This is a genomic window from Jatrophihabitans sp. YIM 134969, from assembly GCF_054456675.1.
This window is the reverse complement of record NZ_JBTJEQ010000038.1, coordinates 1-50,311: the sequence shown is the minus strand read 5'-3', so window position 1 is coordinate 50,311 and position 50,311 is coordinate 1. Positions and strand designations below refer to the sequence as shown.

Here is a 50,311-nt window from a genome sequence, read left to right as displayed (position 1 = left end):
GCGCGCGCAGCGGCTCACGCGGCGGTGCGGGCCACAGCAGCGCCGAGGCGGGGATGGCCACCGCCGCGGCGAGCGCCCACCCGGCCAGCCGGTCCGGGATGGCCGACACCGGCGCCGGCGTCGCCACCGGCAGGACGAACGCGAGCAGCAGGGAGGTCGAGGAACCGGCGAGGACCGAGCTGACCACCCCGGAGAACAGGACCGCGAACCCGACCACGGCCATGGCGAGGGCCGCGACGACCGCCCACCGCGACGCGAGGGTGCCGAGGCAGACCAGGACGGCGCCGGTGAGCGCGAGGGCGCCCATCGCCTCGAGACGTTCGCGGCGGGTACCGGTGAAGTCCGCGAACAGCAGCATCGCGAAGGAACCGAACGCCGCGAAGGTCGCGACGTCGGCGTTGCCGATCACCTCGCTGCCGATCGCGAACAGCGTCGGCATCGCGATCGCGGTCCGCGCCGCACGACGCGTCGCCCCGTACCCGGCGTCGTGACGCCCGATCCACGCCCACACCCTGTGCACGGTCAGAGACGGTATCGGGACGGGTACCCGTCCCGACATGGCCGAAGCGTGGTTCACCGGGTTGAGCGCCGCCGACCGGGAGCGGGTGCGTGCGGAGCCGCTGCCCGAGACGTCCGCCGCGATGCTCGCGACCCTCACCGACGACCGGTTCTCCGACCCGGCGTGGATCTTCGAGCGCAAGCTCGACGGCGTGCGGTGCCTCGCCCGCCGCGACGCCGACGGCGCGGTGCGGTTGACCTCGCGCAACGACAAGGACATGACCGCCACCTACCCCGAGGTCGCGGTCGCGCTGGCCGACGCGTGCGACACCGACGTGGTCGTCGACGGCGAGATCGTCGCGTTCGAGGGACGGCGCACCAGCTTCGAGCGGCTGCAGGGGCGCATCGGCATCAGCGACCCCACCGCCGCGCTGGCGACCGGGATCCCGGTCTTCTACTACGTGTACGACGTCCTGCACCTCGACGGCCGCGACGTGCGCCGGGTGCCGCAACTCGCGCGCAAGAAACTCCTCCGGGCGGCGCTGACGTGGGACGACCCGCTGCGCTTCACCACCCACCGACGGGAAGCCGGGGTCGAGATGTACGAGGCCGCCTGCCGTCGCGGGGACGAAGGCGTCATCGCCAAGCGGATCTCGGCCCCGTACACCGGCGGGCGGTCGCGGGACTGGCTGAAGTTCAAGTGCGTCCGCGACCAGGAGTTCGTGGTGGGCGGCTGGACCGATCCGAAGGGCTCCCGCGCCGACCTCGGCGCGCTGCTCGTCGGCTACCACGACGGCGACCGGTTCGCCTACGCCGGGAAGGTCGGGACGGGGTTCAGCGCGAAGGTCCTCGCCGACCTCGCGGCCGACCTGCGGCCGCTGGCCACGGACACCTCCCCGTTCGACACCGCGTCCGCCGTGCTGCGGCGCGAGCGGGACGTGCACTGGGTGCGGCCCGAACTCGTGGTGCAGATCGGGTTCGCCGAGTGGACCCGCGACGGCCTGCTGCGCCACCCCCGCTACCAGGGGCGGCGCGTCGACAAGGCCGCCGCGGACGTCGTACGCGAGACCCGCTGAGCGGACCTCACGGAACCGCTCGCCGCGGCGTTGACGGGGTGTGAGACACCATGGAGCGCACCCCACGTCCGTCCTCGACCGGGAGGCCGCGATGACGCCCGACGCGTCGACCCGCCACGCCGTCCTCGACACCACCCTCGGACCGCTCACCGCCGTGGTCGACGACGTCGGCCTGCGGGGCTTGTACTTCCCGGGGCACTGGACCCGCCCCGACCCCGCGCTCTGGGGGGAGCCGGTCGACGCCGACGCCTCCGACCTGCTTGTCGCCCTCGCGACGCAACTGGACGAGTACCTGGCGGGCTCCCGCCGGGAGTTCGACGTCCCCCTTCATCTCGTCGGCCCCGACTTCGGCCAGCGGGTGTGGGCGTCGTTGCTGCGCGTCCCGTACGGCGAGACCGTCACCTACGGCGGCCTGGCGGCCGATCTCGGTGGCACGCACGCCCGCGCGGTCGGTCGGTTCGTCGGCGGCAACCCGGTCTCGGTCCTGGTGCCCTGCCACCGGGTCGTCGGCGCCGACGGCTCGCTCACGGGCTACGCGGGTGGTCTGGACCGCAAGCGTCGGCTGCTCGAGCTCGAGGGTGCCCTCGTCACGCCGCCGGGTCTGTTCTAGGCGCGGGGGCACGCTCGGCTCGCGGGTGGGGTTGCCACGGGATGCGCGTCGGGTCTCGCTCGCCGCTGGTTGCGCTGGCGGGGTGGCGGTTCGCGTCTCGCATGGACGGGCTTCTGCGAGAGGCGCGGTGGGTTCTCACCCGCGGTCGGTTGCGCTCGCGGGTCGCAGTTGCGCTCGACAAGAACCGGCTCCTGGGAGAACCGCGGCGGGCTGCGTGCGGGCTCAGTCCCGCTCGCGCCTGGCCGCCCTCGTCTCGCAAGGACCGGCTCCTACGAGATGCGCGGTGGGTTCTCGTCCGGAGTCGGTTGCGCTCGCGGGTCGCAGTTGCGCTCGACAAGAACTGGCTCCTGGGAGAACCGCGGCGGGCTGCGTGCGGGCTCAGTCCCGCTCGTGCCTGGCCGCTCTCGTCTCGCAAGGACCGGCTCCTACGAGATGCGCGGTGGGTTCTCGTCCGGAGTCGGTTGCGCGCGCGGGTGGCGGTCTTGCTTGGCAAGGACGGGCTCCTAGGAGAAGCGCGCGCTGTCGCCGTCCGGACCAGCTTGCGCTCGCGGGTAACAGCTGCGTTTGCTCGAGAAAAGCTCGTGTTCACCGAGTGATTCTCTTGCAAACGGCTGATCGTTCGATATAGAATCGAACCATGGTTGCGGTCGACGAGATGGTTCCCTCGCTCGACCTGCTGCGCGCTCTGCTGGCACAGGATCCCACTGCTCTGGACGACGAGGAACGGGTCGCTTCGGTGGCCGGGTGGGAACGGATGATCGCGTTCTGCACCGCCCACCAGAACGACGTCATGGCCGCCGCCTACCGCGACCACGCCGCCCCCACTCACGGTGGTGAACCCGACGGGGACGCCGGCAAGTGGTGGGCGGAACAACTCGGGCTCGCTCTCGGTGTTGCGGGCACGTCGGCCTACCACCGGATGATGCAGGCGGTCACGCTGGTGGAGGCGGCGCCGGCGATCACGGCGCAGCTTCGCATCGGTGCCATCGGGGTGCACCACGCCCGGGTCGCCGCCAACACCCTGCGGGTCGTCGAACCCAATGTCTCCCGCACCGTCGACGCCGAGGTGATGGACGACCCCGGCTGGCGGACCCCGTCGCAGCTGGAACGGGCGTTGCAGGCCGCGATCATCAAGCACGACCCGGAAGGGGCGAAGGCCCGCAACCGGGCCCGACGTCGCGAACGAGACGTCCGGGTACGAGCGGAAGCCGACGGGATGTGCAGCCTCTGGGCGTTGCTGCCCGCCGAGCAAGGTCAGGCCGTCGCCAAGACCATCGACGCGCACGCTCGTTCGTTGAAAGCCCGCAACACCCCCGGCGACGACCACACCCCGCCAACTGTCGCGCCGACGCCTTGGTGGAGCTCACGCTGCGGCCGGTGCGCCCCGCCACCGTCGAACCCAGCACCGAACCCAGCGTCACGCCCAGCGCGCCCGGCAGCGACCTCGCGACCGCGCCGCGGATGCACGGGCAGCGTCCCGACATCCAGGTGGTCGTCGGCTGGACCACCCTGATGGGCCTCGATGACCTGCCCGGGTTCCTGCACGGTCACGGCGTGATCGACGCCGCCACCGTCCGGCGTATCGCTTACGACTCCTGCGCTACCTGGCGGCGGATCCTCACCGACCCGGCATCAGGTCAACTGCTGGACTACGGCCGTAAGACCTACAGCCCACCGCGGAACCTCGAAGACTTCGTGATCGCCCGCGACCAGTACTGCCGCTTCCCCACCTGCGACCGCCCCGCCGTCACCTGCGACCTGGACCACCGCCACGACTGGAACAACGGCTGCCAGACCCGCGAGCAGTGCCTCGACGCGCTCTGCCGACGTCACCACCGCCTCAAACACGAAGGCCGCTGGACCCACGAACGCGATCCCGACGACAACTCCAGCATCTGGACCGACCCCGCCGGCGGACAGCACGGCAAACCCGCCGCGAAACTCCCGATCCCCGAACCCGCGCTCGGCGACCCACCCTTCTGAGAAGGCAGTTGTCTCAGCCGCGGGCCGCCCAGCCGTCGGCGGCGCGGATGGCGACACGGATGGCGTTGTCGACGGCGGCGTCCTTGCGGGAGAGGTCGGGCTCCTCGGCCTGCCCGCGCTGGGCGACGATGCCGCACACGCAGCCTGCGGCGAAGCCGTAGACGATGCCCATCTTGAACAGGGTGCCGGCCTCCATCTCGAAGCCCAGGACCCCCAGGTGGACGTACTCGTCGATCATGCCCTGCAGCCGGCGCAGCAGGTGCGGGTTGGCTGAGGAGTCCGAGCGTTCCTGACCTTCGAAGAAGGTGTCGGCCGAGGCCATCACGCCGACGTGGTGCGGCACGTCGAGCTCACGGCCGGCGTTGCTCAGTGCAACGGTGAGGAACGGGTCGCCGACGGCGGGGAACTCCACCGGGGCGATGTCGGCCGCGGCGCCCTGGTTGGTCAGGGCCCCGGAGGCGACGATGACGTCGCCGGCGCTGATGCGGTCCTGGATGGTGCCGGCGGTGCCGATGCGGATGATGGTCCGGATCCCCACCTGCACCAGCTCGTTCACGACGATGCTCAGCGACGGCGCGCCCATGCCACTGGTCGCGCAGACCACCGGCGCGCCCCCGGGCAGCGTCGCCGCGTAGGCGTCGAGCCCCCGGTTGCGCGCCAGCACCCGGCCGTTCGAGAGGTGCGACGTGGCGATGAGCTCCGACCGGCCGGGATCGCCGCTCAGCAGGGCGATGCTGGTGCCCTCGTCGAGGTCGGCGGCCGCGAAGCCGAGGTGGTACTTGACGTCTGCGCTGCTCACCCCGCGGACTCTAGTGACCGGGTCAGAACTCCAGCAGGATGCCGAGCAGGACGACGGCCGTCACGATGACGGCGAGCAGCAACGCCACGAGGGCGGGCCACACCCGCCGGCCGAGGCGCTCGCGGCGTTGTCGCCGCCACGTCCGCCGGACCTCCGCCATCTCGCCCAGCACGATCGGGGCGGGCGCACGGGGGTCCACGATGCGGGGCGGACTCCAGTCGTCGGCCGGATCGGAAGCGTGGGTCACGCCACGCTCCGCGCCGCGTAGCCGTCGGCGACGTCGGAGACCGACACGGCGTAGGAGAACGGCGCGTTGTACGTGGCGATCGCGGCCGTCCACCCCGCGGGCGTCGCCATGTCCTGCCCGGCCACGCACAGGTACACCGCGGCCGTGAGGGCGGCGTCGTCGACGTTCGACGGGTCGGGCACACCACCGGACGCCGAGCGGCCCCACGTCACCCAGGTCGTCGGGATGAACTGCATCGGCCCGACGGCCCGGTCCCACCTGGTGTCGCCGTCGAGCACGCCGCCGTCGGTGTCGGCGATGGCGCGGTTGCCGGCGGTGCCGTCGAGCGGCGGGCCGAGGATGGTCGGGCGGGCGACGCCGTCGGCACCCACCGACGCCCCGCCGTGCCGACCGTGGTCGGACTCGATCGCGCCGATTCCCGCGAGCGTCGTCCACCCGAGGTGACAGCCGGGGTCCTCGGCGTGCAGCGTCAGCTGGGCGCTGCCGTAGGCCGTCACGACGCGGGCCGGGATCCCCGTACGCGCCGCCACGCTGTCGACCCAGGCGGCCGCCGGTCGCGGCGCACCCGGCGCACTGCTGGCGGCGACGCCGGCGGCCACACCCGTCGCCGCGACCGGCGGATCCCACACCGGGACGGACTCGACCACCGGCCGCGCGTCCGGCAACGGGGAGGACCGGGCGAGGCCCACCAGCGAGACCACGACGCCGACGACGAGCACCGCGGTGACGACCAGGCCCAGCCGGATCCCTCGGCCGGCCGACATCAGCCGAAGCGACCGTGCACGTAGTCGGCCGTGCGCGGGTCCTGCGGGTGGTCGAACATCGCGGCGGTGTCCCCGTGCTCGACGATCACGCCGGGCTTGCCCTGCTCCGCGAGGAAGAAGGCGCACTGGTCGGAGACCCGCGCGGCCTGCTGCATGTTGTGCGTGACGATGACGATCGTGACCTCGCTGGCCAACTCGACGATGGTCTGCTCGATGCGACGCGTCGAGGTCGGGTCGAGCGCCGAGCACGGCTCGTCCATGAGCAGCACCCGCGGCCGGATGGCCAGGGAGCGCGCGATGCACAGCCGCTGCTGCTGCCCGCCCGACAACGCACCGCCGGGCTCACGCAGGCGCTCACGGACCTCGCGCCAGAGACCCGCCTTCAGCAGGCAGGACTCGACCAGGTCGTCCTTCTCCGAACGGGAGGCCTTGCGTCCGGTGAGCTTGAGGCCCGCGAGCACGTTGTCGTAGATGCTCATGGCCGGGAACGGGTTCGGCTTCTGGAACACCATGCCGATCTGGGCCCGGGCCTCGGTGAGTCGACGCTTCGGGTCGTAGATGTCCTCGCCGTCGAGGCGGACCGCACCGGCGAGCGACGCCGACGGGATCAGTTCGTGCATCCGGTTGAGGATGCGCAGGAACGTCGACTTGCCACAGCCCGAAGGTCCGATGAGAGCGGTGACCTCGCCGGCCGCCATGGTCAGGCTGATGCGGTCGAGGACGAGGTGGCTGCCGAACCACGCCGAGATCGACTCGGCGTCGAGGGTGCCCGCCTGCCCCGGTGTCGGCGGGAGGGACGTCGGCTGGGGACCGAGGTCGTCGAGGAGCGTCATGCGAGAGGAGTCCTTTCCGTCCGCGTGGTCGCGGCATCGTGCGTCGGCAGCGGGGTGGTCACAGCAGGTTCGGCAGGAGCAGGACGATCCGGTTGCCGATGAGGGCGACGGCCAGCGCGACGACCGGGCCGAACGCGATCCAGGTGCGCCACCTCCCCCACCGGGTCCAGCCCCAGACCGCCAGCACGACGACCAGCACGAGTCCCTGCAGGGCGAGGATCGTCACCGGCAGCGAGTCCGGCATGGTGCCGAGCGGTTGCTCCGCGGTCGGCAGGTCGGAGGCGTAGACGACCGACGGGTCCTTCGGCGTCCCCACCAGGACGGCGTCGACCCGGAGGGTGCCGTCGGGGGCGAAGGGGAACCCGGTGGCCGTGACGAGCGTGAGACGGGACTGGCCCGCGACGACGCGGGGGGTCGGATCACCTTCGCGCCGGGTCCCGGTGACGCGGAACGTGTTGACGTCCTGGCCGGTCACGACGGTGATCGTGTCGCCGGTCCGCAACCGGTCGATGTCGCCGAACGGGCCGCCGTACGCCGCCGCGCGGCCCTGCAGGATGGACACGCCGGGCTGGCCGGGGAAGCGGGTGTCGCGTTCGTGACCCGGCCCGCGGCGCAACGCGTCGGCGGAGGTTCCCTCGACCACGACGACGTTCCGCATGCCGATGGCCGGGATGCTGATCAGCGCGACCGGGGTGCCGACCGGTGTCAGCCGACCCTCCGGATCGGTCTGGCTGACGGGGACCGTGGCGTTGGCGAGCGACTCGCGCAGCGTGGCGTAGTCACGCGACTGGCTGGCGGCGTACTGGATCTGCGTGACCACGACGATGTCCAGCACGAACAGCACGGCGACCGCGGCGAGCCAGAACGCGGAGGTCCGGACGATCCACCACGGGGAGCCCGGCAGCGGTCCCGCGAACCGGGGCTCGCGTCGGGGGCGCCGCACGACGGTCCGCCCCTCCCCTCCCGGGGTCGGCGGGCCGTCCGGAGCGGGAGCGCCGGGTCCGGGCTCGAGGGTGACGGTCAACGCAGGTGGTCCTCGCTGTGTGGGTGGGTGCGACTCACGGGTCGATCGGGGCCGGTCCGGGTGCGGCGACCGGGGTCGCCGCGCCCGGACCGGGACATCAGGTGGTGCGGTGGTGCATCAGCCGATCAGGTCGGTCACGGGAAGGCCGGGTAGCCACCGGTGATCGCGACGCCGCAGGTCTGGCCGGTCTTGTCGGTGTTGATCGCGGCGAACCCGTACTTCGCGGAGAGCGACAGCCCGGCCGTCTTGCACAGCGGGGCGGTCTTGGTGCCGGTGATGAACAGCGCCTTCAGGGGCGCCGCCGCGTTGGCGTCGACCACGTTGTAGACCGAGCGGCCGAACGGTGCCGTGTTGAAGTAGCCGGCGCTGGAGGCAGCCTTGCCGGAGGTGGCGTTCACCGTGTACACGGTCTTGCCGTTGGGCTTGCCGAGCTTCGCGCCGTCACGCAGGTTGGTCTGCACGCCGTTGATCTGGGCGACGTACTGGGCACCCGAGAACGGGATGATGTTCGCGGTCGTCGCGGTCCCGGCCGGGATCTGCCGACCGTCGTTCTCGGCGCCGACGGTCTGCACGCCGGTGCCGACCGTCGCCTCGGTCAGGCCCAGGGCGCTGAGCCAGAACGAGCGGGTGCCGGAGCCGGCCTGCGGGAGCAGACCGGTGACGGCGACACCGTTGATCTTGACCGGAGCGCTGGCCGAGTAGATCTGGGTGAGCTGCGCCGTGGTGAGGACACCGACCTTGGCCGCGGTGCCACCCTTGTAGGCGTAGCTGACACCGTCGCGGGCGAACGGCACGTACAGCGCGCCGGTGCCCGAGGTGAACGAGGACGACCGCGCGAAGTCGATCTGGCCGGTGACGTCGACACCCTTGTACTGCAGGCCGTTCACCGAGGCGTAGAGCGCCTTGCGGCCCTCGGTCGAGCCCTGCGGACGGGTGAACTCGGGGCCGGACGCACGGGTCTTGATCGTGGCCGAGCCGAAGGCGTTGTACGACGCGACGGTGGTGAACACACCCGTCTTGCCCGGGACGTCGCCCGCTGCCGCGTTCATGACGTCCTGGATCGTGTCCGACCCGACGCCGACGTAGGTGCGGTAGGTGCCCGCCGCCGGGTCGGCGGAGGCCGGGGTGGCCACGCCGACCAGTGCCGCGCCGACGGCGGCGGTCACCAGAGTCGTGGTGGCGAGTGCACGGATTCGTGCCATGGTGCAGAGCTCCTTCGTGGAGTTCGAGCGCACGCCCCTTGCGTGCGTTTCACTGCGGTGGTGCGCGACGAGAGCCACGTGGCTCTCGTCGCTCGCCGGCACGATCGGGCCTCTGACCTCCCGATCGGTCCGACAAGTCATGGGGTCAGCCGTCGCCTCCCGGCGGGGTCTGACCGGGGCGTCGCCGACGCAGACCGGCGAGCGGTCCGAGCAGCAGCGCGAGCAGCCCGACCAGCAGCGCGGCCGGCACGATCCACGCGATCACCGACGGGTCGGGCTTGGTCGTGCCCTGGGTGCTCGCGAGGCTCACCGGCGGTGCGCCGGAGGTCGACGAGGAGATCGGGGTGACGTCGCCGGCCGGATCCGAGGAGCTCGGGTTGTCGACGTTCCCGCCGTCGTCGGTCGGGGCCTGGTCACCGGTGGCGGCGTCGGGCGCGGAGGACGGCGGCGGGTCCGACGACGGATCGTCCACGGGTGCCTTGGCGCACTGTGCCACGGTCCGGGCGGCATCCAGCGCCTGCTGGCGCAGGGTGTCGGGCAGCGGCACGTATCCCGCCGGGAGGTTGCCGATCTCCGTGCCGGCGGTCTGGCCGTCGCCCGCGGCGTAGTCCACGAGGGCGCTGAGCGCGGCGCACCCGGCCTTGTCGAGGTACTGCGTGGTGACGCCGCCGTACGTGATGACGGTGAGCGGGTACGCCGCCTTGTCCGAGGTGGACGGGTCGGGCTGGTTGAAACCCTTCACCCCCGCCACCGTCGTGAGATTGCTCAACGCCGCGGCCATCCCCGCCGAGTCCGGCGCGACGAAGTCGCCCGACGCGTTGGGCAGTTTCGCGGTCGCCACGCCGTACCGCGCGCTGCTCGCCGAGTCCGACACCCCGAGCAGGCGCCGCACCCCCGAGACCGGGTAGTCGTAGGCGGACTTCCACCCACCGCGCCCGGTGTCGACGTCGGAACTCGGGCACAGGAAGCCCGCGTACTTGTTCAGCGGGTCGACGCGCGAGACGTTGCGGGCCACGGTCGCGCGGTCGAGCGGGTAGGGCCGCAGGTCGGCCGTGGTCACGAGGTTGCGCTGGGCCAACGCGACCTGGTCCGCCTCGGTGGGAACGTCAGGGTCGCCGGGGCACGGCGGGGAGACCGTGCCGGGGAAGCCCTGCCACGGGTCGAGGCTGGGGAAGGTGTCGAGGTTCGCCGGATCGAACGCACCGGCCCCCTCGGGGTTCTTGTCCGTGATGAGGAAGTACGGGTTCACGACCATGCCCGAGTCGTCGGACTTGCCCTCGAGGAACGCCTTGGCGGCGGGGTTCGCGAGGATCCACGCCCAGAGTTTCCGGTAGCCGTCGCTCCCGAAACTCGAGACCTGCAGGGTGCCGAAGTTGCGCACGGACGACGAGTCCAGGTTCTCCAGAGCGGCCCGGTACGACGTCAGGTCCGGGTTGATGGCCCAGAACTCCGGGTCGTTGAGCAGGTTGGTCTTGTTCGACTCCAACCAGGCGTAGTCGGCCGGCGCCGGTTTCGCGTCGTACGCGTTGCCGAGGCGGTAGCTGTTGGCGAAGCGGTACGAGTACGTCAGCATCTTCGCGATCAGCCGCTGGTTCAAGTTGATCGAGTTGACCGGCAGCACCAGTCCGCCTGTGTCGTCGCCGGGGTCGAAGATGAAGCTGACCGTGGTCGCCGAGGCCGTGAGCGGGGCGTAGACGATGGGCTGCAGGACCTGGTTGGCGGGGACCGGATCGGTGAGCAGCCGCATGTCACTCGCACCGTTCGTGAGTGCGGAACGCGCGTCCTGGTCCGGCGTCGAGGTGAAGTTGTAACCCACGCCCGACGTGGAACCGCTGCAGAGCTTGGCCTGCCAGCTCAACATGGCGTTGGAGGCGAGGTCACTGCCGACGGTGTCGTAGGTCGTGGTGGCGGAGCTGCACGGCGACAGGGTGGGCCGGAACTGCAGCGGGATCGCGATGCGCTGCGCCCACAACGAGGACGAGAGCGGAGAGGCCATCAGCGCCTGGTCCCGCACGGTGAAGTCGGGCGTGATCGCCTTGCCGGCCTTGATCTTGTTGCCGGCGACGACCTTCGGGTCGGGCGAGTTGTTCTGCGTCTCGCTGCGGTGGTCGGTGCGCGGCACCAGGACCAGCCAGCACTTGATGCTGCCCGTGCCGCAGCCGAGCGCGCCCGCGTCGAGCGAGTTCTGGGCCTGGAACGTCGCACCACCGGTGCCGTCGTCGTACACCGGTGCCACCGGGATCTCGTTGCTGCTCGCCGCGTTGTAGTAGTTGTTGATCCACGGGCATCCGACCGTGGTGCAGTAGGACGTCTCGTGGACGACCGGGTCGCCCTCGATGGGCCGGAACGGCACCTCGGGGAACTTCCACGGCTTGCCCGCGACGCTCGTGTCCGGCTTGTAGACCGACTCCAACCCGTAGGTGTCGGGTGCAACGGTCTTGAAAGCCGGATCGGACGCGTCGTACACCGGACCGGTCTGCCGGTTGATCTGGTGGAACTCGGCCGCGTTCGCGAGTCCGGTGCCCGCCTGCGACGACGCGCCGAACTGGCACTGCTCACGCGGCGGGCCCGGGTTGTCGGCGACGACGTTCGCCTCGACTGCGGGCTTGTCCGCGGCCGGTGCCGAGGCCACGTCGGCCGCGGTGACGGCGTCACCCCAGCACTGCATGACCTGGAGGTAGTCGCCGCCGTAGGGGCGCTCGTTCGACAAGCTGTCGTAGACCCGCTTGGTGGCGTGGCCGGGCCACGACCACGACAGACTCAGGGCTTGCGACGCGAGGTCGTCGGTCTGGTTGACGTGGACCGCGAGCCCGGAGAACGCACCGCGTCCGCTCACGGTCGTGGCCGAGGACGTGTCCGGCAGCGACCCCGGGAAGATCGGGACGTCGGCGGCGCGGCTCGCCGGCGCGCCGGCGACGGCCACGCCCGCGACGAGGCCCGCGACCGCCGCGAGGCGGACCCAGCGGCTCAGACGGGAGTCGGCCTTCACGACGAGTCACCGTCGCGTCGCGAGAGCCGGCTCATCAGCAGCGGCGGCACCACGAAGACCAGGAGCACGAGCGCCCCCGCGAGCACGGCGAGCAGGGCGCTGCTCGACCAGCCGCTCGAACCGCTGTCGCTGGAGTTGAGGGAGACCGGACCGGCGAGTGGGACCTCGGCGGCACCGCCGCCGCTGCTGCCGTCCCCACCCTGGGGCAGGCCCGTGTCGGGGTCGACCGAGGTCGTGTCACCACCGCCGGCCGCGGTCCCGCCACCTGTCGTGCCGGTGGTGCCGGGACCCGACGTGGTCCCGGTGCCGCCGCCCGAGCTGCCGCCGCCGGTGGTGCCGCCGCCCGTCGTGCCCCCGGACGACCCGGAGTTGCCGCGCGCCGACGACTTCACCTGTGTCGGGTTCGTGTTGCCACCGGTCCCGGTCGTGCACTGGGTCGAGCCCTGCTTGTCACACGCCTGGGGCTGGGGAGCGGTCTCCAGCAACACGTTCCTCCCGCCCTGGAAGGTCGGGTTCTGGCACTTGGTGATGTCGAACGACGCGACGTTCACACCCGGCGCCCTCCGCAACTGGGCGAACGCCGCCTCGACGAGGTTCTTCGGCAGCGGCGAGTAGCCGAGGTCGGGCATCGCGGTCTGCCCGTTGCAGAGCAGGTACTGGCCGAAGGCGCCGAGGGTGTTCGCCTTCAACTGGCTCCACTGATCGGTCTTGTTCAGCCGCAGGATCATGTAGCTGTACGACGACAGCGGGTAGACCCGGCGGTCGGTGAACGTGTAGACGTCGGTGAGGTTCTGCGTGAGGTACGTCGCGAGGTCCTTCGGATCGTTGTTGATCTTCGCCCGGGTGAGTGAGACCGCGACCGCCTGCGGCGTGGGTTCGACGTAGTAGCCCGCCGCGTTCAGCATCTTGACGACCGGGAAGCGCGCGTTCTTCGCGTAGCTGTACTGCACGTACCCGATCGAGCCCTCGCCGTACGGTTGCCGGACGAAGTTCGCGACGCCGTCGTCACCGCCCTTCGCCTGACTCCCCGGGACCTGCGGCCAGTAGGACGTCTCGCCGCCCTTGGGGTAGGCCTGGCGCCAGATCGACGGGTACTGCGCCTGCATCCAGAGGCTGAACTGCGCCGACGAACCCGAGCTGTCCGACCGGATGACCGGCACGACCTTGGTCCCGGGCAGGGTGAGGCCGGGGTTGTCCGCAGCGATCGCCGCGTCGTTCCACGTCTTGACCTGACCGGCGAAGATGCGGGCGATGTTCTGGCCGGACAGCCGCAGGTTCGTGACCTGTCGGCCACCGATCTTCAGGTTGTACATGAACGATGTGCCACCCGCGACGATCGGCATGTAGGCGTAGGTGCCGGCGGCCGGCTGCTCGGGCCTCGACCCGTCGGTGGGGTTGAACTGGAACGGGATGTCCGAGCCCGCGAAGTCGGTCTGGTTGTTGAGGAAGTCGACCCGACCGCGACCGGATCCGGTCGCCGCGTAGTTGACCTGCCACCCGAACTTCTTGCCGTTCGAGGTCCAGTTGCTGATGGCGTTGGCCGACCAACTCGACCCGGAGCCGTTGATGGGGGCGTACGCCACCGCCGCGGCGGGCGGGGCGGACGCGAGGCCGACCAGGCTCGCGGTGGCGGTCAGACCGACGACGGCGGCGAGCATGGCCGCACGGCGGAGGAACGAGATCCGGTGTGTCATCACGAGCTTTCTGCGATCGGGCGTGACATGGAGTCGGTGGGTACGTGGCCGACGGAATCGGGACCGGAGGAGTCGCTGACGGTCGAGAAGCGCTGGGCGTCGTTGAGTGACTGCCGCACGGCGCGCCGGCGCTGACGGGGGCTCTGGACGCCCGCACCGCGACCGCCGATGAGGCGCGCGATGAAGAACAGGACCGCGACCAGGATCATCAGCGCCGCAGCGGTGCCGAACCCCCGCGCGACGAGGTCCGGCTGCGGCGACCTGGTGAACGTGTAGGCGGCCAGGGGCAACGAGACCATCGGTCCGCTCAGCGGATTCCAGTTCAGCGACTGGGTGAAACCCGCGGTGAGCAGCACCGGACTGGTCTCGCCGATGCCGCGGGCGGTGCCGAGGATGACCGCGGTCGCGAGCCCGGACTTCGAGGTCGGCAGGACGACGTGCCAGACGGTGCGCCAGCGCGGTGCACCCAGCGCCTCACTGGCCTCGAGCAGCGTGCCGGGCACCAGACGCAGCACGACGTCGGCGGCACGGATGATGATCGGCAGCATCATGACCGAGAGGGCCAGGGACGCGGCGAGGCCACTGCGCTGGAAACCGAAGGCCAGGATCCAGGTCGCCAGGACGAACAGTCCGGCCACGATGCTCGGCAGCGCGGTCATGGCCTCGACGATCGTGCGCACGAACCGCGAGCCGGGGCCCTTGACCACGGCGAGGAACACGGCGCAGGCGATCCCGACCGGCACCGTGATGACCAGGCAGATCGCCATCATGACCAGCGATCCGACGATGGCGTGCAGGATCCCACCGACCTCGAGGCCGTCCAACGGCCCGGTGGCCGACTGGTCTTCGGTCCAGAAGTTCACGTGGACCATCGCCGTGAGGCCGCGACCGAGGACGAAGAACACCACCGTCAGCAACGCCCCGAACAGCAGTGTCCCGAGACTGCCGAGCACCACGGTCATGACCCGGTCGCGGACCATCGCGCCGGTGTTGTCGACCGCGACCAGGACGGCGTAGGTGACGACGAACCCCACCCAGGCGACGACGGCGAAACCGAGCTTGCCGGACAACGGGCCGATGACCCCGAACAGCAGGATCGCGACGCAGAGGCCGGCCAGGCCGGCGAACGCCATGTTCTGCACGTCGCCGGGGGGCCGACCGCCGGTGCGCCGGCGCGGTCCGACCGCGCCGGCACCGCGAGCCGGGAGCGTCGTGGCGCTGCGGCCGACCGACGGCACCGCCGTGGTCGCGTCGATGTCGACGGCCGGGAGGACCTCGGTGACGTCGCGGTCCTCGACGACGAACTCGTGGCGCGGCGTGGACGACGCCGCGGTGGACCGGTTCTCGGTGGTGGTCACGGCGTCATCCCGTCTCGGCGCCGGAGCGCGATCGCGCCACGATGGTCGACGCGGTGAAGTTGACGACGAGGGTCAGGACGAACAGGGCCAGCCCGGCGGCCATGAGGGCCGAGAGGCCGAACTCCGACGCGTCGCCGAAACGTAGCGCGATGAGCGTCGAGACCGAGTTGCCGCCGGTCTCGGTCCAGTGCGGCTGGATCGTGAAGATCGGGGAGATGATCATGAGGATGGCGATGGTCTCGCCCAAGGCCCGACCGAGGCCCAGCATGGTGCCGCCGATGATGCCGCCGCGACCGAACGGCAGGACCACGGCACGCACGACGCCCCACCGCGTCGCACCCAGGGCGTACGCCCCCTCACGTTCACCCACCGGCGCCTGGCTGAAGACCTCGCGCATGATCGCGGTCTGGATCGGCGTGGTCATGACCCCGACCACGACGCCCGCCACGAAGATCGAGCCGGTGAACGTGCTCGGCGAGAGCAGCGGATCCCGCAGGTCGGTGTCGGGGATCGCGAGCATCGGGATGAACCCGAGCCACGTGCCCACCCACCGCGCGAACCCGATCGCCTGCTCCTGGAAGAGGAACACCCCGAACAACCCGAAGACCACGCTCGGCACCGCCGCCATGAGGTCGACGGCGCTGATCAGCGCCCGCTTCAGGCGGACGGGGGCGATCTCGGAGATGAACAGCGAGGTCCCCAGCGACAGCGGCAACGAGACGCACACCGCGACGATCGCGATGAAGACACCGTCGGTGAGCACGGCGGCGACGCCGAACGTGCCGTTCTCCGGTGACCACGCCGAGGTGGTGAGGAACGAGAAACCCGCCTGCTTCAGGGCTTGCCCGCCGCGGATGGCCAGGAACAGACCGACGCCGCCCATGATGAGCAGCACCACGAGACCCGCACCACGGGCGACCCAGCGGTAGACCGTGTCACCCAGGTCCCCCCGGGTGACGATCCGACGAGGAACCGCCGGCGCGGACGTCGGATCGACGTCCGTGCGTGGGGGCAGCGTCGTGCTCGTCATGCGATTCGGGTGTCCGTTCCAGGATGGTGGAGAGCGCCGTGACAACGGCTCGCTCAGGCGTCAGAACCCCATCACACCGATCGGTGGCGCGAGCGACCTGAGCGTGAACAACAGGTAGCCTGCGGCACACCGGTGTGCGACGCCGTGTCCGAACTGGGACGATGTGGGTCGTCCCGTCCGCCCCTACCTCTGACCGGGGCGGGCGGGCCCGCCCGCACGCGAGGCCGTGGCGCACAGTTCGGTGGCCGCGGCGACGAACCGGGCGAACGCGGCCCGGGCGGTGGCGTGTCGTTCGTATCCCTGTCCCGAGACCGCGATGTGGCCGCTCTCGGCGTCACCGATCCGCCAGGTCCACTCCCTGGCGCGTTGCTCGCGGCCGAAGGTCACCGGCAGGTCCGGCAGCAGCGGGCAGAGGGCGAGGAAGTCGCGGTGGGCGGCGTAGGTGTCGGCCAGTGGTCCGAGCGAGGTACCGAGCACCCGGCCGTTGGCCGCGACCACCGACCACCGCACCCCGCCGCCTCCTGCGCGCAGCAGGAGACGCGCGGACCCGGGAGATGTCACCCGCGTCATCCAGGTGTGAAGTAGCCGCGCGCGCAAGGGGTTGCGTCAGTTGTTCACGCAACGGTCGCCTGCCGGAAGGTGGAGCGGCCCGATCGACGGCCGGCGTTCACCCACCGACCGGACGAACCCCTCGCGAGCCGACGTTGTTGCCACCTGCTGGCAGCAAGACGCCGGACGTTCACCGGTCGCCTGCCGTTCATCCTGACGACGCCCGATCGCGACGCTGTCTTTCCCCGCACCTGGTGTGGTCCTGGGGCCGGGGCACGAGCCCCGCCCGAACCTGAAGGGGACACGTCCGCATGGGACACCACCACCACGACGGATTCAGCCACACCCACGACCACGAGGGCACCCACGAGCACCTCGATCCCGCGAAGGACCTCTCCATCCCGGACGACGCGCTCGACCCGGGCACCCTCGGACGTCGTGGCTTCATGCGCTCCGCCGGTCTGCTCGGCGCGGGTGTCGCGGCGGTCGGCGTCATGGGCGCGAACGGTGTGTTCTCCGCACCCGCCGCCGCACAGACCACGCAGGCCGCCCGCCGAGCCCTCCAGGGCGGTTTCCGCTGGCTCGCGGGCGATCACCACATCCACACGCAGTACTCCTCCGACGCGCAGTACCGCGTGGTCGACCAGGTGCAGCACGCCGCGGCGTACGGCCTGGACTGGATGGTCATCACCGACCACGGCAGCGACCAGCACACGCGCATCGGCGTCGACAAGGTGAACCCCGACATCCTCGCCGCCCGCTCGCTGTTCTCCAGCGACACGCTGGTGTTCCAGGGGTTGGAGTGGAACATCCCCGCGGCCGAGCACGGCACGGTGTTCGTGCACCCGGGCGCGAACGAGGTGGCGGTCCTCAAGCAGTTCGAGGCCACCTACGACGCCGCGAACAACGGCGCCGGAGCGAGCACCCCGGCCAACGAGACCGTCGCGATCACCGGGCTGAACTTCCTCGCCAAGCAGGTCAGCAACGGCAAGGTGCTGGACGCCCTGATGCTCGCGAACCACCCGTCACGCAAGGGCATCGACTCCCCGCACGAGATCCGTGGCTGGCGCGACGCGCAGCCCCGCATCGCGATCGGCTTCGAGGGCGCTCCCGGCCACCAGGCCGCGGGCATCCCGGCCCCGGTCGGCCCCGGCTCGGCCCGTGGCTACTACGACTTCGCCCCCGACCCGGCCAACAGCTTCCCCGGCTACCCCATGGAGACCTACCGCACCTTCGGCGGCTTCGACTGGATGACCGCGACCGTCGGTGGTCTCTGGGACAGCCTGCTGTCGGAGGGCAAGGCGTGGTGGATCACGGCCAACTCCGACAGCCACCAGGTCTACGCCGACATCTCGCAGCGCGGTCCGAACGACGACTTCACCACCAACGGCGTCCACGCCGACCCGGTGCACGGTCCGTTGAACACCACCTTCGGCGACTTCTGGCCGGGCTACTACAGCCGCACCCACGTCGGCGCGACCGGCTTCAACTACAAGGCGGTCATGGACGGCCTGCGTGCCGGCCGGGTGTGGGTCGACCACGGCGGTCTGCTCGACAACGTCAACGTCCGCCTGGTCGGCGGCGGGCAGTCGGTGCCGCTCGGCGGCGTCCTCGCCGTCCCGCGCGGCACGGCGATCTCGCTGGTCATCGACATCCAGCCGGCTCGCACCCCGAACTGGTCGCAGTTCGTCCCGCAGCTGGCCAAGCTCGACATCATCCAGGGCCTGGTCACCGGCAAGGCCCGCGACAAGGACACGTTCAGCGCTCCGAACACCAAGGTGCTCAAGAGCTGGGACCTGTCCGGCAACGGCACCGACCGGATCCAGATCACCCAGGGCCTCGGCCGGGTCGGCGACCAGGGTCTCTACGTGCGGCTGCGCGGTTCGGACGGCAACCGGACCGCCCCGGGCCTGAACGGTGCGGCGGTCGACGCGGCGGGTCCGGCCATGGACGTCGTGGGCGACGCCGACCCGTGGAACGACCTGTGGTTCTACACGAACCCGATGTGGGCGCTGCCCACGAGCAGTTCGTGACCGTCACACCCACCCGCGACGCGGCCACCGTCTCCTCCTCGGAGGCGGTGGCCGGGTTGCACCTGGCGGTGACCCGCGAGCGCGACGTCGAGCACGACCTGCTCCACCTCGCCGACGCGCTCGTGCGCAACGGGGTGCCGGTCACCTGGCTGACGACCCACCGGACCGTCACCGAGCTCGGCGCATCCTGCTCGGCGGCGGTCGCCGCGCCCACCGACCCGAACCTCCTCACGGGGTACCTGGACGCCCTCGCCCGCGACCAGGCCGGTTCGGTCGACGTCCTCGGGACCGGGCGGAGCGACTCCGACGCGGACGACCGTGCGCGGCAGGCGGCCGCCGCCCGCGCGGCCCGCACCGAGGGCCGGGCCGTCTGGTTCCCCGGCCACGACGACGTGGGCGAGGAGATCACCGTGGGTGACCTGCTCGCGACCACCGCGATCGACGTCGTGCAGGCGATGGGCGGGGTCGACGCCAGTGACGACGTCGTCGTGCAGACCAGGGGTTTCCTGCGGCCGCGCTTCGCCGCAGGTCGGTTGGTGCTGCACGTCCAAGCGTCGCGGGGCGGTGTGCTGGTTCCGTTCGAGGTGCCGAACCCGACGCCCTGCTGCGTCGACCACGCCTGACCCGCTCGACCCGTCAACCCCCGATCGTTGCGTCCTGCAACGACGGGGGTTGACGTGTCTCGGCGACCGGCAGGGCCACGACCGCCGTGAGGCCGCCGCCCGGCGTGTCGTCGAGCGTGACCGCACCGCCCATGGCGTCGACGAACCCCTGCACGACGGCGAGCCCGAGTCCGACGCCCACACCGTCGCTGTTGGAACGGTCGTCCCGACGTTGGAAGGGTTGGAAGACCCGCTCGCGGTCGCGCTCGGGGATGCCGGGGCCGTTGTCGACCACGCGGATCTCGACGCGCTCGCCGTGCACGCTCGCGGCGATGCGCAGCGGTGAGCCCGCGGCGTGCCGGGCCGCGTTCTCGAGCAGGTTGGCGACCACCCGTTCCAGCAGGGCCGGATCGGCCTGGACCGCCGGGAGGTCGGGTGGCACCTCGACGTCGACGGCGACGTCGCGGTGCCCGAAGTGCCGCAGGACGCCCGCGACCACGTCGGCCACGTCGGTCGGCTCCGACGAGAACGTGAACACCTCGGCCCGCAGTCGCGACAGGTCCAGCAGGTCGGTCACCAGTTCGGTGAGGTAGTCGAGCGCGTCGCCCGCGACGTCGAGCAGTTCGTCGCGGTCCTGCTCGCTCCACGCGACGTCGGTGCTGCGCAGGCTCGACACCGCCGCCTTCGCGGAGGCGATGGGGTTGCGCAGGTCGTGGCTGAGGGCGTTGAGCAGAGCCGTCCGGGCCCGGTCGGCCTCGGCCAGCGGCGCCGCGGCCTCGGCCGCCTCGGTCAACCGCCGCTGCTGGTACGCCACGGCCACCTGGGTGGCGAACGCGACCAGCACGCGTTGGTCCTCGGCGGCGAGCGTGCGTCCGCGCAGGACCAGGGTGAGGTCGTCACCGACCGGGACCTCGGTGTCGCCGGATTCCGGCTGGACACACGGGATCTCCCCCACCGAGGCGACGCAGGTCCACGTCCCGCGCAAACTCCCCTCGACCGGCCGTCCGGCCTGTGAACTCTCGCTGGTGGGCGCCTCGCTCGTGCGACGCAGCAGGGTCACGTTGTCGACCGCGAAGGTCTCCTGCACCCGGCGCAGCAACGCGTCGAGGGCCTGCTCGCCCCGCAGCAGGCTCCCCGCGAGCGTCGACAACGTCTCCGCCTCGGCGTTCGAGCGGGCGGCTTCGGCGCTCCGGCGGGCCGAGAGGTCGACCACCCTGGAGACCAACGCGGCCACCACCACGAAGACCACGACGGCGATGACGTTGTCGCGCGAGGCGATCGACAGCCGGTGCAACGGTTCCGCGAAGTAGAAGTTGAGCAGCACGCTCGAGGCGAGGGCGGTGGCCAGCGCGGGCCACCACCCACCCACGATGCTGACGAGCACCGTCATGAGCAGGTACAGCAGGAGGTCGGTAGCGAGCGCGAGATCGGCGCGACCCCACGTCAGCAGCGGCGTCATGCCCGCCAGCAGCGCCGCGCCGAGCGCGAGGCCGGACACTCGCCGCCGCGCCGAGAGGCCACCCGTGAGCTTCGGCAGCACGCGGCCCTTGCCGACGTAGTCGTGGCTGACGACGTGGACGTCGACCCGACCGGACCTGCGGGTGATCGTCGACCCGGTGCCGGGCCCGCCCACCGCGGCCAGCAGGGGGCTGCGACGGCTGGCACCGATGACGATCTGCGTGGCGTTGTTGGCGCGGGCGAAGTCGAGGACGGCTCGGGCGATGTCGTCGCCGACCACGGAGTGGTAGGAACCGCCGAGGGATTCGACCAGCAGCCGCTGCTGGTCCAACGCCGCGATCGACGATCCGGCGAGGCCGTCGCTACGCGCGACGTGCACGGCCAGCAAGTCCCCGGCGGCGGTGCGGGCGGCGATGCGCGCCGCGCGCCGGATCAGGGTGTCGCCCTCGGGCCCCCCGGTCAGGGCGACGACGACCCGCTCGCGGGTCTCCCAGGTCGAGGCGATGCCGTGCGCGTCGCGGTAGCGCTGCAGGCCTTCGTCGACCGCGCCGGCGAGCCACAGCAGGGCGAGCTCCCGCAGGGCCGTGAGGTTGCCGGGCCGGAAGTAGTTCCCGAGCGCGGCGTCGATCTTGTCCGCGCCGTAGATGTTCCCGTGGGCCATCCGCCGGCGCAGGGCCTCAGGCGTCATGTCGACGAGTTCGACCTGGTCGGCCGCACGGACCACGCTGTCGGGCACGGTCTCGCGTTGCGGGACACCGGTGATGTCGCGGACGACGTCGTTGAGCGATTCGAGGTGCTGGACGTTGACGGTGGTGATGACGTCGATGCCCGCCTCGAGCAACTCCTCGACGTCCTGCCAGCGTCGTTCGTGCCGCGACCCCGGCGCGTTGGTGTGCGCGAGTTCGTCGACGAGCGCGACCTCGGGCGCGCGCGCGATGACGGCGTCGACGTCGAGCTCGGTGAACGCGGCCCCGCGGTGCACGACCTCGCGCCGCGGGACGACCTCCAGGCCCTCGAGCTGCTCCGCGGTGTGGGGGCGGCCGTGCGTCTCCACCAGGCCGACGACGACGTCCTTCCCACGACCCACCCGACGCCGGCCCTCGCCGAGCATGGCGTAGGTCTTGCCGACGCCGGGCGCGGCACCGAGGTAGACGCGCAACCGTCCGCGGCGACGGTCGGCCAGAGGAGCGCTCACGCCCCCAGACTGCTCCGTCCGCGCCGGCCGGGTCCATCCGAGTCCGGACGCGTGGGCTCAGCCCACGTCGCGGCTCACGAGGTCGTCGAACGTCTCCCGGCGCACCAGCACCCGGCTGACGCCCCGCTCGACCGCCACCAACGGCGGGCGCGGGGTGTGGTTGTAGTTCGACGCCATCGCGTGGTGGTAGGCGCCGGTCGCGGGCACGACGAGGAGGTCACCCGCCCGGACGTCACCGGGCAGCAACGCGTCGCGGATGAGCACGTCGCCCGCCTCGCAGTGCCGGCCGACCACCGTGACGTGCTCGTCGCGCGCCGGGGAGAGGCGGCCGAGCAGGCGGGCGGTGTACCGCGCGTCGTAGAGCGCGGGGCGCGGGTTGTCGGCCATGCCGCCGTCGACCGCCACCCAGGTGTGGTCCGGGGTGTGCTTGACGCCGACGACGGTGTAGAGCGTCACCCCCGACGGCCCGGCGATCGCGCGTCCGGGCTCGACGGTCAGCCGCGGGACCCGCAGGGATGCGGCCCGGCACGCCGCCGCCAGCGTAGTACGGACCGCGGCCGCCATCGCCAGAGGCGGCAGGGGGACGTCACCGGGGTGGTAGGCGATGCCGTGGCCGCCGCCGAGGTCGAGTTGCGGCACCTCGACACCGTGCAGGTCGCGGACGGTGGCGAGGAACTCGACGATCCGCCGCACCGCCCGCTGGTAGGGCTCGACGCGGGTGATCTGCGAGCCGAGGTGGCAGTGGACGCCGACCAGCTGCAGTTCGGGGGTGTCGAGGATGCGCCGGACAGCGGCCGCGGCCGCGCCGGACGCGATCGACAGCCCGAACTTCTGGTCCTCGGTCCCGGTGGTGATCGCCGCGTGGGTGCCGGCGTCGACGCCCGGCGTGAGGCGCACGAGGACCGGCTGCCGGTTCCCACCGCGGGCCGTCGCCGCGACCCGACCGATCTCGTCGATCGAGTCGACGACGATCCGGCCCACGCCCACCGCTGTCGCGCGGCGCAACAGCGCGTCGGTCTTGGCGTTGCCGTGCAGGATCAGCCGCTCCGGCGGGAAGTACTCGCTGATCGCGAGTTCGAGCTCCCCGGCGGAACACACGTCCAGCGCGAGACCCGCGGCCTCGACGATGCGCACGACGGCCCGGGTGAGCAGCGCCTTCCCGGCGTACGCGACCTCGCCGTCGCGGTAGGCGTGGCGGTAGTCGTCGCAGCGCACCCGGAACTCGCCGGTGTCGAGGACGTTGACCGGCGTGCCGTACTCCCGGGCCACGGCCGCGAGTCGGACGCCGCCGACCGACAGGTCACCGCCCGGGACGTGCCGGGTCGACGACGGCCAGAGCCAGGGCTCCAGCGGGTGCGGCAGGGACGACCGCAACGACGGGATGATGTCCGCGAGGGTCACGCGTGTCTCCATCGAGAGCTCGGGCCGGCACCGTGCCGACCGGAACCCCAGCGTGCGTCGGCAGATCCCGCCCGGAGGCGGATCCCCACGGACCGTCACGGCTTCCCCACGGTTCCGTCACGCCCGCCCACGTCACGGCCGGAAGCGGTGGCCCATCCCCGACTCCGTGAGCAGGTGGACCGGCCGGGACGGGTCCGGCTCGAGCTTGCGACGCAACTGCGCGACGAAGATGCGCAGGTAGCTGCTCTCGCTGTGGTCGGGGTCGCCACGGACGGCGGTGAGCAGTTCGCGGGTGCCGACCAACCGGCCGGGCGAGGCGACCAACACCTCCAGGACGAGCCGCTCGGTGCGGGTGAGGTGGACCCACTCGCCGTCGTCACGCACCGCGGAGTGGGCGTCGACGTCGACCGTCACCTCACCGATGCGGTGCGTGGACGAGACCGCCGCGGGTGTGGAGCGGCGCAGCGCGGACCTCAGGCGGGCGACGAGTTCCCCCACGTCGAAGGGCTTGGTCAGGTAGTCGACCGCGCCGAGTTCGAGCGCCTGCACCTTGTCGTGGCTGGCACTGCGCGCCGACAGCACGACGATCGGCAGGTCCGGCCGGGCCCGGTGCGCAGCGACGACCACCGCGGTGCCGTCCATGTCCGGCAGTCCGAGGTCGAGCACGACCGCGTCCGGACGGTCGGCGACGACCAGGTCGAGGGCGGTGCGGCCGTCACCGGCCGTGGTCACCTCGAACCCGCGACCGGTGAGGTTCATCGCGACGGCCCGGCGCAGCAGTGGTTCGTCGTCGACGACGAGGACACGCGTCAACTCGCCACCGCCACGATCCCGGTCGGGGCGACAGGCAGGGACACCACCGCGGTGAGGCCTCCCCCCGGGGTGTCGTCGAGTTCGACCGTGCCCTGCATGGCCTCGACGAACCCCCGCACGATGGCCAGTCCCAGCCCGACGCCCGCCCCCTCGCTGTTGCTGCGGTCGTGCCGGCGTTGGAACGGGGCGAACACGGCGTCGCGATCCTCGAGGGGGATGCCCGGCCCGTGGTCGATGACCCGCAGCTCGACCGTTGCACCGTGCACACTGCCGGCGACGCGGACCCGACCCTCACCGGAGTGCCGCCGGGCGTTCTCGACGAGGTTGGCCACGACCCGCTCCAGGAGACCGGGGTCGGCGAGCACCGCGGGCAGCTCGGGCGGCAGGTCGAGGTCGACGGGTCCGCGCCTCTCGACCGGACCCAGGGCCTGGCCGACGACCTCGAGCAACTCGGTCGGGCGCGTGTCGATGGTGAGGACGTCGGCGCGCAGGCGTGACAGGTCGAGCAGGTTGGTCACCAACGCGGTCAGTCGGTCCAGCGCGTCGTCGGCCACGGCGAGCAACTCGCTCTGGTCGGCGGCGTCCCAGGCGACCTCGTCGCTGCGCAGGCTCGACACCGCCGCCTTGGCCGCGGCGATCGGGGTCCGCAGGTCGTGGCTCACGGCGTTGAGCAGGGCGGTGCGGGTGCGGTCGGCCGCGGCGAGCGGCGCCACCGCCTCGGCCGCCTCGGCGAGGCGCCGCTGGCGGTAGGCGACCGCCACCTGGGTCGCGAACGCGACGAGCACGCGCTGGTCCTCCGCCGCGAGGCGGCGTCCACGTAGGACGAGGGCGAGGTCGTCGCCGACCGGCACCTCGGTGTCGCCCGACTCCGGTGTCATGCAGGGGTCGTCGCCGACGCTCGCGAGGCAGGTCCACTCCCCGCGCATCGCGCCGGTGGACGCTCCGCCGCTGCCCGGCGCGTCACCGGTGCGGCGGAGCAGGGTCACGCTGGAGACGGCGAAGGTCTCGCGAACACGGTCGAGCAGCGCGTCGAGCGCCTGCTCGCCGCGCAGCAGGCTGCCCGCGAGCGTCGAGAGGGTCTCGGCCTCCGCGTTGGAACGGGCGGCCTCGACGGTGCGCCGGGCGGCGAGGTCGACGACGCGGGAGACCAGTGCCGCGACCACGACGAACACGACCACGGCGATGATGTTGTCGCGGGAGGCGATCGTGAAGCGGTGGATCGGCGGGGCGAAGAAGTAGTTGATCACCAGGCTCGACGCCACGGCCGTCGCCAGTGCCGGCCACCAGCCACCGACGACACTCACCAACACCGTCACCAGCAGGTACAGCAGCATGTCGGTGGCGAGCGCGAGGTCGGCCCGCCCCAGCGTCAACAGCGGCGTCATGACGGCGAGCAGCACCGCACCGACCGCGAGTCCCGCCAGCCGGCGGCGCACGGTCAACCCACCGGTGAGGCGCGGCAGCACCCGACCCTTGCCGACGTAGGCGTGGGAGACCACGTGCACGTCGATCGACCCTGACCGCCGGGTGATGCCCACCCCGGTGCCCGCACCGGTGACGGCGGCGACCAGCGGCCGACGCCGACTCGCGCCGATGACGATCTGGGTGGCGTTGTTGGCCCGGGCGAAGTCGAGGACCGACTTCGCGACGTCGTCGCCCACGACCGAGTGGTAGCTGCCGCCGAGCGACTCGACCAGCAGCCGCTGGGAGGCGAGGGCGGCGATGCTCGAGCCCGACAGGCCGTCGCTGCGCGAGACGTGCACGGCCAGCAGGTCACCCCCGCTGGCGCGGGCGGCGATCCGGGCCGCCCGGCGGATGAGGTCGTCGCCCTCGGGCCCACCGGTGAGGGCGACCACGACGCGTTCGCGCGTCTCCCACGTGGCGGCGATGCCGTGCTGGTCGCGGTACCGCTTGAGGCCCTCGTCGACGGCGTCGGCGAGCCACAGCAGCGCCAACTCGCGCAGCGCGGTGAGGTTGCCGGGGCGGAAGTAGTTGGACAACGCGGCGTCGACCTTGTCGGCGCGGTAGACGTTGCCGTGGGCCATCCGCCGCCGCAACGCCTCGGGAGTCATGTCGACGAGCTCGACCTGTTCGGCCGCTCGCACCACACTGTCCGGCACAGTCTCGCGTTGCGGGACACCGGTGATGGCCTCGACGACGTCGTTGAGCGACTCCAGGTGCTGCACGTTCACCGTGCTGATGACGTCGATGCCCGCCTCGAGCAGCTCCTCGACGTCCTGCCACCGCTTCTCGTGCCGCGAGCCCGGCACGTTGGTGTGCGCGAGCTCGTCGATCAGCGCCAGTTCCGGCGCGCCGGCGAGGACCGCGTCGATGTCCAGTTCGGAGAACGTGGCGTCGCGGTAGGACACCTCCCGGCGCGGCAGGACCTCGAGGCCGTCGAGGAGCGCGGCGGTCTTCGGCCGGCCGTGCGTCTCGACCAGCCCGACCACGACCTCAGCGCCGCGGGCGGCGCGGCGCCGGCCCTCGTCGAGCATGGCGTAGGTCTTGCCGACGCCGGGGGCCGCACCGAGATAGACCCGCAGCGACCCCCGGTGACTCATCGGTGGTCCGCCTCAGCCGCGGTAGGGGAACGCGGCGTCGAGCGCGAGGTTGAGCTTCAGCACGTTGACCTTGGGTTCGCCGAGGAACCCGAGGTCGCGGCCGGTCTCGATGCGGTCGACGACCGCCGCGACCTGGGCGACGCTCACGCCCCGCGCCTTCGCCACCCGGGCCTCCTGGATCTTCGCGTACGCCGGGCTGATCTCAGGGTCGAGGCCCGACGCCGAGGCGGTGACCGCGTCGCTCGGCACGGCGGGGTCGCCCGGGGCGTCACCACGGACGGGCACGACCTGGCCGGTGCTGTAGTCCTGGCCGAACTGCGCGAGCTGCACCGGGACACCCCGGTAGTCCTTCACGAACGGAGTCGCGCCGGTGGTCTGGTTCAGCGAGACCACGCGGGTGATCGTGCCGCTGTACCCGGGGCCGGACCAGAAGACCGCGAGCACCGAACCAGTGCCGTCGGGCGAGCAGAACGGCCGCGAACCGTCGACGCCGTCGCGTTCACCGATCTCCAGGCTGCGGGTGCACACCTGGGTGAGCAGGCTCGGTGAGCCGGCGGCCTCGTCGGAGTCGGGCACCGCCGAGGGATCGGGCAGGGTGTCGACGATCGACTCGGGTCCGAGGTTGCTGGCCGACGACGCGGTGGGGTCGTAGCCGTCGCCCGCGGCCGACGGCCGCGACTGGAAGTACTGGACCAGCGCGTTGCCGTCCGCGTCGGTGAAGTTCTGGCCGATGAGCGTGGAGCCGACGACGGTGCCGTTCGCGCTGACGAACGATCCCTCGGCCCGGTCGTGCAGACCTGGGATCTGGGCGATCGCCGTGACCGCGAGCGGGTAGCCGACGCCGAGCACGGTCGTGAACACGATCAGCATGCGCAGTGCGGCGGAGAGTTGACGGACGGAGTTGAGCAGGTTCTTCACGGTGTCACCGGATTCCGGGGATGAACTGGACGAGCAGGTCGATGATCTTGATGCCGAGGAACGGCACCACGATCCCGCCGAGCCCGTAGATGTAGAGGTTGCGGCGCAGCATCTGGCTCGCGCCCGAGGGGCGGTACCGCACGCCGCGTAGGGCGAGCGGGATGAGCGCGATGATGACGAGCGCGTTGAAGATGACGGCGGACAGGATCGCCGACTGCGGCGAGTGCAACCGCATGATGTTGAGCGTGTCGAGGCCCGGGTAGACCGCGGCGAACATCGCCGGGATGATCGCGAAGTACTTCGCGACGTCGTTGGCGATCGAGAAGGTCGTGAGCGCGCCGCGGGTGATGAGCAGCTGCTTGCCGATCTCGACGATCTCGATGAGCTTCGTCGGGTCGCTGTCGAGGTCGACCATGTTGCCGGCCTCCTTCGCGGCCGACGTGCCGGTGTTCATCGCGACCCCGACGTCGGCCTGGGCGAGGGCCGGGGCGTCGTTGGTGCCGTCCCCGGTCATCGCGACCAGCTTGCCGCCGCCCTGCTCCTTCTTGATCAACGCCATCTTGTCCTCGGGCGTCGCCTCGGCGAGGAAGTCGTCGACACCCGCCTCGTCGGCGATGGCCTTGGCCGTCAGGGGGTTGTCGCCCGTGATCATGACCGTGCGGATGCCCATGGCCCGCAGTTCGTCGAAGCGGGCGCGCATGCCCTCCTTGACGACGTCGCGCAGCGCGATGACACCGAGCACCCGCGCCGGCTGACCGTCGACCCGCTCGGCCACCAGCAGCGGTGTGCCGCCCGTGCTCGCGATGCCGTCGACCACGCCGTCGGTCTCGGTCGGGACCTCCCCGCCGTGGGTGCGGACCCAGGCCTGCACCGACGCCGTGGCGCCCTTGCGAATCTCGTGGCCGCCGCGGTCGACCCCGGACATCCGGGTCTGCGCGGTGAACGGCACGAACGTTGCATCCTGCACCGCGACCTCGCGCAGGCCGTACTGCTCCTTGGCGAGCACGACGACCGAACGACCCTCGGGCGTCTCGTCGGCGAGCGAGGACACCTGCGCCGCCCGGGCCAACTCGTCGGGCGACACGCCGCCGACGGGCACGAACTCCTTGGCCACGCGGTTGCCGAGCGTGATGGTGCCGGTCTTGTCGAGCAGGAGGGTGTCGACGTCGCCCGCCGCCTCGACGGCGCGACCGCTCATGGCCAGCACGTTGCGCTGCACGAGCCGGTCCATGCCGGCGATGCCGATGGCCGAGAGCAGCGCACCGATCGTCGTCGGGATGAGGCAGACCAGCAGCGAGATCAGCACGATGCCGGTGACGCCGTTGGCGTCGAGCGCACTGGTGTTCGGCAGACCGGGCTGCTGCGCCTTGCTGAAGATCGCCAGCGGCTGCAGCGTGACGGTCGCCAGCAGGAAGATGATGGTCAGGCTGGCGAGCAGGATGTTGAGCGCGATCTCGTTGGGGGTCTTCTGACGGCTCGCCCCCTCGACCAGGTTGATCATCCGGTCGATGAAGCTCTCGCCCGGCTTCTGGGTGATCCGCACGACGATGCGGTCCGAGAGCACCTTGGTGCCACCGGTGACCGAGCTCCGGTCACCGCCGCTCTCGCGGATGACCGGGGCGCTCTCACCGGTGATGGCGGACTCGTCGACGCTCGCGATGCCCTCGATGACGTCGCCGTCTCCGGGGATGATGTCGCCGACCTCGCACACCACGACGTCGCCCTGCCGCAGCTGCGGAGCGGGGACGTCCTCGGTCCGGCCGTCGTGCCGGTCCGGGTCGACCAGCCGCCGGGCGACGGTGTCGGTCTTGGCCTTGCGCAGGGCGTCCGCCTGCGCCTTGCCGCGACCCTCGGCCACAGCTTCGGCGAGGTTGGCGAACACCGAGGTCAGCCAGAGCCACACCACGATCAGCCACGCGAACACCGAGGGTTGCGTGATCGCGAGGACGGTCGTGAACACCGCGCCGACCTCGACGATGAACATGACGGGGTTCTTGTAGAGGGTCAGCGGGTTGAGCTTGCGCAGGGCGTCGGGCAACGACGTCAGCAGCATCTTCGGGTCGAGCAACCCGCCACCCACCCGACGTTGCTGGGGCGCGCCGTTCCCGGGTGGGGTCGCCTCGGGAGCAGGTCCCGTCGGCGCGTCGATGGTGGTCGTGGACATCAGTGCAGGCCTTCCGCGAGCGGGCCCAGCGCGAGCGCCGGGAAGTAGGTGAGGGCGACGACGATGACGGTGACGCCGGTGAGCATCCCGATGAACAGGAGCTTGTGGGTCGGCAGCGTCCCCTCCGAGACGGGCACGGGTTTCTGCCGCGCCAGCGACCCGGCGAGGCCGAGCACGAAGATGATCGGCAGGAAGCGGCCGAACATCATGCACGCGCCGAGCACGGTGTTGTACCAGACCGTGTTGACGCTGATGCCGGCGAACGCGCTGCCGTTGTTGTTGGCGGCCGAGGTGAACGCGTAGAGCACCTCGGACAACCCGTGGGCGCCGGTGTTGAGCATCCCGGCGCGTTGGCCGGGCAGGGCCATGGCGACCGCGGTGCCGATCAGGACGATGGCGGGCGTCGTCAGCAGGTAGAGCGAGGCGAACTTGAGCTCGCGCGCCCCGAGCTTCTTGCCGAGGTACTCCGGCGTGCGACCGACCATCAGACCCGCGACGAACACGGTGATGATCGCCAGCACCAACATGCCGTAGAGGCCCGAGCCCGCACCACCGGGTGCGATCTCGCCCAACATCATGTTCAGCAGGGTCATCCCGCCACCGAGGCTGGTGTACGAGTCGTGGAAGCTGTTGACCGCACCGGTCGACGTCAGGGTGGTGAGGCTCGAGAAGATCGAGGAATCCGGGACGCCGAAGCGGGTCTCGGTGCCCTCGGTGGCCGACCCGACCGCGGTGGGGACGGTGCCGTGGTGCGCGAGTTGGGCCCAGAGGTTGAGGCCGATGCTCACCAGGGCGATGAGGCCCATGACCGCGACGATCGCGCGGCCCTGCCGGCGGTCACCGATCATGGTGCCGAACGTCCGCGGCAAGGAGAACGAGATCGCACCGATGAGGAAGATCTGCAGCCAGTTGGTCCACGCCGTCGGGTTCTCGAACGGGTGCGCCGAGTTGGCGTTGTAGAACCCGCCGCCGTTGTTGCCGAGCTCCTTGATGACCTCCTGGCTCGCGACCGGTCCGCCCGGGATGGTCTGGGTGCCGCCGGTCAAGGTGGTCACGTCGGTGTAGTGCGCGAGGTTCTGCACCATGCCGGCGCCGACGAACAAGACCGCGACCACGATCGAGATCGGCAGCAGCACGCGGAAGCTGAACCGCGTCAGGTCGACCCAGAAGTTGCCGAGGCGGTCGGTCTTCGACCGGGCGAAGCCGCGGACCAGCGCGACCGCCACCGCGACCCCGACCGCGGCCGAGAGGAAGTTCTGGACCGCGAGGCCTGCCATCTGCACCACGTAGCCCAGGGCGTTCTCGCCGGAGTAGGACTGCCAGTTGGTGTTGGTGACGAAGCTGATCGCCGTGTTGAACGACTGGCTGCGGCTCATCTGCGGCACGTCGAACGGCGAGCCGAAGTGGTGCTGCAACCGCAGGGACCCGTAGAGGAAGACGACACTCACGGCGCTGAAGGCCAGTACCGCCCGCAGGTAACGACCCCACGTCTGGTCGGCGTCCGGGTCGACACCGCCGAGGCGGTAGACCACCCGTTCGGCGCGCGAGTGCTTGCGCCCCTCGACCACGCGGGCCATGTAGTCGCCGAACGGCGCGTGGATCAGCGCCCAGGCGATGATCAGGGTGGCGAGGAAGACGATCCCCGCCCACGTCCCGGACATCAGAACTTCTCGGGACGGAGCAGGGCGACGACGAGGAAGATCGTCAGCGCGATCGCGATGATCCCACCGATGACGTTGACCACGCTCACAGCTTCTCGACCCCCTTGGCGCAGAGAGCCAGCACGCCGAACATGCCGGCGATCAGAAGGACGAACAGGACGTCGTGCACCCACGGCCTCACTCAGGAAGGGCGGACTCACCGCCGGTCAGCGCCCGCCGTTCCGACGGACACGAGCGAGTCAACGCCCGCCGGACGGCCGGGACGGGGTCGAGAAGGCCGTCCTCACGGACTCCTCACGCCGCCCTCTCGACGTCTCCACGCGAGGGCCCCCGAGCGGGCTACCGTGGCCTCCATGGGTGACATCGGCACCGAACGCCGTCGCGTCGAGGTGCTCCCCACGCCGGTCCCCGAGCCCGCCCCGGAACCCGCTCCGGCGACCCCCGCGACCCCGTCCCCGGTGCCCGACCGGACCTGACGGGCAGCAGCGCCGTGGACCCGACCGAGGCCGAACCGCTCGTCGGCGAGATCCGCGCGGTGCGCACGTTCCGCGTCGGCCCCGCGGGTGAACTGCTGCCCCTGACCGTCGCCACCCCGTGGACGGCCGCGACCACCACGGCGGTCTGCGCCACCGGCGCGTCCCACGTGGCGCCGGACCCGGACTGCACGTGCGGCCTGTACGCCTACGCCGGTCCGCCGACGGCCGCCGAGCAGGCGCACGCGGTGCACGTCCTCGCCGTCGTCGCCGTGTGGGGGCACGTCGTGCTCGGCACGCGCGGGCTGCGAGCGCAGCACGCCCGGGTCGAGGCGGTGTGGTTCTCCGCGGCCGTCCCGGACGACCTGGTGGCGGCCGTCGGCCGTCGGTACGCACGGGTCGAGGTCCACCGCGACCGTGCCGCGATGCTCGCGGCGCACCCGCCGACCCGACTCGACACCTACGAGCCGGTCCCGGCGGCACCGGGTCGCGCCCGCACCGCCGCCTGGCGGGCGGCCGCCCTGACGGCGCTCGGCCTCGGGACGAGCGCCGGACCCTGGCTGGACTCGGTCACCCTCGTTGCCGTGTCGGTCGCCGCGGCGGCGTTGGTCGTCGGCGCGGTCGTCCTGGCCCGACCGTGGGCCGGCGACCACAACGCCGGGCGCCGGGGCCTCGCGCTGGCGGCCGCGGCCGTGTGGTGCCTCGCCCCGGTCGGCGGACTCGCCGTGCTCGTGCTCGTGAGGACGGCCGTCCTCGTCGTGGGCGGCCTGGGCGCGGCGCAGCTGTGGCGCTTGCGGGTCGACGCCGCGACCTTCCCCAGCCCGGACACCGGCCCGCGTCGACCTGCCTGAGCCAGTTCTGGACAATGTTGTCCAGAACGGCGTACGGTCGTCGGCATGCCTCGTCCCCGCGCCTTCGACGACGCCGTCGCGCTCGACGCCTGTGTGGACCAGTTCTGGGACCACGGGTTCCACGCAACCTCCACCGACGACCTCTGCGACCGTGCCGGCCTGTCCCGCAGCAGCCTCTACAACGCGTTCGGCAAGAAGCGTGACGTCTACGTGCGCGGCGTCCGCCGCTACGGCGAGCAGCGCGTCGACGACCGGGACGCCTCGCTCCAGCGCTCGACCGGCGCCTCGGGACGCGAGGCCCTGCGGACCCTGCTCGGCGACCTGCTGGACGTGCAGTGGCGCGACTCGTCGCGTCGGGTGTGCTTCGGCATCCACGCCACCATCGACGTCGCCCTCGACGACACCGAGTTGCGCGAGGTCCTGCTCGCCAACGCCGACCAGCTGCGCGAGGTGCTGACCGGGCTGATCGCGCGCGGTCAGGCCGACGGTTCACTGCGCGCCGACCGCGACCCCGCGGCCCTGGCCGCGGTCGTCCACGTCGCCTACGACGGCCTGCAGGTCGCCGCCCGCATCCGACCGGACCGCGCCGAGACCGACGCGACCGTCGACACCCTCCTGGAGTTGTTGTGACCACCACGCTCGACCCGACGGCTCCCCCGCGCACGCGGTTGCCGTTGTCGGTCTACGTCCTCGCGCTCACGGTCTTCTGCCTCGGCACCTCGGAGTTCATGCTCGCGGGCCTGCTCCCGCCGATCGCCGGTGACCTCGGCGTCTCGATCCCGTCGGCCCGGCCTGCTGATCAGCGGCTTCGCGCTCGGCATGCTGGTCGGTGCCCCGGTGATGTCGATGCTGACGCTGCGACTGCCCCGCAAGGTGACGCTGGTCGGCGCGGCCGCCGTGTTCGCCGCCGCGCACGTGCTGTCGGCGACCGCCGGCAGCTTCGGGGTGCTCATGCTCTCCCGGGTGATCGCAGCGGTGGCCTGTGCAACGTTCTGGGCGGTGGCCGCCGTCACGGTCGTCGCACTCGTCGACGCCTCGGTGACCGCGCGCGGGATGGCCGCGTTGCTCGGCGGTCTCTCGTTGGCCAACATCGCGGGCGTCCCGCTCGGCACCTGGGTCGGCGAGCACGTCGGCTGGCGCGGCGCGTTCCTCGCGGTCGGTGCGCTCACCGTCCTCGCCACCGTCGCGACGATCTGGAAGGTCCCCGAGACCGCCGACCGTTCGCGGACCCGCTCGACCCGCGAGGTGTTGCGGGCCGAGGTCGACGGCCTGCGCGGTCGACGCCTCTGGGTCGCCCTCGCCACGACGGCTGCCTTCCAGGCCGCGGTGTTCGGCACGTTCTCCTACCTGGCACCGCTGCTCACCGACAACGCGGGCCTCTCGAGCGGGTTGGTGCCGCTGGTGCTGCTGGTCTTCGGGGTCGGGTCCTTCCTCGGCCTGAACGTCGGCGCCCGGTTCGCCGACCGGCACCTGCTCGGCAACGTCGCCGTGTCCCTCGTGCTCACCGCCGCGTCCCTCGGGTTGCTGCTGCTGGTGTCCGGTGGCGTGCTCGTCGTGGTCGCGGTGTTCCTGTTCGGTGCCACGGCGTTCTCGATGGCGTCGGCCCTCAACGCCCGCGTGTTCCTCTTCGCCGGCGCCGCCCCGACCCTCGCCTCGGCCGTCAACGTCAGCGCCTTCAACCTCGGCAACACCGCCGGACCGTGGTTCGGCGGCGAGTCCATCGACCTCACCGGCAGCTACCTCGCCCCGTCCGTGGTCTCCGGCGCCCTCGTCGCCGTCGCCCTCGGCCTGGCCGGGTGGTCACGCCGCCTCGACCGCCGCGCCGCGGTGAGCGAACCCGCCGCCGAGCCTGCTCTCACCCCGGCCGCGGTTCCTGCCGGTGACTGTGTGGGCTGCCCGGCCTAAGTGCCGTGTCGCGGTTGCACCCTGCAACGGTCGCGCCTCACGCAGGTGGGGTGAGCTTCCGACGCGTCGTCGCGGTGTCCGTCCCACCGCAGGGTGGGCGGCGACAGCGGTGGTCAGCCGGGCGTTGGACGATGACGGTTCCGCCGTCGGTGGTGGTGGTAGGCCGCGAAGAGCAACGCGACCAGGGCGAACGACCCGGGCACGCTGGACAGCTCGGCGCTGAAGTGGACCCCTTCGCTCGGGTGAGGCGGCGTCAGCAGGTCGGTGCTGACCAGGCCGAGCGGCAGCCAGACGACCAGCGGGACCATCACCTGCGCCGGAGACTGGTACGCGCCCCTCTGCCGGACCCGGAGCGCCCCGGTGAGCACCGCAACGGCCCACAGGACCGCCGCCGTGAGGGCCGCGGCGAGCAACTCGGTCCGCTCGTGACCCCGCGCTGCGACCACGGCCAGCACCGTCGCGACGCCGACCGCCACCTCGCCCAGCCAGATCGCGGCGGCCGGCAGCACCCGCTCGGCGGCGCGAGCCTCCGCCGATGCCGCCAGCTGCTCGTCCACGACCGTGGCCACGACCTGCTCGGCCGTGGATCGGGTGGACCCCCAGTCGAAGAGGGTCGATCCCACCACGGTTTCCGCACGCACCGCGACGTGGGTGCACTCGCCCTGCGGCGTCAACACGACCTCGACCCGCTCACCGAAGCTGCGCCCGGATGCCCCGGTTCGCGCCAGGATCCGCCCGGCGCCGCCGTCCTCCAGGATCCGGGCACCCATCGCCGTGAACGCCGCCCGCACCCGCTGCGCCGCGGTCGCGACATCCACTGCCACGGTGATCTCCCGCTTCGCCCGCCGCACGGTGCGGAGTGTGCCCGCCGACGGGCGTGGTGTGTCACCCGACGGGAGCGGCTCACCGGACGCACCCGCACGCCGAGGTGGACGACACCGACGAGAGCCGAGCACAGGTCGAAGCCCTGGGTGGGCGTTGGACCGCGGAACGTCACGACTACCCCGGCGAGGGTGTCGTCATGGTGATGGCCGACCCGGAGGGCAACGAGTTCTGCATCGTCCGCTACCTCCGAGAGCGGGCTGTCAGAAGGGTGGGTCGCCAGGGTCGGGTTCGGGGACCGGGAGTTTGGCGGCGGGTTTGCGGTGTTCCTTCCCGGCGGGGTCGGTCCAGATGCTGGAGTTGTCGTCGGGATCGCGTTCGTGGGTCCAGCCGCCTTCGTGTTTGAGGCGGTGGTGACGCCGGCACAACGCGTCCAAGCACTGCTCGCGGGTCTGGCAGCCGTTGAACCAGTCGTGGCGGTGGTCGAGGTCGCAGGTCACAGCGGGCCGGTCGCAGGTGGGGAAGCGGCAGTACTGGTCGCGGGCGATCACGAAGTCTTCGAGGTTCCGCGGTGGGCTGTAGGTCTTACGGCCGTAGTCCAGCAGTTGACCTGATGCCGGGTCGGTGAGGATCCGCCGCCAGGTAGCGCAGGAGTCGTAAGCGATACGCCGGACGGTGGCGGCGTCGATCACGCCGTGACCGTGCAGGAACCCGGGCAGGTCATCGAGGCCCATCAGGGTGGTCCAGCCGACGACCACCTGGATCTCCGGACGTTGCCCGTGCAGCCGCGGTGCGGTCGCGAGGTCAGTGCCGGGTTCGGTGCTGGGTTCGGTGCTGGGTTCAGTGCTGGGTTCGGTGCTGGGTCCGGTGCCGGGTCCGGTGCCGGGTTCGGTGCTGGCTTCAGAGCTGGTGCCGACGGTGGCGGGGTGCAACGGCCGCAGCGTGAGCTCCACCAAGGCGTCGGCGCGACAGTTGGCGAGGGTGCGGTCGTCGCCGGGGGTGTTGCGGGCTTTCAACGAACGAGCGTGCGCGTCGATGGTCTTGGCGACGGCCTGACCTTGCTCGGCGGGCAGCAACGCCCAGAGGCTGCACATCCCGTCGGCTTCCGCTCGTACCCGGACGTCTCGTTCGCGACGTCGGGCCCGGTTGCGGGCCTTCGCCCCTTCCGGGTCGTGCTTGATGATCGCGGCCTGCAACGCCCGTTCCAGCTGCGACGGGGTCCGCCAGCCGGGGTCGTCGACCACCTCACGCTCCACCGTCCGCGACACGCCGGGTTCGACGACCCGCAGGGTGTTGGCCGCGACCCGGGCGTGGTGCACCCCGATGGCACCGATCCGCAGCTGCGCCGTGATCGCCGGCGCCGCCTCCACCAGCGTGACCGCCTGCATCATCCGGTGGTAGGCCGACGTGCCCGCAACACCGAGAGCGAGCCCGAGTTGCTCGGACCACCACTTCCCGGCGTCCCCGTCAGGCTCACCACCGTGAGTGGGGGCGGCGTGGTCGCGGTAGGCGGCGGCCATCACGTCGTTCTGGTGGGCGGTGCAGAACGCGATCATCCGCTCCCACCCGGCCACCGAAGCGACCCGTTCCTCGTCGTCCAGAGCAGTGGGATCCTGTGCCAGCAGAGCGCGCAGCAGGTCGAGCGAGGGAACCATCTCGTCGACCGCAACCATAGTTCGATTCTATATCGAACGACTAGCTGCCGCAAGAGAATCATTCGGTGAACTCGAGTGATTCTTGGTCCGGGGCACCAGCGACAACCGCCGCCCGCAAACGGAAGCCCGGCCCGAACGGGACGGCACGCGCTTCTCCTAGGAGCCAGTTCTTGTCGAGGGCAACCGCCGCCCGCGAGCGCAACCCACGCCGGACGGCAACCCGTCGCGCATCCCGTAGAAGCCGGTTCTTGCACAGCGAAAACCGCCGCCCGCCCGCGCACCCACCCCGAACGAGTACCCACCGCGCATCCCGTAGGAGCCAGTCCTTGCACAGCGACAACCACCATCAGCAAGCGCGACCCACCCAGAACGAGATTCCCGTGGAAGCCGGCTTACGACAGAACAGCCGCCGCACGGGCGCGAAACAGCGAACGAGCGGCAGCCCGGACGAACCGCGGCTACAGCTTCGCGAAGGTCTCCTTCATCTGCTCCTCGGTCTTCTTCCCGAGCCGCTCCATCTCGAGCTTCATGACCGGCGCACCGAGCTTCGCGGCACCGTGCAGCTCGATGTCGGCGGTGTAGGTCACCTCGCTGTGGGCCTCGTCGACGGCGACGACCGTGATGTCGTCGGTCGAGGTGGCGGTGTCGTTGCTGCCGACGAGCACCACGTGGCCGGGCTCGAGCTTCTCCAGGCGGTAGGTCAGCTCGGTCTCACGGCCGAGGACCTTCGACACGTTGTGCCAGGTGGCGCCGACGGCGACGGGGCCGCTGCCGTCGGTGCGGGTGCAGGACTGGGTGCCCGGGTCCCACGCCTCGGCGTGGGAGAAGTCGGCGAGGTAGTCGACGACGAACTCGACGGGCTTGTCGACGGTGAAGGTGCGGCTGACCTGGACCACGGTGTTCTCCTCGGGTTTGGAAGGACTCACTCGTGGTCGTGCCCATGCCGCCGCACGGTCAACCCGGGGCGCGGGGTGTGAACGCGTGCAGAGCGTCGGCGTCGCTGTTCACAGCCCGGACGTACTCGTCCGCCCACGCCTGCCGGCCGGGGAACGAGGAGCCCGCGACCACCGCAGCCACGGCGGCGTCGACGTCGACCGTGGTGTGCCGGAGCGCGACCCCACCGTCGCGCAGCAGCGCCCAACTCCCGCCGGCGCGGCCGTACGGCATGCCGATGCTGCCGGCGTTGACGACGAGGCGCCGGTCGACCAACCGCACGAACGGCATGTGGGTGTGGCCGCACACGACCGTCTGCTGCTCGGCGGTCAACGTCCCGAACGCGTCCGCCCACCGCGACAGCGGCGAGTCGACCAGCACGATCTCGTCGTCGCGGCGCGGCGTGCCGTGGCAGAACACGACCGGGCCGAAGCCCTCGACGTCGAGCACGAGCGGGTGCGGGAGGGCTTCGAGCAGGTCGACGTGCGCGTCGGTCAACTGGGCGGCCGCCCACGGCGTGACGTCGTCGGGGATGTCGACGGGCTGACCACGCCGCAGGGCGACGAGCTCGCGGTCGGCGTTGCCGCGCACCAGCCGCAGCCGGTCGCCCTCGGCGAGCATGCGGTCGAGCACCGCACCGGGCTGCGGGCCGGATGCGTGGTCGCCGGTGACCACGACGAGGTCGGCGGAACGGACGTCGGGTTCGGCGAGGACGGCCTCGAGCACGGGCAGGACCCCGTGGACGTCGGACAACACCGCGACGGAACCGGAGCCGGACGAGGTCATGACCGACCCGGCCAGCCGGTGTAGCCCTCGGCGAGGTAGCGCGCGCCCGCCTCGGACGTGACGAGCGAGGTCAACTCACCGAGTTGGCGACGACGGTCGAACTCGTCACCCACGGCGTGCAACATCGTGGTCATCCAGTACGAGAAGTGCTGCGCCCGCCAGACCCGCTCCAACGCCCGCGGGCCGTAGACGTCGAGGACGTCGGCGTCGTCACGGGCCGTGAAGTCCAGCAGCACCTCGGCCAGCACCCGCACGTCGGCGAGGGCGAGGTTGAGGCCCTTCGCGCCGGTGGGCGGCACGGTGTGCGCGGCGTCGCCGGCCAGCAGCAGGCGGCCGTGGCGCATCGGTTCGAGGACGAAGCTGCGGAACGCCAGCACGGACCGGTCGATCACCGGGCCCTGCACGAGCTCGAACCCGTCGTCGCCCGCGACCCGTTGCTGCAACTCGGCCCAGATCCGGTCGTCGGACCAGGCGGAGGCGTCCTCGGCCGGATCGCACTCGAAGTACATGCGTTGCACGGTCGGGGTCCGCTGGCTGATCAACGCGAAACCCCGCGGCGAGTTCGCGTAGACCAGCTCAGGGTGACTCGGCGGCGCCTCACAGAGGATCCCGAACCAGGCGAACGGGTACTCGCGGGTGTACTGCCGTCGCGCCGACTCCGGGATCTCGTGGCGGCACATGCTGCGGGACCCGTCGGCGCCGACGACGACCCGAGCGCGCACCTCACGATCGTTGCCCTCTGCATCAGTGAACAGCACGCCGGGCCGGTCGGTCGTGAGGTCGACGACGCGGGTCCCGGACACGTCGTACCGGACGTCGCCGCCGTCACGGTCGTGCGCCGCGGCGAGGTCGAGGAACACGTCGGTCTGCGGGTAGAGCCGGACCGACTCGCCGACGGTGGCCTGGAAGTCCACCCGGTGGTGCTCGCCGCCGAAGCGCAGCGAGATGCCGTCATGTGCCACGCCCTCGCGCAGGACCCGGTCCGACACCCCCGACTCGACCAGCATCCGCACGGTGTCGGCCTCGAGGATCCCGGCACGCGACGTCTGCTCGATCGCCGTGCGGGTGCGGTGCTCGAGCACCACGACGTCCACGCCGCCGGCGCGGAGCAGGTGGGCCAGCATGAGGCCGGCGGGGCCGCCGCCGACGATCGCGACCTGTGTGGTCTCCGTCCGGACCGTCGTCACGGACCCGACGTTAGCCGTACGGTGCGGAGGTGACGTCGCAACAGGAGGTCAGCGCCGAGATCGCGGCCCTCGACGGCGACGCCGGCCCGCAGCCCCGCCTGGACTACCCGCCCTACCGCAGCAGCGCGCGGCGGCACCCGCTCCACCCGCCGGTGCCGGTCGACCCCGAGGGCGTCGAGCTGTGGGCGCCGGTCTTCGGACCCACCGACGTCCGCGCCGACGAGGCCGACCTGACCGTCCAGCACCGCGGCGAACCCCTCGGCGAGCGCCTGGTCGTGACCGGACGGGTGCTCGACGGCGAGGGCCGGCCCGTCGCCCACCAACTCGTCGAGATCTGGCAGGCCAACGCCGCCGGCCGCTACGCCCACCAGCGCGACGACCACCCCGCCCCGCTGGACCCGCACTTCACCGGCGCCGGGCGCTGCCTCACCGACGCGGACGGCACCTACCGGTTCACCACCGTCAAGCCCGGCCCGTACCCGTGGCGCAACCACCGCAACGCCTGGCGCCCGGCCCACATCCACTTCTCACTCTTCGGCACCGACTTCACCCAGCGGCTGATCACCCAGATGTACTTCCCCGGCGACCCGCTGTTCGGCCTGGACCCCATCTTCAACGCCGTCACCGACCCCGCGTCGCGGGAGTTGATGATCGCCACCTACGACCACGACGTCACGACCGAGGAGTGGGCGACCGGCTACCGCTGGGACATCGTGCTCACCGGCGCCCACCGCACCCCGCCGGACCCCGAGGTCGACGCATGAGCACCCCGACACCCGGTCAGACCATCGGCCCGTTCTTCGGCTACGCCCTGCCGTTCGCCGGCGACGCCGTCCTGGTGCCACCCGGCCGCGCCGACGCCATCCGCCTGCACGGCCGGGTGCTCGACGGCGACGGCGCTCCCGTCCCGGACGCCCTGCTCGAACTGTGGCAGACCGACGCCCACGGCAACGTTCCCCGGCAACCCGGATCGTTGCACCGCGACGGCTGGACGTTCACCGGCTGGGGGCGCACCGCCACCGACGCCGACGGCCACTACAGCTTCACGACCGTCCGACCCGGCGCCCCGTTCGTCGCCCTCACCGTCTTCGCCCGCGGCCTGCTCCACCGGTTGCTCACCCGGGCCTATCTCGACGACGTCGACGACGCCCTGCTCACCTCGCTTCCGCCAGAACGCCGCGCCACCCTGCTCGCCACCCCGGAACCCGACGGCTACCGCTTCGACGTCGTCCTGCAGGGGGCCGACGAGACCGTCTTCCTCGAGTACCCGCGGTGAGCGCCCTGCTCTGGCCGGGCGACGACCGCGCGGGCGACGTGTTCTCCGACGCGGCGGTCCTCGCCGCGATGGTGCGGGTGGAGGACGCCTGGCTGGCCACCCTGGCCGGATCGGGCCTCGCCCCGACCGCGGTGGACCTCACGAACCTGGTCGACGCAGGCGACGTCGCGACGGTCGCCGCACGGTCGGAGGCCGGTGGCACTCCGGTCCTGCCCCTGCTCGACCTGCTCCGGGAGCGCCTGCGCGGCCGGGGTGAGAGCGACGCCGCGACGTGGTTGCACCGGGGTCTGACCAGCCAGGACACCCTCGACACCGCCCTGGTCCTGGAAGCGCGGCGGACCTGCGCACAGCTGCGCCCGTTGCTGCAGGCATCGACCACCGCGTTGGCGGCGCTGGCCCGCGCGCACCGCTCGACCCCCATGTGCGGCCGGACCCTCACCCAGCCCGCGGTGCCGATCGAGTTCGGGACGAAGGTCGCGGTCTGGCTGCGGGGCCTGCTGGCAGCCGCGAGCGGGGTGGGTGGCCTGCAGTTCGCCGCCCAGGTCGGCGGTGCGGCGGGCACCTTGTCCGGCATCACCGTGCTCACCGGTGGAGATCAGGACCGTGCGATGTCGGTGGCGGCCGGGCTCGAACGGCGCCTCGACCTCGGCGGCCGACTGCCCTGGCACACCGAACGGGACCACCTCGCCCGGATCGGCGAAGCGTTCGTACGGGTCACGACCGCCGCCGGCCGGATCGCCAACGACGTGCTGACGTTGTCGCGCCCCGAGATCGGCGAACTCCGCGAGGGGGTGGGCGGCGGTTCGTCGACGATGCCGCACAAGTCCAACCCGGTGATGTCGACGCTGATCCGCCGCGCCGCGTTGAGCGCGCCGGCCGATCTCGGCCTGTTGCACCTCGCCGGGGCCGACACCGGAGACGAACGCCCGGCCGGTGCCTGGCACGTCGAATGGCAGCCCCTGCAACGGTTGGCGCGGCACGCGCTCGTCAGCGCCTCGCAGACCGTCGACCTCGTCACCGGCCTCGTCGTCGACACCGACCGGATGGCGGCCAACCTCGCGGCGGCGACCGGTCTCGACGCCGAACGCCACGCCCTCGGCACCTTGGCGGGCGAGCTCGCGGCCGACGCGTGGGCGGGCGCCGACGCGACGATCATCCAGGCGACCGTCGCGCAGGCCGATCACGTCAGTGAGGGGTACTGGTGAGCACCCCGCGTCTGTCGCTCGTCCCCCTCTCCGCCACCGCGGACGCCCGGCCCCTGCTCGTCCTCGGTCCGTCGATCGGCACCACGGCTCGCACGCTGTGGGGCCGGTGCGCCGTCCTGCTGTCGGCGCGGTTCGAGATCGTCGGCTTCGACCTGCCCGGGCACGGGGACCAGCCGCCGGTCACGTCGTCGTGGAGCATCGACGACCTCGCCGACGCCGTGGTCGAGGCGGCCGCGGCGCACCGACCCGGACCGTTCCACTACGCCGGCGACTCCATCGGCGGCGCGGTCGGCCTCACCCTCGCGGTCCACCACCCGGGATCGTTGCTGACTGCAACACTGGCTTGCACCGGCGCCGTCATCGGAACGCCGGAGGGCTGGAAGGAACGGGCCGCGGCGGTCCGCGCCCACGGCATGGCACCCCAGGTCAAACTCTCAGCCGGACGCTGGTTCGCACCCGGCTTCCGCGAGCGGGAACCACGACGCGCGCAGGCGTTGCTCGACGCGTTGGCCGCCACCGACCAGGAGAGCTTCGCCCTGGCTTGCGAGGCGCTCGGGCGGTACGACGTCCGTGACCGCCTCCCGGGTGTCCGCACCCCGCTGACCCTGATCGGCGGGACCCACGACGTGCCGACCCCGCTGGCCGGCCTCCGGTCGATCGAGCAGCAGGTCCCGGGCTCGCGGCTGGTCGAACTCGACGTCGGCCACCAGGCGCCGGCCGAGTCCCCCGCCGCCGTGGCGGCGTTGATCGCCACGACCGCGGACACGACCGACGAGCGTCACGCCGCCGGGATGGCCGTCCGGCGCGCGGTCCTCGGCGACCGGTGGGTCGATCGGGCCACGGCCTCGACCACCGAGGCGACCCGCGACTTCCAGGACTTCATCACCCGCTACGCGTGGGGCACGGTGTGGACCCGTCCCGGCCTCCCCCGCCGCGACCGGTCGATCGTGACCCTGACGGCGCTGGTCGCGGGTGGTCACCACGAGGAACTGGCCGGACACCTCCGTGGTGCACTGCGCAACGGTCTGACCCGCGACGAGATCGCGGAAGTTTTGCTGCAGACGGCGATCTACTGCGGTGTCCCGGCCGCCAACACCGCTTTCCGAGTTGCCCAACGTGTGTTCGACGAGATCGACCGGGAGACCCCACGATGACCAGTACGAGCAGTGCGTACGTCTACGACGCCGTCCGCACCCCTTTCGGTCGCTTCAACGGCGCCCTGGCGGGAGTGCGACCGGACGACCTCGCCGCCACCGTGCTCAAGGCCGTCCTCGGGCGGGCTCCCGACCTGGACCCGGCGGCGGTCGACGAGGTGACCTACGGCCTGGCCAACGGCGCGGGCGAGGACAACCGCAACGTCGGGCGGATGGCCGTGCTGCTCGCGGGCCTGCCGGTCTCGGTGCCGGGCTCGACGGTCAACCGGCTGTGCGGGTCCAGTCTCGACGCCGCGATGGGCGCCTCCCGCATGATCGAGACCGGCGACGCGCAGGTCGTCGTCGCCGGCGGTGTCGAGTCCATGACCCGTGCCCCGTGGGTGCTGCCCAAGCCGGACCGGGCGTTCCCGGCGGGCAACGCCACCGCCGTGTCGACCACCCTGGGCTGGCGACTGGTGAACAAGCACATGCCCGAGGAGTGGACGATCAGCCTGGGTGAGTGCAACGAACTGCTCCAGGAGAAGTTCGGCATCTCCCGCGAACGGCAGGACGCGTTCGCGGCCCGTTCCCACCAGCAGGCGGCCGCCGCGTGGGACGCCGGGTTCTACGACCGGATCGTCGTGCCCGTCGAGGGAATCGACCTCTCCCGCGACGAAGGCATCCGCCCCGACAGCAGCGCGGAGTCGCTCGCGAAGCTCAAGCCGGCGTTCCGCCCCGACGGCACGATCACCGCCGGCAACGCCTCGCCGCTCAACGACGGCGCGTCGGCCGTGCTGCTCGGCTCGGAGCAGGCCGCGGCGACCATCGGCTCCGACCCGCTCGCGCGGGTGGCCGGGCGGGCGGCGTTCGCGAACGACCCCCGCGACTTCGGCTACGCGCCGGTCGAGGCGGCCAACCGCGCCCTCGCTCGCGCCGGGATCGGCTGGGACGACGTCGAGGCCGTCGAACTCAACGAGGCCTTCGCCGTCCAGTCGCTGGCCTGCGTCGACGCCTGGAAGGTCGACCCCGGGATCGTCAACGCACGGGGCGGCGCCATCGCGATCGGCCACCCGCTCGGGGCGTCGGGCGGGCGGGTGCTCGGCACCCTGGCCGAACGGCTGCGACGTGACGGGCAGCGCTGGGGCGTGGCCGCGATCTGCATCGGTGTGGGGCAGGGGCTGGCCGTCGTCCTGGAGAACCAGAGCGCGTGACGACGCTGTCGCCGGCGGCCACGGCCTTCGTCACGGAACGGCACCTCGCGACGCTGTCCTCGGTACGACCCGACGGCTCCCCGCACGTCGTCCCGGTCGGGTTCACCTGGGACGCCGACACCGGCTTGGCGCGGATCATCACCAGCGGTACCAGCTACAAGGCGCGCCTGGCTGCCCGCGGCGGGCCGGTCGCGGTGTGTCAGGTCGACGGCCGGCACTGGCTGACCCTCGGGGGCCCGGTCACGGTCAGCGACGACCCCGCCCGGGTCGCCGAGGCCGTCGCCCGCTACGCCAGCCGGTACCGCCCGCCGCGGGAGAACCCCGCCCGCGTCGTCCTCGAGATCACGGTCGAAACCGTGCTCGCGTCCGCGTCGATGCGCGCGTGAGGGTCACCCCGGCGAGTCCCCGCGAGCCCGACGTCGCGGCCGCCCTCGAGGCGCTCACGGCCGAACTGGCCGAGGGCGAGTACACACCCGAGCAGACCTTCGGGTACTCCGCGGACCAACTCGAACGGCTCGGCGTGCACCTGGTCGCCGCGCGCGACGACGACGGAACCCTCGTGGCGGTCGGGGGGATCGAGCTGCAGGACCCGCCCTTCGCCGAGCTCAAACGGTTCTGGGTCGCTCCCGCGCACCGCGGGACCGGTGCGGCCGACGCCGTCATGCGCGCCGTGCTCGAGCACGCCGCCACCCACGAGCGCAGCGTCGTACGGCTCGAGACCGGCGACCGGCAGCAGGCCGCGCTGCGGTTCTACGGCCGCCACGGCTTCGGGCGGGTGCCCCGTTTCCCGCCGTACGAGGCGAGCGAGACATCGGTGTGCCTGCAGCGCATGATCAGGCCCATGCCCGACGACACGTTCCGGTTCACCGGCACCGACGACACCCCGATCACCGCCTACGAGTGGCGTCCGAGCGGCACGCCCCGCGCGATCGTGCAACTCACGCACGGCATGGGCGAGCACGCGTTGCGGTACGACCACCTCGCCCGCGCCCTCACCGCACACGGCGCCCTCGTCGTGGCGCAGGACCACCGCGGCCACGGGGCGTCGGTGATCGAGGGTCGCGAGGCGGGCGACCTCGGGCCGGACGGCTGGACGGCCCTGGTGCAGGACGTCGGGGTGCTCACCCGCCACGTGCGCGACGCCCACCCCGGACTGCCACTGGTGTTGCTCGGTCACAGCATGGGGTCGTTCGCGGTGCAGCAGCACCTGCCGGAGCACAGTGTCGACGTCGACGCGGTCGTGCTGTCCGGCACCGCCGCGATCGACCTCATGGAACCCCTGCTCGACCTGGACCAGCCGATGTCGCTGGAGTCGTTCAACGACCCGTTCCAACCCGCCCGCACGGACTTCGACTGGCTCACCCGCGACACCGCCCAGGTCGACGCCTACGTCGCCGACCCCCTGTGCGGTTTCGGGCTGGACCAGGCGTCGGGCAAGGCCATGTTCGTCGAGGCCCGCCCGCTCGCCGACCCGGAGGTGCTGGCCCGGATCCGTCGCGAGCTGCCCGTACTCGTCGCGGTCGGCGACGCCGACCCGGTCAACGGGGGGATGGTGCTCGCGACGACCCTGCAGCAGCGGTACGTGGCGGCGCTCGACGACGTCACGCTGATCGCCTACGCGGGAGCCCGACACGAGATCTTCAACGAGACCAACCGGGACCAGGTGGAGTCCGACCTCGTCGCCTGGATCACGGCGCGGGTGCCACTCGACCAGCTGGTGAGATGAGGGCCAGGGTGGGCTCGCCGGTCGCGGTCCCCCGACGGCGACCGGCCGAGCCACTTCCCCGTGCTGCCGGTGACGAGTCCCCCGAAACGTCGCCGGGCGAAAGAGTGATACCCCTGGTTCCGAGCCCCTAACGTCCGATTCGGACGGACTCACCCGATTCTCACGACCGCCTCGGCGTCGCTGCGTGGATCGACCAGGATCTTCGCGTGCGACCCGGCGGCGAGGGCGGTGAACGCGTCGTCGACCCCGCCCAGCCCGACCCGACCGGTCAGCAGCGGACCGACGTCGACCCGACCCGCCGCGAGCCACCGCAGCGCCTCGTGGAACTCCCCCGGCGTGTAGCCCAGCACGAACCGCAGGTCGAGTTCCTTGTTGATCGCGAGCCCCGGTCGGAAACGGTCGGTCTCCATGCACACCCCGACCACGACCACCCGGGCGCGGAACGGCGCCGTGCTGACGATCCGTTCGATCATGCCGGGGGCACCGACGCACTCGAAGACGACCGGGTGCTTCGGGGTGGTCGCGCCGGTGACCTCCGCGAGCTTCCAGATCCGCTCCCACGGCACGACCGGCACCCGCCGCAGCTTCTCCATCGACCCCACGGCGAGGTCGAACAGCTGGGCCGCCGTGGTCAGGTGCCCGCGCGAGGCCGGGGTCTCGAACGGCGACGCGTCGTGGGCGTCGACGACGACGTCGGCCCCGCACGCGGAGGCGAGTGCCCGGCGCGCCGGCGACAGGTCGCTCGCGACCACCGTGCGGACCCCGCTCGCCTTGAGCATCGCGATGACCGCCAGCCCGACCGGCCCGCACCCCACGACCACCGCGACCTGCCGACGGCCGATCCCGCTGCGGCGTACCGCGTGCAGGGCGACGGCCAGCGGCTCGGTCAGCGCGGCGAGGTCGGTCGACAGGGAGTCGGGCACGGCGAAGGTCATGGCCTCCTCGACCAGGACCCGCTCGGCGAACCCGCCGTCCGCCACCGGTGACAACCCGGTCAGCTGCACCTCGCCGTCGCGCCGCACGAGCGGGAACGACACGACCCGGGACCCGGGTGCGTGCAGCCCCCGGGTGCGCGGGCCGTGCTCGACCACGACACCGGTGAACTCGTGGCCGAGGACGACCGGTTCGTGCGAGCGGAACATCCCGTCGTAGCCGACCTCGGCGACGGTGGCCGCGAACTCGTCGGCATGGGCGCGGGCGTGCAGGTCGGACCCGCAGATCCCGCACGCGTGCACGTCGAGCACCACCTGACCGGGCCCCGGCACGGGGTCGGGGCGTTCGACGACCTCGAAGACGCCGTCGGTGCAGGTCGTCGCCCTCATCGGGCACCGGCTCGCGCGGTGACCGACCGGATGAACTCGTCGACGGCCTCGGCGACGACCTCGGGCCGGTCGCGCACCACCCAGTGCCCGCCCCGCACCGGCCGCACGACCAGGTCGTCGGTGCCGAAGCCCGCGGCGTCCTGCAGCCGGGTCGAGACGAACACGTCGCCGGTGGGGGTGAGGACCTGGACCGGCACCCCGGTCCGGCGCACCTCCGGCCGTCGCGCCCGCGGCAGCATGTTCGCCCGGTACAGCTCCATGCCGTCGACCAGGTCGCGCACCTCCGGTGACGGGGCGTCCGACGACGACGGTCCGGCGAGCCGGGCCGCGACCTCTCGGCCGAACCGGCTGCGCCAGACCAGTTCCGGCAGCACCGGCACGTGGAACCAGCCCACGTACCAACTCGACAACCCCTGTCGCAGCCGCGCCCGGGCCGACCCCGCGGGCCGCCCTCCGCCGGGGGTGCGTCCACGCAGCCAGAACGCGGCGTGGTCCAGGCTCGGCCCGGACACCGACGTGTAGCTCGCGGCCCGGGCCGCCGGACCGTGGCCGGTCACCGCGTGCCAGGTCTGGATCGAGCCCCAGTCGTGGGCCAGCAGGTGCACCGGCCGGTCCGGGCTCACGGCGGCGATGACGGCGTCGAGGTCGTCGGCCAGCTGGTCGAGCCGGAAACCCGACCGGTCACGGGGCGTGCCGGAACGACCCGCGCCGCGCACGTCGTACGTCACCACCCGGTACCGGTCGGCGAGGACCGCGGCCACGCCGTCCCACACCCTGTGGTCGTCGGGATAGCCGTGCACGGCGAGCAGCACCGGGGCGTCGGCCGGGCCGCGGACGGTGACGGAGAGCGCCACACCGTCCGAGGCGGTGACCGTGGTCGGCGGGTCGGTTCCGGCTGGTGTCGCGGTGCCCATCACCGGACCGTAGAGCACCGGAACCGGACCACCCAGGCCGAGCGAATCCACGGACATGGCGACGACCTCGCAGGCTGACCCGGTCACGCTCGGAATCCTGCGCGCCCTGGCCGCGGGCAAGACCGACCACGAGGCCGCCCACCTGGTCCACGTGTCACCTCGCACGGTGCAACGGGTGGTCGACAGCTTCAAGCAGGCGTCGGGCGCGCCGACCCGCTTCGCCGCCGGTGTCGCGGCGTGCCGGCTGGGCCTGCTCGACGACCCGCCGATCGCCCGGCCGACGACCGACACGACCGGCCTGGGCCGATCGGCCTGACCGGACCGACCAGACCGGTCGGCGCCGCCGCGGGCCCCGGGCTCAGCCCGTGGCGGCGGCGAAGGCGAGCGACACGTTGTGGCCGCCGAAGCCGAAAGCGTTGCACAGTGCAGCACGGCGGTCGGTGAGCCGGCGTAGCCCGCCACGGACGACGTCGAGGTCCACCCGGCTGTCGAGGTCGACGAGGTTGCGGACGGCCGGCACGACCCGGTCCCGCAGCGAGAGCAGGGTCGCCACCGCGCCGAGCGAACCGCTGGCGCCGAGCAGGTGCCCGGTCATCGACTTGGTCGCCGTCACCGTCGTCCCGGAGCCGAGTACCCGCGCGATCGCCCCGGCCTCGACCGGGTCGCCCTTAGGCGTCGAGGTGGCGTGCGCCTGCACCCAACCGACGTCCGACACCCCGATCTCGGCGTCGCGGAGCGCGAGCGTCATGGCCGCGATCTGGCCCTCGGGTGTGGGGGCGACGAGATCGCGCGCGTCGGAGGTGACGGCCGAGCCGAGCAGGCGGCCACGCACGGTCTGCGAGGCCCCGACGCTGTCGGCGCGCTGCAGCACGACGAGGGCGGCGCCCTCGGCCATGACGAAGCCGTCGCGCTCGGTGTCGAAGGGCCGCGACGCCCCGGCCGGGTCGTCGGTGCGGGTCGAGAGCGCACCCATCCGGGAGAACGCGCCGAGCGAGAACGGGTGGATGCAGGCCTCGGTGCCGCCCGCGACCGCGACGTCGCACCGGCCGGCGCGGATGAGGTCGGCGGCGAGCGAGATGGCCTCGGCGCCGGCGGCGCAGGCACTCGACGGCGTGTGGGCGCCCGCCCGGGCGCCGAGTTCGGTGCTGACGGCGGCCGCGGCCGCGTTCGGCATGAGCATCGGCACGGTGAACGGCGACATGCGGGTCGGGCCGTCGGCCACCAGCACGTCGTGCTGAGCCATGGTCGTCAGGCCGCCGCCGACCCCGGTGCCGACGACCACCGCGAGCCGCCACGGGTCGACGTCCGGACGGCCGGCGTCGGCCCAGGCCTCCCGCGCGGCGACCAGGGCCAGTTGGCTGTGGCGGTCGAGGCGGCGGCTCGTGGCCGCTCCCAGCACGGCGGCCGGGTCCACCGCCGCGGCCGCGACCAGGCGGCGCGGGCCGGCGGC

General features: G+C 72.1%; 45 protein-coding genes and 2 pseudogenes. 19 read left to right on the top strand and 28 right to left on the bottom strand.

What is annotated here, in order from left to right; all coding sequences use genetic code 11:
• Positions 1 to 520, bottom strand: a pseudogene (locus ACXR2U_RS17895) (FUSC family protein); the annotation flags it as partial.
• 37 nt (positions 521 to 557) lie between these two features.
• On the opposite strand from ACXR2U_RS17895, the gene ligD reads away from it, so the two are divergent.
• From ligD to ACXR2U_RS17875, 4 genes are all read left to right on the top strand, one after another.
• The gene (gene ligD / locus ACXR2U_RS17890; protein WP_458826429.1) at positions 558 to 1,574 is read left to right on the top strand and encodes a non-homologous end-joining DNA ligase; all 1,017 of its coding nucleotides are present in this window, start codon (positions 558 to 560) and stop codon (positions 1,572 to 1,574) included.
• Between the two features lie 91 nt (positions 1,575 to 1,665).
• Positions 1,666 to 2,184, top strand: coding sequence for a methylated-DNA--[protein]-cysteine S-methyltransferase (locus ACXR2U_RS17885; protein ID WP_458826428.1), 519 nt, complete (start codon positions 1,666 to 1,668; stop codon positions 2,182 to 2,184).
• A 637-nt stretch (positions 2,185 to 2,821) separates the two neighbouring features.
• Entirely contained in the window at positions 2,822 to 3,697 is an 876-nt protein-coding gene (locus ACXR2U_RS17880; RefSeq protein WP_458826427.1) for a DUF222 domain-containing protein, read from the top strand.
• Positions 3,646 to 4,167 carry an HNH endonuclease signature motif containing protein gene (locus ACXR2U_RS17875; protein ID WP_458826426.1) on the top strand — a complete coding sequence of 174 codons (522 nt, stop codon included), beginning with the start codon at positions 3,646 to 3,648 and terminating at the stop codon, positions 4,165 to 4,167. The genes ACXR2U_RS17880 and ACXR2U_RS17875 overlap by 52 nt, the downstream gene beginning before the upstream one ends.
• Positions 4,168 to 4,180: 13 nt before the next feature.
• Here the strand turns inward: ACXR2U_RS17875 and ACXR2U_RS17870 are convergent, their stop codons facing one another.
• The 11 genes from ACXR2U_RS17870 to ACXR2U_RS17820 all read right to left on the bottom strand — a co-directional run bounded on the left by ACXR2U_RS17870 (position 4,181) and on the right by ACXR2U_RS17820 (position 16,668).
• Positions 4,181 to 4,966, bottom strand: coding sequence for a nucleoside phosphorylase (locus ACXR2U_RS17870; protein WP_458826425.1), 786 nt, complete (start codon positions 4,964 to 4,966; stop codon positions 4,181 to 4,183).
• Positions 4,967 to 4,988: 22 nt separating this feature from the next.
• Positions 4,989 to 5,213 (bottom strand): hypothetical protein, encoded by a 225-nt coding sequence (locus tag ACXR2U_RS17865; RefSeq protein ID WP_458826424.1) that lies wholly within the window; start codon positions 5,211 to 5,213, stop codon positions 4,989 to 4,991.
• On the bottom strand, positions 5,210 to 5,977 hold the full coding sequence (locus tag ACXR2U_RS17860; RefSeq protein WP_458826423.1) for a lysozyme family protein: 768 nt from the start codon (positions 5,975 to 5,977) through the stop codon (positions 5,210 to 5,212). Before ACXR2U_RS17860 ends, ACXR2U_RS17865 begins: the two co-directional genes overlap by 4 nt.
• Positions 5,977 to 6,810, bottom strand: coding sequence for a phosphate ABC transporter ATP-binding protein (locus ACXR2U_RS17855; protein WP_458826422.1), 834 nt, complete (start codon positions 6,808 to 6,810; stop codon positions 5,977 to 5,979). Before ACXR2U_RS17855 ends, ACXR2U_RS17860 begins: the two co-directional genes overlap by 1 nt.
• Before the next feature lie 58 nt (positions 6,811 to 6,868).
• Positions 6,869 to 7,834 (bottom strand): sortase, encoded by a 966-nt coding sequence (locus ACXR2U_RS17850; protein WP_458826421.1) that lies wholly within the window; start codon positions 7,832 to 7,834, stop codon positions 6,869 to 6,871.
• Positions 7,835 to 7,968: 134 nt separating this feature from the next.
• On the bottom strand, positions 7,969 to 9,036 hold the full coding sequence (locus tag ACXR2U_RS17845) for a hypothetical protein (RefSeq protein WP_458826420.1): 1,068 nt from the start codon (positions 9,034 to 9,036) through the stop codon (positions 7,969 to 7,971).
• 145 nt (positions 9,037 to 9,181) lie between these two features.
• Complete coding sequence (locus ACXR2U_RS17840; RefSeq protein ID WP_458826419.1) at positions 9,182 to 12,025, bottom strand: hypothetical protein; 2,844 nt, start codon at positions 12,023 to 12,025, stop codon at positions 9,182 to 9,184.
• A complete protein-coding gene (gene pstS / locus ACXR2U_RS17835; protein WP_458826418.1) occupies positions 12,022 to 13,719 on the bottom strand; it encodes a phosphate ABC transporter substrate-binding protein PstS in 1,698 nt (565 codons plus the stop codon). Before pstS ends, ACXR2U_RS17840 begins: the two co-directional genes overlap by 4 nt.
• Positions 13,719 to 15,077: a phosphate ABC transporter permease PstA gene (gene pstA, locus ACXR2U_RS17830; protein WP_458826417.1), complete on the bottom strand. Its 1,359-nt coding sequence runs from the start codon at positions 15,075 to 15,077 to the stop codon at positions 13,719 to 13,721. Before pstA ends, pstS begins: the two co-directional genes overlap by 1 nt.
• Positions 15,078 to 15,081: 4 nt before the next feature.
• Positions 15,082 to 16,107 (bottom strand): phosphate ABC transporter permease subunit PstC, encoded by a 1,026-nt coding sequence (gene pstC, locus ACXR2U_RS17825; protein ID WP_458826416.1) that lies wholly within the window; start codon positions 16,105 to 16,107, stop codon positions 15,082 to 15,084.
• A 183-nt stretch (positions 16,108 to 16,290) separates the two neighbouring features.
• Positions 16,291 to 16,668 (bottom strand): hypothetical protein, encoded by a 378-nt coding sequence (locus ACXR2U_RS17820; protein ID WP_458826415.1) that lies wholly within the window; start codon positions 16,666 to 16,668, stop codon positions 16,291 to 16,293.
• Positions 16,669 to 16,967: 299 nt separating this feature from the next.
• Here ACXR2U_RS17820 and ACXR2U_RS17815 point away from each other — a divergent pair, with 299 nt between their 5' ends.
• Both ACXR2U_RS17815 and ACXR2U_RS17810 read left to right on the top strand, forming a co-directional pair.
• The gene (locus tag ACXR2U_RS17815; protein ID WP_458826414.1) at positions 16,968 to 18,689 is read left to right on the top strand and encodes a PHP domain-containing protein; all 1,722 of its coding nucleotides are present in this window, start codon (positions 16,968 to 16,970) and stop codon (positions 18,687 to 18,689) included.
• The gene (locus ACXR2U_RS17810; RefSeq protein WP_458826413.1) at positions 18,686 to 19,312 is read left to right on the top strand and encodes a hypothetical protein; all 627 of its coding nucleotides are present in this window, start codon (positions 18,686 to 18,688) and stop codon (positions 19,310 to 19,312) included. The genes ACXR2U_RS17815 and ACXR2U_RS17810 overlap by 4 nt, the downstream gene beginning before the upstream one ends.
• 13 nt (positions 19,313 to 19,325) lie before the next feature.
• Here ACXR2U_RS17810 and ACXR2U_RS17805 read toward each other — a convergent pair whose 3' ends face one another.
• The 8 genes from ACXR2U_RS17805 to kdpF form a co-directional block, all read right to left on the bottom strand.
• On the bottom strand, positions 19,326 to 21,944 hold the full coding sequence (locus tag ACXR2U_RS17805; RefSeq protein WP_458826412.1) for a sensor histidine kinase: 2,619 nt from the start codon (positions 21,942 to 21,944) through the stop codon (positions 19,326 to 19,328).
• Positions 21,945 to 22,001: 57 nt separating this feature from the next.
• Entirely contained in the window at positions 22,002 to 23,345 is a 1,344-nt protein-coding gene (gene lysA, locus ACXR2U_RS17800) for a diaminopimelate decarboxylase (RefSeq protein WP_458826411.1), read from the bottom strand.
• 132 nt (positions 23,346 to 23,477) lie between these two features.
• On the bottom strand, positions 23,478 to 24,158 hold the full coding sequence (locus ACXR2U_RS17795) for a response regulator transcription factor (RefSeq protein ID WP_458826410.1): 681 nt from the start codon (positions 24,156 to 24,158) through the stop codon (positions 23,478 to 23,480).
• Positions 24,155 to 26,719, bottom strand: a complete 2,565-nt coding sequence (locus tag ACXR2U_RS17790; protein WP_458826409.1) for a sensor histidine kinase — start codon at positions 26,717 to 26,719, stop codon at positions 24,155 to 24,157. Before ACXR2U_RS17790 ends, ACXR2U_RS17795 begins: the two co-directional genes overlap by 4 nt.
• Before the next feature lie 12 nt (positions 26,720 to 26,731).
• Positions 26,732 to 27,637 (bottom strand): potassium-transporting ATPase subunit C, encoded by a 906-nt coding sequence (locus ACXR2U_RS17785; protein WP_458826408.1) that lies wholly within the window; start codon positions 27,635 to 27,637, stop codon positions 26,732 to 26,734.
• 4 nt (positions 27,638 to 27,641) lie between these two features.
• A complete protein-coding gene (kdpB, locus tag ACXR2U_RS17780; RefSeq protein WP_458826407.1) occupies positions 27,642 to 29,801 on the bottom strand; it encodes a potassium-transporting ATPase subunit KdpB in 2,160 nt (719 codons plus the stop codon).
• Complete coding sequence (kdpA, locus tag ACXR2U_RS17775) at positions 29,801 to 31,462, bottom strand: potassium-transporting ATPase subunit KdpA (RefSeq protein ID WP_458826406.1); 1,662 nt, start codon at positions 31,460 to 31,462, stop codon at positions 29,801 to 29,803. Before kdpA ends, kdpB begins: the two co-directional genes overlap by 1 nt.
• Entirely contained in the window at positions 31,462 to 31,551 is a 90-nt protein-coding gene (gene kdpF / locus ACXR2U_RS17770; protein ID WP_458826405.1) for a K(+)-transporting ATPase subunit F, read from the bottom strand. The genes kdpA and kdpF overlap by 1 nt, the downstream gene beginning before the upstream one ends.
• A 264-nt stretch (positions 31,552 to 31,815) precedes the next feature.
• Here kdpF and ACXR2U_RS17765 point away from each other — a divergent pair, with 264 nt between their 5' ends.
• From ACXR2U_RS17765 to ACXR2U_RS17750, 4 genes are all read left to right on the top strand, one after another.
• A complete protein-coding gene (locus tag ACXR2U_RS17765) occupies positions 31,816 to 31,938 on the top strand; it encodes a hypothetical protein (RefSeq protein WP_458826404.1) in 123 nt (40 codons plus the stop codon).
• Between the two features lie 14 nt (positions 31,939 to 31,952).
• Positions 31,953 to 32,786, top strand: a complete 834-nt coding sequence (locus ACXR2U_RS17760; protein ID WP_458826403.1) for a hypothetical protein — start codon at positions 31,953 to 31,955, stop codon at positions 32,784 to 32,786.
• Positions 32,787 to 32,831: 45 nt separating this feature from the next.
• Positions 32,832 to 33,416 (top strand): TetR/AcrR family transcriptional regulator, encoded by a 585-nt coding sequence (locus ACXR2U_RS17755; protein WP_458826402.1) that lies wholly within the window; start codon positions 32,832 to 32,834, stop codon positions 33,414 to 33,416.
• A gap of 129 nt (positions 33,417 to 33,545) precedes the next feature.
• Positions 33,546 to 34,691: an MFS transporter gene (locus ACXR2U_RS17750; protein WP_458826401.1), complete on the top strand. Its 1,146-nt coding sequence runs from the start codon at positions 33,546 to 33,548 to the stop codon at positions 34,689 to 34,691.
• Between the two features lie 113 nt (positions 34,692 to 34,804).
• Here the strand turns inward: ACXR2U_RS17750 and ACXR2U_RS17745 are convergent, their stop codons facing one another.
• A complete protein-coding gene (locus ACXR2U_RS17745) occupies positions 34,805 to 35,542 on the bottom strand; it encodes a hypothetical protein (RefSeq protein WP_458826400.1) in 738 nt (245 codons plus the stop codon).
• 8 nt (positions 35,543 to 35,550) lie between these two features.
• Here ACXR2U_RS17745 and ACXR2U_RS17740 point away from each other — a divergent pair.
• Positions 35,551 to 35,742, top strand: a pseudogene (locus ACXR2U_RS17740) (VOC family protein); the annotation flags it as partial.
• 34 nt (positions 35,743 to 35,776) lie between these two features.
• Here ACXR2U_RS17740 and ACXR2U_RS17735 read toward each other — a convergent pair.
• The 4 genes from ACXR2U_RS17735 to ACXR2U_RS17720 all read right to left on the bottom strand — a co-directional run bounded on the left by ACXR2U_RS17735 (position 35,777) and on the right by ACXR2U_RS17720 (position 40,074).
• Positions 35,777 to 37,186 (bottom strand): HNH endonuclease signature motif containing protein, encoded by a 1,410-nt coding sequence (locus ACXR2U_RS17735; protein WP_458826399.1) that lies wholly within the window; start codon positions 37,184 to 37,186, stop codon positions 35,777 to 35,779.
• A 440-nt stretch (positions 37,187 to 37,626) separates the two neighbouring features.
• The gene (locus ACXR2U_RS17730; RefSeq protein ID WP_458826397.1) at positions 37,627 to 38,064 is read right to left on the bottom strand and encodes an SRPBCC family protein; all 438 of its coding nucleotides are present in this window, start codon (positions 38,062 to 38,064) and stop codon (positions 37,627 to 37,629) included.
• 58 nt (positions 38,065 to 38,122) lie between these two features.
• A complete protein-coding gene (locus ACXR2U_RS17725) occupies positions 38,123 to 38,887 on the bottom strand; it encodes a metallophosphoesterase family protein (RefSeq protein WP_458826395.1) in 765 nt (254 codons plus the stop codon).
• A complete protein-coding gene (locus tag ACXR2U_RS17720; RefSeq protein WP_458826394.1) occupies positions 38,884 to 40,074 on the bottom strand; it encodes a 4-hydroxybenzoate 3-monooxygenase in 1,191 nt (396 codons plus the stop codon). Before ACXR2U_RS17720 ends, ACXR2U_RS17725 begins: the two co-directional genes overlap by 4 nt.
• Positions 40,075 to 40,103: 29 nt before the next feature.
• On the opposite strand from ACXR2U_RS17720, the gene pcaH reads away from it, so the two are divergent.
• From pcaH to ACXR2U_RS17685, 7 genes are read left to right on the top strand one after another with little or no spacing between them, the layout of a single operon-like run.
• Positions 40,104 to 40,838, top strand: a complete 735-nt coding sequence (pcaH, locus tag ACXR2U_RS17715; protein WP_458826393.1) for a protocatechuate 3,4-dioxygenase subunit beta — start codon at positions 40,104 to 40,106, stop codon at positions 40,836 to 40,838.
• Positions 40,835 to 41,350, top strand: coding sequence for a protocatechuate 3,4-dioxygenase subunit alpha (gene pcaG / locus ACXR2U_RS17710; protein WP_458826392.1), 516 nt, complete (start codon positions 40,835 to 40,837; stop codon positions 41,348 to 41,350). The genes pcaH and pcaG overlap by 4 nt, the downstream gene beginning before the upstream one ends.
• The gene (locus tag ACXR2U_RS17705) at positions 41,347 to 42,555 is read left to right on the top strand and encodes a lyase family protein (RefSeq protein WP_458826391.1); all 1,209 of its coding nucleotides are present in this window, start codon (positions 41,347 to 41,349) and stop codon (positions 42,553 to 42,555) included. The genes pcaG and ACXR2U_RS17705 overlap by 4 nt, the downstream gene beginning before the upstream one ends.
• Positions 42,552 to 43,709, top strand: coding sequence for a bifunctional 3-oxoadipate enol-lactonase/4-carboxymuconolactone decarboxylase PcaDC (pcaDC, locus tag ACXR2U_RS17700; protein WP_458826390.1), 1,158 nt, complete (start codon positions 42,552 to 42,554; stop codon positions 43,707 to 43,709). The genes ACXR2U_RS17705 and pcaDC overlap by 4 nt, the downstream gene beginning before the upstream one ends.
• Positions 43,706 to 44,899 (top strand): thiolase family protein, encoded by a 1,194-nt coding sequence (locus ACXR2U_RS17695; RefSeq protein WP_458826388.1) that lies wholly within the window; start codon positions 43,706 to 43,708, stop codon positions 44,897 to 44,899. Before pcaDC ends, ACXR2U_RS17695 begins: the two co-directional genes overlap by 4 nt.
• Positions 44,896 to 45,285 (top strand): pyridoxamine 5'-phosphate oxidase family protein, encoded by a 390-nt coding sequence (locus tag ACXR2U_RS17690; protein WP_458826387.1) that lies wholly within the window; start codon positions 44,896 to 44,898, stop codon positions 45,283 to 45,285. Before ACXR2U_RS17695 ends, ACXR2U_RS17690 begins: the two co-directional genes overlap by 4 nt.
• Positions 45,282 to 46,625: a GNAT family N-acetyltransferase gene (locus ACXR2U_RS17685; RefSeq protein ID WP_458826386.1), complete on the top strand. Its 1,344-nt coding sequence runs from the start codon at positions 45,282 to 45,284 to the stop codon at positions 46,623 to 46,625. Before ACXR2U_RS17690 ends, ACXR2U_RS17685 begins: the two co-directional genes overlap by 4 nt.
• 149 nt (positions 46,626 to 46,774) lie before the next feature.
• Here the strand turns inward: ACXR2U_RS17685 and ACXR2U_RS17680 are convergent, their stop codons facing one another.
• Together ACXR2U_RS17680 and ACXR2U_RS17675 are read right to left on the bottom strand one after the other, a co-directional pair.
• Positions 46,775 to 47,947 carry a zinc-binding dehydrogenase gene (locus ACXR2U_RS17680; protein ID WP_458826385.1) on the bottom strand — a complete coding sequence of 391 codons (1,173 nt, stop codon included), beginning with the start codon at positions 47,945 to 47,947 and terminating at the stop codon, positions 46,775 to 46,777.
• The gene (locus ACXR2U_RS17675; RefSeq protein ID WP_458826384.1) at positions 47,944 to 48,918 is read right to left on the bottom strand and encodes an alpha/beta fold hydrolase; all 975 of its coding nucleotides are present in this window, start codon (positions 48,916 to 48,918) and stop codon (positions 47,944 to 47,946) included. Before ACXR2U_RS17675 ends, ACXR2U_RS17680 begins: the two co-directional genes overlap by 4 nt.
• Here ACXR2U_RS17675 and ACXR2U_RS17670 point away from each other — a divergent pair.
• Positions 48,917 to 49,177 (top strand): helix-turn-helix domain-containing protein, encoded by a 261-nt coding sequence (locus ACXR2U_RS17670; RefSeq protein ID WP_458826383.1) that lies wholly within the window; start codon positions 48,917 to 48,919, stop codon positions 49,175 to 49,177. The two genes, ACXR2U_RS17675 and ACXR2U_RS17670, sit on opposite strands and share 2 nt — an antisense overlap.
• A gap of 42 nt (positions 49,178 to 49,219) precedes the next feature.
• Here the strand turns inward: ACXR2U_RS17670 and ACXR2U_RS17665 are convergent.
• A partial coding sequence (locus ACXR2U_RS17665) for a beta-ketoacyl-[acyl-carrier-protein] synthase family protein (RefSeq protein ID WP_458826382.1) occupies positions 49,220 to 50,311 on the bottom strand: 1,092 nt, incomplete at its 5' end.

Bases quoted from the DNA above. Each gene is read 5' to 3' on its own strand.
- ligD (WP_458826429.1), top strand. From the start codon at position 558: ATGGCCGAAGCGTGGTTCACCGGGTTGAGCGCCGCCGACCGGGAGCGG.
- ACXR2U_RS17855 (WP_458826422.1), bottom strand. From the start codon at position 6,810: ATGACGCTCCTCGACGACCTCGGTCCCCAGCCGACGTCCCTCCCGCCG.
- pstC (WP_458826416.1), bottom strand. From the start codon at position 16,107: ATGACGAGCACGACGCTGCCCCCACGCACGGACGTCGATCCGACGTCC.
- ACXR2U_RS17790 (WP_458826409.1), bottom strand. From the start codon at position 26,719: ATGAGTCACCGGGGGTCGCTGCGGGTCTATCTCGGTGCGGCCCCCGGC.
- ACXR2U_RS17815 (WP_458826414.1), top strand. From the start codon at position 16,968: ATGGGACACCACCACCACGACGGATTCAGCCACACCCACGACCACGAG.
- kdpB (WP_458826407.1), bottom strand. From the start codon at position 29,801: ATGTCCACGACCACCATCGACGCGCCGACGGGACCTGCTCCCGAGGCG.
- ACXR2U_RS17695 (WP_458826388.1), top strand. From the start codon at position 43,706: ATGACCAGTACGAGCAGTGCGTACGTCTACGACGCCGTCCGCACCCCT.
- pstS (WP_458826418.1), bottom strand. From the start codon at position 13,719: ATGACACACCGGATCTCGTTCCTCCGCCGTGCGGCCATGCTCGCCGCC.
- ACXR2U_RS17675 (WP_458826384.1), bottom strand. From the start codon at position 48,918: ATGTCCGTGGATTCGCTCGGCCTGGGTGGTCCGGTTCCGGTGCTCTAC.
- ACXR2U_RS17725 (WP_458826395.1), bottom strand. From the start codon at position 38,887: ATGACCTCGTCCGGCTCCGGTTCCGTCGCGGTGTTGTCCGACGTCCAC.
- ACXR2U_RS17885 (WP_458826428.1), top strand. From the start codon at position 1,666: ATGACGCCCGACGCGTCGACCCGCCACGCCGTCCTCGACACCACCCTC.
- ACXR2U_RS17880 (WP_458826427.1), top strand. From the start codon at position 2,822: ATGGTTGCGGTCGACGAGATGGTTCCCTCGCTCGACCTGCTGCGCGCT.
- ACXR2U_RS17670 (WP_458826383.1), top strand. From the start codon at position 48,917: ATGGCGACGACCTCGCAGGCTGACCCGGTCACGCTCGGAATCCTGCGC.
- kdpA (WP_458826406.1), bottom strand. From the start codon at position 31,462: ATGTCCGGGACGTGGGCGGGGATCGTCTTCCTCGCCACCCTGATCATC.
- ACXR2U_RS17845 (WP_458826420.1), bottom strand. From the start codon at position 9,036: ATGGCACGAATCCGTGCACTCGCCACCACGACTCTGGTGACCGCCGCC.
- ACXR2U_RS17680 (WP_458826385.1), bottom strand. From the start codon at position 47,947: ATGAGGGCGACGACCTGCACCGACGGCGTCTTCGAGGTCGTCGAACGC.
- ACXR2U_RS17860 (WP_458826423.1), bottom strand. From the start codon at position 5,977: ATGTCGGCCGGCCGAGGGATCCGGCTGGGCCTGGTCGTCACCGCGGTG.
- ACXR2U_RS17875 (WP_458826426.1), top strand. From the start codon at position 3,646: ATGCACGGGCAGCGTCCCGACATCCAGGTGGTCGTCGGCTGGACCACC.
- ACXR2U_RS17735 (WP_458826399.1), bottom strand. From the start codon at position 37,186: ATGGTTGCGGTCGACGAGATGGTTCCCTCGCTCGACCTGCTGCGCGCT.
- pcaG (WP_458826392.1), top strand. From the start codon at position 40,835: ATGAGCACCCCGACACCCGGTCAGACCATCGGCCCGTTCTTCGGCTAC.
- ACXR2U_RS17755 (WP_458826402.1), top strand. From the start codon at position 32,832: ATGCCTCGTCCCCGCGCCTTCGACGACGCCGTCGCGCTCGACGCCTGT.
- ACXR2U_RS17765 (WP_458826404.1), top strand. From the start codon at position 31,816: ATGGGTGACATCGGCACCGAACGCCGTCGCGTCGAGGTGCTCCCCACG.